We start from the raw sequence: 57,671 nt of genomic DNA, 5'->3' as shown, positions 1-57,671 counted from the left end.
TGGTGGCATAAAAAGTCGATCGCGATCTCTTGGATATTCATGATGATTTCCGTGCATAATATAAGCCACTTTTTGAATGCCAACATGTTCACTTACCCAATGAAATATATAACGGTGGGCGATGTATTCGAAAAACGTCCAGTATAGAATTCCGCTAAAAAAAAGGATTGCTGTAATTGTTGTCGGAATCTGATAAACCACCAATGCCCGGTAAATAAGATAGGCTAAAATTGGGATATACATGCTCCAAATGAGTATCGGATTGCCTTTGGTGAGCATTTCCAAATACCTGTTTTCAAATAACCTTGCCTGACCTTCGTTGTACACTACTTTTCTTGCCATAATTTGCTAATTATTAAAGATTAATAATGGTAACTATGTTCTAAAATTAAAAAAATAGTCGCAAACAAAAAAGCAATTACATAGGATTTAACATACAGATAATCGGTAAAAAGTAATAAAAAAGCAGATTTGAGATCCAATCCACAAATCTGCTCTTCATTATTTTGAAAAACTTTACCAGCGAATAATAGCGCTTCCCCAAGTAAATCCGGAACCAAAAGCCGCTAAAACCACCAAATCACCTTCTTTGATTTTACCTTGTTCCCAAGCTTCGGTTAAAGCGATTGGAATAGACGCTGCAGTCGTATTTCCGTATTTCTGAATATTGTTGTGTACCTGAGAATCTTCCAATTTGAATTTCTGCTGAATGAACTGTGAAATCCTCAAATTCGCCTGATGTGGAATCAGCATGTTGATGTCAGAAACCTGTAAATTATTCGCTTGTAAACCTTCCATAATCACTTCGCTGAAACGAACTACGGCATTTTTAAACACAAACTGTCCGTTCATGTACGGATAATAACTCTCGTCATTCGGGTCGTTGTCTTTGATTACATCGGTAATCCAGCGTTTTCCCATTCCTGGCGCAATTAGAGCCAATTCTTCTGCATGCTGTCCTTCGGAATGCAAATGAGTGGATAAAATTCCTTTGGAACTATCTTCGGAACGACTTAAAACCGCTGCTCCGGCGCCATCTCCGAAAATTACGGAAACGCCTCGACCACGAGTTGTAAAATCCAAACCTCTTGAATGCACTTCGGAACCGATTACCAAGATATTTTTATACATTCCGGTTTTGATGAATTGGTCGGCCACTGAAATTCCGTACACGAACCCTGAACATTGATTTCGGATATCTATGGCACCAACGGTTTTTAAACCTAAATCACGTTGCACCAAAACACCTGGTCCTGGAAAATAGTAATCGGGACTTAAAGTCGCAAATACAATGAAATCGATATCTTCTTTGGCAATTCCGGAGCGCTGAATCGCCATTTCGGCAGCTTTCACACCCATGGAAGTCGTGGTGTCATCAAGACTGTTAACGTGTCTTCTCTCCTGAATACCGGTTCGTTCCTGAATCCATTCGTCGTTGGTATCCATGATTTTGGACAAATCGTCGTTAGTTACCACATTTTCCGGAACATAATAGCCTAATCCTGAAATCTTTGAAGTATACATTTTTATCTTATTATTAAAAATAGGGCTACAAATTTAAACATATTTACATCTTTATTAAAAAAATACACTGAATTTTCGATTACACTCAAAAAGAACTGCTCAACAACTAATTTTAACAGTTCATCGTGTAACACAAAATTGTATCTTAGACCAATTATTCTAAAAATAATCACAACGTACAGTATATGAAACTTCAAAATTATTTTTGGCTGTTGCTTTTATCAGGTTCTGCGCTATTTGCACAAGAAAACCTAACTTTTCAAAAGCCATCGAAAGAAATTTTAGCCTTAGCAGATTATGACAGAGCACCGTCAGTTATGATGGACACCAAAAAAGAGTGGATGCTCCTTTCCTACCGCAACACTTACAAAACTTTAGATGAACTGAATCAGGAAGAAATGCGTTTGGCCGGTTTGCGTATCAATCCGATTACCAACATTTCCAGCACGGTAACTTACATCAACAATCTGAAAGTGCGTCGTATTAAAGACAAAAACGAAATTCAGGTTCAGGGTTTACCGGAGAATGCCAAAATCACTAATTTATCATGGTCGCCAGATGAAAAGAAAATGGCATTTACCAACACCACAAACAATGGCGTTGAGCTTTGGATATTAGACATTGCTTCGGCAAAAGCCACCAAACTTTCATCTGACAATTTGAATGCAAATCTAGGCAATCCGATTAGCTGGTTTCGCGACGGACAAAGCTTGTTAGTTAAAAAACTGGTTACGAACCGTCCGGAGTTAATTGATGGAAAAAAAGACATTCCTAACGGACCAACCGTTTCCAACAGTGATGGAAAAGTTTCCCAAAACAGAACCTATCAGGATTTGCTAAAAAACAAAACCGATGAAACCAATTTTGAAACTTTAGTCGCTTCGGAATTGTATAAAATCGATTTGAACGGCAAAGAAACCCTATTCAAAAAAGCTGACATGTATGCTGGCGAATCTTTTTCACCTGACGGCAATTATTTAATGATTACCACTATTGAAAAACCTTATTCTTACATTGTTCCGTTGAGCCGTTTTCCGCAAAAAACTGTTGTTTACGACAAATCGGGCAACGAAATTAAAATAGTGAACGAAGTTCCGTTAAACGAAATCATGCCCAAAGGTTTTATGGCAGTTCGCAAAGGAAAAAGAAGTATGGGCTGGAGAAATGACGCTCCGGCTACTTTATCGTTTGTAGAAGCCTTAGACGGTGGAGATCCTGCTACCAAAGTAGATTTCAGAGATGAAGTTTTCTTGTGGACAGCACCGTTCAATCAACAGCCAACTTCATTGGTAAAAACTCCACAGCGTTACACCGGAATCACTTGGGGAAATGCCAATACTGCGATTCTTTTTGACAGTTGGTACGACACCCGAAATACTAAAACTTATTTATTCAATCCTGCTAATCCTGCTCAGGCACCAAAAGTGATTTCCGACCGAAATTCTCAGGACATTTATTCTGATCCGGGCGATTTTGAAACCAAGAAAAACGAATACGGCAGATATGTGCTTGCCTTTGAAGGTGACAATACGTATTTGATTGGTGAAGGTTTTACCAAAGACGGTCAATTCCCTTTTATTGATGAGTTCAACACTAAAACATTGCAGAAAAAACGTTTGTATCAATCGGCTTACAAAACTAAAAAGGAAGCTATTTTATCGATAGAAGATTTTAAAAAAGGTGATGTTTTGGTTCAGATTCAGTCGCCAACCGAATTTCCGAATTACTATTTCCGAAACATTAAATCGAAAGATAAAGTAACGCCGATTACCGCGTTCCAAAATCCGTTTGAAAGTATCAAAAATGTGTACAAGGAAGTAATCAAATACAAACGCAAAGACGGTGTGGAACTTTCGGGAACGTTATATTTACCGGCCAACTATGACCGAAAAGCTAAAAAAGAAAAACTTCCGCTACTGGTTTGGGCGTATCCGACAGAATACAAAGACAAAAATTCTGCTGGGCAATCGAACCAAAACCCTAACGAGTTTACGTTTCCAAATTATGGTTCCTTCGTGTATTGGGTAACGAAAGGATATGCGGTTTTAGACGATGCTTCGTTCCCTATTATTGGAGAAGGTAAAACTGAACCTAACGATACGTTTATCACACAATTGGTAGATAATGCGGAAGCTGCTATCAACGCGGTGGATAATTTAGGTTACATCAATCGTAAAAAAGTGGCTGTCGGCGGACATTCGTATGGCGCTTTCATGACCGCAAATTTATTGACACATTCCAATTTATTTGCTTGCGGAATTGCCAGAAGTGGTGCTTACAACAGAACCTTAACGCCTTTCGGATTCCAAAGTGAACAACGCAATTACTGGGAAGTCCCGAATATTTACAACGGGATGTCGCCTTTCATGTCGGCTGAAAAAATGAAAACGCCTTTGTTGTTGGTTCACGGTGATGCGGACAACAACCCGGGTACGTTTACTTTGCAATCAGAGCGCTATTTCCAAGCTTTGAAAGGTTTAGGAGCTCCGGTTCGCTTAGTTTTGTTACCAAAAGAATCTCACGGTTATGCTGCTAAGGAAAATATTTTACACTTGCTTTGGGAACAAGATCAGTTCTTAGAAAAGTATTTGAAAAACTAACAAACAAAAAGCCTGAAATTTACTTCAGGCTTTTTTTATGCTAACATCAGGAATATTTCTTTATTGTATTCTAAAGCGGTTTCGTGTTCGAAGAAAATTGCTTTTCCTTCATCCGAAGCTTTAATCAAAAAAGTACTTCCTTTAAAATAGGATTGCTTGACGATTACTTTGTAATGTCCGTTTTCCACCACTTTCAACTGATGTGGATATAACAATAACATTTCCTCATCTTCTTCAGCATCTCCCGTCAATTTTGACAAAGCAATTTCATTGACCTCTCCAAAAAGAGATGCGCTATACTTTTGCTTCGGATTAGTGTATATCTCATGCGAAGAGCGTTTATCGAGTAATTTACCGCTTTTCAGCACAATCACTTCATCTGCAAACGATAAAGCATCACTACTGTCGTGTGTTGCAATCAAAACTGTCACTTCTTTGGTTTTAAGATAAGCGAACAAATTCCTGCGCAACGCATTCTTTCTGAAATTGTCAATATGACTGAACGGTTCGTCCAACAACAAAACTTCCGGTTCTAAAGCCAAAACTCGAGCCAAAGCCACTCTTTGCTGCTGTCCGCCGCTTAAAAATTTTGCTTTTACATTGGCATATTCGGTCATTTCAACTACTTCAAGTAATTCTGCAATACGATCCTGTTTCTCTTCCGGATAAAAATTAGACAGGTACTTTCCAACATTTTCAGCAACGCTGATGTAGGGCATCAAATCGAAATCCTGTGCCAGATATTTCATAAAAGGCATACCGGGAACCAAATTGAATTTAGGTCCGGTCACTTGTTCATCTTTCCAAAAAATTTCGCCTTCATCCAAATCGTGTAAGCCGTAAATCAACTTCAAAAGCGTACTCTTTCCACAACCGCTTTCTCCAATTATAGCGATGCATTTTCCTCTTTCGACTGAAAATTGTATGGTGTCGATAACTTTTGTATCTGAATAACCAAATGAAATTGTATTTACGTGAAGCATGCTACTTAATTAAGATCACAAAATTACATGGTATTTAGAACTCAAAACAAAAAAATTAACTTTAAGAAACAATATTTTAAAAACTTATTCTAATTATTTGAAAGATAATAACTAACATTGCAAAAAATTTTTAACCTACTATTTGCATGAAATTTTCAGTTAAAAAATTGACTTTTTTCCTGCTATTATTTACATCATTATCGTTCTCTCAAAGCCCATATGGAGGTTTGGCGATTGATGCAAATTATGGTATTTCAGGAGTAAAAGACCCAGGCTTAAGCGATTTTTCGCACTTCGATTTCGGAGTACGTTATATGTTTAATGATCTTTGGGGGCTTAAATTGGATTACGGTCAGGATAAATTCAGAACACAGGAAACACCAACCGAAGAGGGAATTGATATATCTCGAATTTCTGCACAGGGATATTTTAACTTAACCAATATCATTGACAGTAGAAGTTATTTCTATAGTCGCACATTCAATTTGATGGGACATGCTGGAGTAGGTTACTCGATGCAAAAATCAGTTACGATTCCAGAAGGCGGTACGGATGAAATTGGTCATATTATTTTTGGTATTACACCTCAGTTTTCAATTACCGATAATTTAGCTGTAGGATTGGATGCTACCGGAATCATTCACTTGTCTCAACATTATTGGTTTGATGGTAACTACACTTATACGAGTCCGGAATTCAACGGTTCTCCAAATGCAACCACAACCTTCATTTACAATTTAACCTTAGGACTATCTTACACCTTCGGTCAACAATAACATAAAAAAAATCCCAAACAATGTTTGGGATTTTTTTATTTATCATCTTTCAATTATTTACCTGCTTCTTTTTGAGCATCCTGAACCATTTTATCGTTTGCTGTAATGGCAAACTCAACACGTCGGTTTTTACTTCTTCCGGCATCGGTATCGTTGGTTGCAATAGGATCAGCTTCTCCCATTCCAACAATATTGAAACGAGAACCCACTAAACCTTTACTAGCCATATAGCTCTTAACGGCAGAAGCTCTTTGTTCAGACAAACTTAAATTGTATTCATCAGAACCTTTACTATCAGTATACCCATAAATTTGAATATTGGTATCCGGATATTGTTTGAAAACCGGAATCAATTTATCTAAATTTTGTTTGGCAGTTGGAGTCAATGACGATTTGTTAAAATCAAAATTCACCGAATTTTCACCTAAAACCAATTTAATTCCTTCTCCTACTCGTTCTACTTCAACACCTGGTAAAGCTTCTTTGATTTCACGAGCCTGCTTATCCATACTGCGACCGATGATGGCTCCTGCGGTTCCACCAATCACACCGCCAAGAACTGCGCCTAAGGCTCCTTTTCCACCTTTTCCAAGATTGTTTCCTAAAACACCACCGATTACAGCGCCACCAACGGCTCCAATCACAGCTCCTTTTTGTGTATTGTTTGCATTCTTAACCGAATTACATCCCGTAAAAACAGAACTAGCCGTTAAAGCCAGTGCCACTGCACAAATACTTATCTTTTTCATATCTTTTCTTTTTAGTTTGTTCTTTCAAATTGGTATACAATATCTGCTTGGTTTCCACCAACATTAATTTTGTCAATCAACTGGAAAGAATTTGCAGACTGATTAGCCACACGCAATCGGTAGCCTTGTGTCACTTTTCTCGCTTTAGCATCTTCCCCGATGAATTTCAAAGTAAACTCCTGCTCCGGTGTAATAGACCATACGATGTCACTCTTAAAATCTGTACACTGACTTAAAGCCATAGTTCCTTTGTTATTATTGGAAACAAACGTCCAGTTACTTCCAATAAAACATTTAGAATCGGCTATCTGGAATGAAGTAGCCTTAAAATACTCCGAACCTGGATAGGTTACATTAGTAATTCGCCAACTCCCACGCAATCCAACTTGGGATTTAGTATCTATGGTCGGCTTACAAGAAACCATCAGCACCATAAACAGACTTAACACAAATAACTTTCTCATAGTAATACTTTTTTTTACAAAAATACGGTTATTTTAATAATTAAAAACGTACTAAATTTACAAATTATTACTCCCTTATCATTGCTTTCACGATTATTTAACACTTGTGCCATTTTGTCACAACTCATGCTTTTGGTATTCAATTTGCCATACTGAATACATCATTATAAATTAAACTATCGACATATGACCACAGGAAAAATCAATGTATCCGTAGAAAACATCTTTCCTTTAATTAAGAAATTTTTATACAGCGACCACGAAATCTTTTTAAGAGAATTGGTTTCCAACGCTACTGATGCAACTTTAAAATTAAAACACTTAACAAGCATTGGTGAAGCGAAAACCGAATACGGCAACCCAATCATCGAAATAAAAATCAACAAAGAAGGTAAAAAACTGCACATCATTGACCAAGGTTTAGGAATGACCGCCGATGAAGTAGAAAAATACATCAACCAAATTGCGTTTTCAGGTGCCGAAGAATTCTTGGAGAAATACAAAGATTCAGCGAAAGATTCTGGTGTAATCGGACATTTCGGATTAGGATTTTATTCAGCTTTCATGGTAGCCAGCAAAGTGGAAATCATCACCAAATCGTTCAAAGATGAACCCGCAGCGCATTGGATTTGCGACGGAAGCCCAGAGTTTTCATTGGAACCACACGCAAAATCTGATCGCGGAACCGAAATCATCCTTCACATTGCTGACGATTCTACCGAGTTTTTAGAAGAAGGCAAAATTCGTGAGTTACTGACAAAATACAACAAGTTCATGCCAATTCCGATTAAATTCGGAACCAAAAAAGAAGCGTTACCAAAACCTGAAAACACAGGTGATGACTATAAAACCGAATACATCGAGGTTGATAATTTCATCAACAACCCAAATCCGGCCTGGACGAAACAACCTTCTGACTTATCGGATGAAGATTATAAAAACTTCTACCGCGAATTGTATCCGATGCAGTTTGACGAGCCGTTGTTCAACATCCATTTGAATGTCGATTATCCGTTCAATCTAACCGGAATTTTGTATTTCCCGAAGCTTTCTGCCGATTTACAAATTCAAAAAGACAAAATCCAATTGTATCAGAATCAAGTTTTTGTAACTGACAATGTAGAAGGAATTGTGCCAGAATTTTTAACAATGTTGAAAGGTGTTATCGATTCACCGGATATTCCGCTAAACGTTTCGCGTTCCTATTTACAGGCCGACGGCAACGTGAAAAAGATTTCAAATTACATCACCCGAAAAGTTTCCGATAAACTGAAATCGCTTTTCAATGAGAACCGCGAAGATTTCGAACAAAAATGGAATGATATCAAAATTGTATTGGAATACGGAATGCTGTCGGAACCGAAATTCTATGAAAAAGCTGGCGATTTTGTAGTGTATCCAACCACCGACGGGAAATTTTTCACACTAACCGAACTCAAAGAAACTTTAGCCGCAAACCAAACCGATAAAGACGGAAAACTTGTCGTGCTGTACGCTTCCAACAAAGATGCGCAACACAGTTTCATCGAAACGGCCAAAGAGAAAAATTACGAAGTAGTACTTTTAGATTCGCCAATTGTTTCGCATTTAATTCAGAAATTGGAAGCCGATAACGAGAATCTGACTTTTGTTCGCGTGGATTCTGATCACATAGACCGATTAATACAAAAAGACGACAATCAGTTATCAAAATTATCCGAAGAAGAAAAAACGCAGTTGCAAAGCGCGATTGAAACTATAGTTTCGAAGGAAACTTACACGGTTCAACTGGAAGCTATGGACAGTAAAGCAGCACCTTTCATCATCACACAACCAGAATTTATGCGTCGTATGAAAGAAATGAGTCAATCTGGCGGCGGCGGAATGTTCGGCATGGGGAATTTCCCGGAAATGTACAATTTGGTCGTTAATACCAATTCCGATTTAGCCACAACGATTCTTAGTGAAAAGGAATCTGACACCAAAGAACGTTTGGTAAAACAAGCCTTGGATTTAGCTAAATTATCGCAAGGTCTTTTAAAAGGCGAAGAATTGACCGCTTTCGTAAAAAGAAGTTTCGAATTGATTAAATAAGTTTTACAGAATAAGCCCGCGACTATTGTTACGGGCTTATTTAATATTTTTTTAGGTTTTCTTTAAACCATTTTTAGTACTTTAGGTCTAATTCCCAAAGCTTTAAAACTAAAAATTATGAAAAATCTAAAATTAAAATTATGGAGCGGTGTACTGGTTGCATCACTTATATTGGTTTCCTGTACCAAAGAAGACGAAGTAAAAAACGTTGAATTAGATCAAAAACTTCTAGTGGCTTCTGCAGAAATTGATTTTTCAAACGAATTGGATTTCAATTCCGGAATTGAAGTTGCCAACGACAACTCGAGTTACTCAGGAAAAACAAACAACACTTCTTCTCCACTTACTACCTGTGCAACCATTACTGTAGACAATGCTACACCAGGAGTATTTCCTAAAGTTTTTACATTAAATTTCGGAACGGGATGTACTATAAACGGCATAACACGTTCGGGAGTTTTAATTGTTACTCTTTCAGGATATTTTACCAATAATGGAAGTGTGATGACCATTGAGCGATCTAATTACTATGTAAACGGAAGGCATGTTGAAGGCACTGTTACTTATGTGAGTGAAACCACGAATCCGGAAACACCACAATGGACACGAACAATTACAAATGGCCAGATAACTAATCTGCAGTGGGAAGTTTATACACATAACGGTACGCGCACCGTTAAACAAACTGAAGGTGTTAGTACGCTAACTTTAGGAGACAATGTCTACCATGTGCTTTCAGGAACCCATACCGTTAATCGCCCTAACGGAACTTCTCTAACCGTAACGGTTTTAGAAACTTTGATCAAAAAATATGCCTGTAATTACATTTCCCAAGGACAACTTGATTTAAACGGAACTTTTCTAGACGGAGTTTTAGACTACGGAAACAACACCTGTGATAATCAGGCCACTTATACACACTCAAACGGTGTAGTCTACCAAGTTAACTTGTAAAAAAAAAAAATCATTAAAAACTCCTGACTTTTGCTCAGGAGTTTTTTTTATGGTTTTTACTCCAATTGCGAAACTAAATCAAAAAACTTATCTTTGCCGGCTTTTAAATTTTGAAAATTATGTTTGGAAATAGAATGTTGAAAGGTGTTTTTCTGGTTGGTTTGGGTGCAACAAGTTATGGAATGCTGGCTACCTTTGTAAAATTGGCTTATAAAGAAAACTACACGACGGCTGAAGTTACCACATCACAATTCGTTTTAGGAATACTTGGCATTCTTTTAATCAATGCTTTTCAACGTTCGAAAAAGAAAAACGAAGTAGTTCAGGCAAGTAGCAGAAATATTTTTCACTTGATGTTGGCCGGAACTTCGTTAGGAATGACGAGTGTTTTTTACTATTTAGCCGTAAAATACATTCCGGTTTCCATAGGAATTGTGCTGTTGATGCAAACCGTTTGGATGGGCGTTTTATTAGAATGGATTTTGGACAAGAAAGCCCCATCAATTCAAAAGATTGTATCTGTTTTCATCGTTTTAATCGGAACAGCTTTGGCGACAAATCTTTTAAAAAGCGATATCAATTTAGATTGGAGAGGTATCATGTGGGGCATGCTAGCAGCCGCTTCTTTCACCACAACTATGTTTACCGCCAACCGAATTGCTACCGGAATTTCATCTGCACAACGCAGCTTATACATGCTTTTAGGCGGAGCAATAATCGTTTTTGGTTTTTCAATTGCGACTCAAGTGACTCCTTTTAATTTTGACATTTTCGCAAAATGGGGTATTGTGTTAGCCGTTTTCGGAACGATTATCCCTCCACTACTTATGAACGCCGGATTTCCACATACCGGAATTGGCCTTGGAAGTATTGTTTCTTCTTTAGAATTACCTGTTTCTGTGATGATGGCTTTTATCATTCTTGACGAAACCGTAGTGTTCTCTCAGTGGATCGGAATTCTGCTAATCATCTTAGCAATTGTCATAATGAATGTGAATTTCAGAAAAAATTAACATTTGTGAGCTTTTTTTCATAAATTTGAGTAAAACCAAAACTATTTTTTATGAAAAAACTATTTGCAGAATTTTTCGGAACGTACTGGCTGGTATTCGGTGGATGCGGAAGCGCCCTATTTGCAGCCGGAATCCCAGATTTAGGAATAGGATTTGCCGGAGTTGCCTTAGCTTTCGGTCTTACAGTACTTACGATGGCTTATGCTGTCGGACACATTTCGGGTGGACACTTTAACCCTGCCGTTTCATTCGGGCTTTGGGCTGGTGGACGTTTTGAAACCAAAGATTTAGTTCCTTATATCGTTTCACAATGTTTAGGAGCAATTGCTGCAGCCGGAACCTTATTTACAATTTTAAACGGAAAAGCAGGTTTTGCTATCGACAACACGAAAGCCGGAGCCTTCGCTACGAATGGTTTTGACGCATTTTCACCGGATGGATACTCGATGACCTCTGCATTTATTGCTGAATTTGTGTTAACCCTATTCTTCCTATTAATCATTTTAGGCGCAACAGATAAATTTGCCAACGGAAAATTTGCCGGTTTAGCCATCGGATTAGGATTGACTTTAATTCACTTAATCAGTATTCCCATTACAAATACTTCAGTAAATCCGGCGCGCTCAACTTCGCAAGCTTTATTTACACAAGGCGAACCTTTGATACAGTTGTGGCTGTTCTGGATTGCACCAATAGCGGGCGCAATTGTAGGTGGTTTGATTTACAAAACCTTGCTACAATCATCCGACAACGAATAAATTATAAAGAAAAGCGGTGTTTTTACATCGCTTTTTTTATGTTTGAACGATGAATCCTCTTTTCGAAAACAACACCATTATTTTAAATCTTCCAGATGCTGAGATTGAATATACACCTACTTTTTTCAGCGAAAAGGAAGCCAAAATTCTTTTTGAAGAATTACTTGCAACGGTTCCGTGGCAGCAAGATATCATTACGATTTTCGGAAAAAACTATAACCAACCGCGTTTAACTTGTTTCTATGGCGATTTCGGCTTGCAGTACACCTACTCTGGCATCACTATGAACGCAATTCCTTGGAACAAAACCATATCTGAAATTAAACAGAGAGTGGAAAATCATACCCAACAAACCTACAATTCTGTACTGATCAACCTATATCGCGACGGCAAAGACAGTAATGGTTGGCATGCCGACGATGAAAAAACTCTTGGTCAAAATCCTGTTATTGCTTCAATAAGTCTAGGAGAAAAACGGCCGTTTCAATTAAAACATAAAATCGATTCTACAGTAAAAAAAACTATTGAATTGGAAAGCGGAAGCCTCCTTTTGATGAAAGGCACCACGCAACATTACTGGAAACATCAAATTCCCAAAACAGTAAAACCAATAAATCCTAGAATAAATCTTACGTTTCGAACCATTTTCCAAAACAAAATGTAAACTCAAAAATAAAAATGGCCTGATTTTTGAAAATTCTCAAAAAATAAAACTGCCTGATTTATAAATTCATTTTTTTAGTAATATTGGGTAAGCAATTTTGTAAAACTTAAAAAAAACGTATTTGATTTAATTTTTCATCTGATGAAAAAAAGTAAAATTTCAGAAATGGACAACGAGACTTTAAACCGCGTTGTTACTATGGCTCAGGAGGAACGCAAACCTTTTGAAGTGTTAAAAGAAGAATTCGGAATTACAGAAAGTGATGTAACAGAACTCATGCGAAAAAAGCTTTCCAAAGACAATTTCGAATTGTGGCGCAAAAAGGTCACTGCAAGCAAACCGAAACCCAAACCTCAAAAATTTAATGATTTAGAGGATGACGATTTAGACAGCAAATACTATTTTAAAAATAAATTCGATTAAAATAAAATCTCCTAATAAAGGAGATTTTTCTTTATCAACTGCTTTCAATTAGCTGATTTTTAATTTATTTTCAAAATTTGTAACAAAAAAATAAAAACCTCTACATATTATTAAAACCATGTAAAATGAAAAAAATATTGTATACCGTAGCAATTGCAGCAACTTTATTGAGTTGTAAAACACAAAACGCTACAACAACGGCATCGGCAGCAACGAAAAATCAGGTTGATGTTTCCATCGATTTGAAAAATGTTAAAGACGATAAAGTTATGGTAACCATTATGGCACCGTCTATAGCAACAGACAACATCAGTTTTAACATCCCTAAAACGGTTCCGGGAACCTATTCTACAGACAATTATGGTCGTTTTGTAGACGATTTAAAAGCTTACGATTCAAAAGGAGCCGAATTGAAAGTCGTTCGCGATGGTGACAACACTTGGAACATTGCCAACGCAAAATCTCTTGCTAAAGTAACCTATTGGGTAAATGACAGTTTTGATACTGAAACTTCTGGTGGTATGGGAGGAAAAGATGTTTTCTCGCCAGCTGGAACCAATATCATTGAAGGCAAAAATTTCATGATTAACACACATGGTTTTGTGGGCTATTTCGAAGGAAAACAAGAACTTCCATACAAAGTAAACGTATCGCATCCGGCAACATTATGGGGTGCTACCTCAATGAATGACACGGATGCAAGCAACGAAAATGACACTTTTTTATCTTCAAGATATGCTGAATTAGTGGATCATCCAATCATGTACTCCGCTCCGGATTATGTTACTTTTAAAGTAGATGATATGGACATTTTAATCAGTATCTTTTCACCAAACGGAACTTACAAAGCAGCCGATATCGCTCCTGCAATGGAAACGATGATGCGTGCTCAGAAAAAATTCTTAGGACCAGTAAACGCTACTAAAAAATACAGCGTATTGCTTTATCTGTCTGATATGAAAACCAAAGACGCTAAAGGTTTCGGAGCTTTGGAACATACGACTTCTACAACGGTTGTTATGCCAGAAATGATGCCAAAAGCAGCTTTATTGGAGCAATTGAAAGATGTGGTTTCCCATGAATTCTTCCATATTGTAACACCTTTAACGGTTCATTCGAAAGAAATCCATTATTTCGACTTTAACAACCCGAAAATGTCTCAGCATTTATGGATGTATGAAGGCGTTACTGAATATTTTGCCAATTTATTCCAGGTAAACCAAGGCTTGATTACTGAAGAAGAATTCTACAACAGAATGGCTGATAAAATCGACCAATCCAAGCGTTTTGACGAAAAAATGCCATTCACCAAAATGAGTAAAGACATTTTAGATGCCAAATACAAAGATTCTTATTACAATGTGTATTTAAAAGGTGCTTTAATAGCGATGTGTATCGATATTCAGATGCGCGAAAGCAGCAATGGTGAAAAAGGAATTTTAGATTTGATGCAGGCTTTATCAAACGAATACGGCATCAACAAACCATTTAACGATGATGAATTGTTCGGAAAAATCACTTCGTTGACTTATCCTGCTGTTGGTGAATTTTTAAATACTTATGTAGCTGGCGAAACTCCAATTCCATACGAGCAGTTTTTTGCGAAAATGGGCGTTAAGGAAACAACCATCAAAAAGCCGGGCAATCCGTTCTTAAAAGATGAAACTACGCCATACATTACGGTGGAGCCAACGACTAAGGAAATCAAAATCCTTCCAAATACAGAATTGAACAGTTTTATGACCACTTTAGGAATTAAAAACGATGATACTATTCTTGCCATCAACGATACCAATTACAACTTAGATAACATCTACGATATGATTATGTTAAGCATGGATTGGAAAGAAGGCGATGCGATTACTGTTAAAATTAAGCGCAATGGCAAAGAACAACTTTTAAAAGGCAAAGTAACTTTACCGATGCAGGATGCTGACGGATATCATGCTGTTGACGCAACCAAAACCAAAGTAAAAGAAGCTTGGTTAAAAGGATAATCTCAAAATTATATTATAAAATTTCCCCAATTTACACTTGTAGATTGGGGATTTTTATTTCGATATTTTTCTGTATTTTGCAGCACCAAAAAAGACATGAATGAAAGTAATACTTAGCACTGTTGCAGCTCTTTTCCTTTTAGCTGCTTGTAACAAAAATGAAACTGAAAACAAAGGACTAGACCTTACCGTAAAAGTAGACGGTTTAAAACAAGGGAAATTATACATTCAGAAAATTAACGACACCTCTTTAATTACATTAGACAGTATTGACATCAAAGGAAATTCCGAGTTCACCTCTCAAATCGAACTGAGTGAACCAGAAATGCTTTATCTTTCTTTAGATCGCGGTACTACTACATCAATTGACAATTTACTACCATTCTTTGCAGAACCGGGTAAAATGACAATCGAAACTTCCTTAAAAGAATTTTTCTTTAAAGCCAAAGTGACTGGTTCAGAAAATCACGATTTGTATGAAAAATACAACAAAACCAAAGCGGTTTACACCAACAATATTAATAAAAATTTGAGTCTGTCAATTTTAGCTCAAAAGAAAGGTCAAACTCAGAAAATAGACAGTTTGGATAAGGATAGTGAACGAGTAACTGTTAGACGTTATCTTAACGCTGTAAATTTCGCTGTAAACAACGGAAAACATGAAGTTGCTCCTTACATTGCTTTAACGGAAATTTATGACGTTAATGTTAAATATCTTGATACAATACAAAAATCAATGTCTCCAGAAGTTGCCAAATCCAAATACGGAAAGCAATTAACGACCTTTATTGAAGAAAGAAGAAAAACTGAATAAGTCAAAACTGCTATAAAAAACAAAAACCATCACCTAAAAAGTGATGGTTTTTTCATTAATTACCGAGCCGATGGAGGGACTCGAACCCACGACCTGCTGATTACAAATCAGCTGCTCTAGCCAGCTGAGCTACACCGGCGACTCATTTTCGGGTGCAAATATAAGCGAGTTTTTCAAACTTGCAAATACTTCAAGGCACTTTTTTAATGAAATCGTACTACTACAAAGCGTTGATTTTATCAACCAATTGATTAGCAGCCGCTTCTAAATCGTTATTAATTACTTTAAAGTGTGCTTTTTTATTTTCAACACCTCTTTGATTAATTCTAGTGATTAATCCGTCGAAAGATGTTATAGCCTCTTCAATAATGGCATCCGTTTCTGCTGATGGTTTTCCTGTAGTGGTCATTTCGTGGATGTAAACCGCTTCAATGATATCACCCAATACAAAATTGATGTCTTTCTTTAAATTTCTTACACTTGCCATTTTATTTTTGTTTAAAATTCGTTTGCAAAATTACAATAATCTTCTGAATTATGGTTAAGAAATAAATATTTCTAATACCGTTGCTTTTCCTATCAACTTAAAATTCCTCAAAACCGAAGGCAACAACACAGTATCCCCTTTGCTAAAAGAATATTCTGAATCACAGTCTTTTAGACTAATTTCAAAAGTTCCTTCCGTACAAACCAAAACCGTAAATGATTCACCATTTTTATCAAAAAACATTTGTCCGTCAAGTGAAACAACATTCGTGGAAAAATAATCACAAATCACTGCCGGATTGCTCCTATTAATTTCTTTCGAATACCGTTTTTTAGCGTTGATTACTTCGTAATTAATTGCTTCTAAAGCCAAATCGATGTGCAATTCTCTTGAATTCCCATTAGCATCCACCCTATCCCAATCATAGATTCGATAAGTAATATCAGAAGTTTGCTGAATTTCGGCAATTACTATTCCGGCACCGATAGCGTGAATGGTTCCGGTTTCCAAAAAGAAAACATCTCCTTTTTTCACCGGAATTTCTTTTAAAATTTTAGGAAGTGTTTTGTTTTCAAGATGCAACAAATACGAATCCGGAGTTTCCTTTTCATTGAAACCGACAATGATTCTTGCATCCAAATCGGCTTGCATTACGTACCACATTTCCGTTTTTCCAAAGGAATTATGACGTTTCATCGCTAATTCATCATTCGGATGTAACTGAATCGACAAATCTTCTTTTGCGTCCAAAAACTTAAATAATAAAGGAAATTCGGAGCCAAATTTCTCATACACCTTGCGTCCTAAAATTTCGGATGGAAACTTGGAAAGCAACTCATTCAGCGATAATCCTTTAAAAGTTCCGTTTGCAACCAAACTAACATCACCAGGAACTGAAGAAATTTCCCAGCTTTCCCCTATTGAAGTACCAACCGTATCTTTCTGGAGCAAAGACTTTAACTTCGTGCCACCCCAAATGCGGTCTTTCAAAATTGGTTTAAAAATCAGCGGATATAATTCAGTGTGCATTATAAAAATCGTTTTACCTGTTCGATTACTTTAGGAAAATGATTTTCAGCTTTCATACTATCAAAAACCATTTGAACCATTCCTTGTTTATCAATAATATAAGTCACGCGTCCCGGCAGCAAACCTAGTAAATTAGTCGGAACGCCGAAAAGTTTTCTCAACTTTTTACCTTCATCTGCTAATAACGTAAAAGGCAGTTTATAAGTATCCGCAAACTTTTTATGTGAAGCAACACTATCACTGCTAATTCCGATCACCTCAACTCCCAAATCTGTAAATTCTTCGTATTGGTCTCTGAAAAAGCAAGCCTGTTTAGTACAACCGGGCGTATCATCTTTCGGATAAAAATAAATCACCAAGACTTTTCCTAGAACTGAAGATAGCTTAAAAAGTTCTCCATTCTGATCTTTTGCTTCAAATTGCGGCAGCAAATTGCCTTCTTGAATCCCTTTCATTAATTCCCGCGATAGGTTACGAAATTACGAGGAGTTTCATAAAGCATCACCTCCAAATCTTTATCTGAAGCTATTTTAGCGCGTAATTTATCCCAGATAACAACAACAATATTTTCAGCGGTTGGATTCAGATTTTCAAATTCCGGTACATCAAGATTCAGATTTTTATGATCAAATGGCTGTTCCACTTCTTCATAAATCAGTTGCGCCAAATCTTTGATATCCATTACGTAACCCGTCTCTGGATTAATTGCACCGGTTACGCTTACGATCAGTTCATAATTGTGTCCGTGAAAATTCGGATTGTTACATTTACCGAAGACCGCATCGTTTTTTTCATCAGACCAATCTTTCCGATACAAACGGTGTGCAGCGTTAAAATGTGCTTTTCTGGAAATGGTTACTCTCATAGTTTATGCGCTTCAAGATAATGGTAAAATTCGTCAAAAATAATCTTGAACCATACCGTATAAATCTCCGGATTTTGTTCCATATCGGCTTTGATATCGTCAATTGCCATCCACTTCCAACTTTCTACTTCATCATCATTAATTGCAGGCTCATCATTATAATAACCGATTAAAACATGATCTAGCTCGTGTTCGGTTAAACCATTGTCAAATGGTGCTTTGTAAATGAATGAAAACAAATCTTTCAACTCCGTAGTAAAACCCATTTCTTCCTGTAAACGACGAGTTCCCGCTCCAATATTGGTTTCTCCTTCACGTTGATGACTGCAACAAGTATTCGTCCATAATAACGGCGAATGGTACTTATGATGCGCCCGTTGCTGCAACATCACTTCATTTTTATCGTTCAGAACAAAAACCGAAAAAGCACGGTGTAGCAATGCCTTTTCATGTGCTTCCAACTTTGGCATTAAACCGATTGGCTGGTCTTGTTCGTTAACTAATATTACATTTTCTTCTTTCATTGTATTGTATAGCTCCGTAAAATTACAAAAAGCTTTTAAAACTTAGACACTTAATGTTTCCGCACATTTGATAGCGCATTTCTCTCCATCAATAGCTGCTGAAATAATTCCTCCGGCATATCCGGCTCCTTCTCCGCAAGGATACAAACCCTTTATCTGAAGATGCTCTAAAGTTTCATTATCACGTGGAATTCGCACCGGTGACGAAGTTCTGCTTTCAGGCGCATGTAGAATAGCGTCATTGGTATAGTAGCCACGCATTGATTTTCCGAACTGTGTAAAACCTTCTCGCATGATTTGGGTTAAGAATCCCGGAAAAACCTGTCCTAATTCTACCGAAGTCGTACCTGGAACATAAGATGTTTTTGGAATATCTCCAGAAACTTTACTTTGCGTAAAATCAACCAAACGCTGTGCTGGTACTTTTTGAGTTTCTCCTGCTAAATGCCAAGCTTTTTGCTCAATAGCCTTCTGAAATTCCATCCCGGCTAAAGCTCCGAATTTGGCAAATGGCTTAAAATCTTCTAGTTTTAATTCGACCACAATTCCGGAATTGGCTGTTGCCTGATCGCGTTTAGAAGGTGACCAGCCGTTAGTAACCACTTCACCTGGGCTGGTTGCACAAGGCGCGATAACACCTCCGGGACACATACAAAAAGAGTACATGCCACGACCATTAACCTGTTTTACAATGGAATACGGTGCCGGCGGCAAAAATTCCCCTCTAAAATCGCAGGAATATTGAATACTATCAATCAAACTTTGCGGATGCTCTGCCCGAACGCCTAGCGCAAAAGGTTTGGCTTCAATTAAAATTTTCTTCTTATCAAGCAATTCAAAAATATCGCGTGCGGAATGACCTGTTGCCAAAATAATTTTCTTCGCTTCAATTATATCTCCGTTCTGAGTTACAATTCCCTGAACTTCATTACTTTTTACCAGAATATCAGACACTCGGGTTTCAAACAGCACTTTTCCTCCGTATTCAATAATCTTGTCTCGGATATCCTGAATAATTTGTGGTAATTTATTGGTTCCGATGTGCGGATGCGCTTCCACCAAAATATCCGGTGTTGCACCAAAAGCCACTAAAAGTCGTAGAATTCTATCAACATCACCGCGTTTTTTGGAACGTGTATATAGCTTCCCATCAGAATAGGTTCCTGCTCCGCCTTCACCAAAACAATAATTGGAATCTTCATCTACAATATGATCGCGGTTGATGGCTTTTAAATCGCGACGTCTTCCACGAACATCTTTGCCTCGTTCCAAGACAATCGGTTTCAACCCTAGTTCAACCAATTGAAGTGCTGCAAAAAGACCGGCTGGTCCGGCTCCAACTACAATAACTTCAGGTGCATTGCTGACATCTTTATATTCCGGTAGCTCAATTTTATCATGAAGCACTTCTTCTCCCTGATAAAAAACCACAATTTTGAGATTGATTTTAATCGCACGCTGCCGCGCATCTATAGAGCGTTTTAAAATGGTCAGATGTTGAATTTCAGAAACAGAAACATGAAGCAATTTCGAAACATGAACCTTCAACATTTCTTCGTTGGAAGCTATTTCGGGAGCTACTTGAATTAATAATTCTTTCGGCATGAGCTGGTAAATTTTTATTTTACAAACAAATTATACGGCAAAAGTACAAATTTGACCGATTATATTCAGAAACCCTTTTGTTCAAATGCTCTTAAAGCAAAAGAAGCCAACCAATGTTCTCCCTCATAATTTCCATCCACCAAAGAAGGTAAGGATTGATTAAAATGAATATTTCCAACTGATTGCAGATGACGAAATTTATCAAATTGTTTCGCCAAAGCATAAAAATGCCAAGCTCTGCTGAAATTCAACCCATCAAGATGCACCAAATGACCATCGGTTCGGTCAGAAACCACAGCTGTTTTCCATGCAAAATTTTTATCGAATAGGCTTTTAGCAAACTTACGTGACCATTTCAAAAATTCCTGCTCGTTCAAAACACGTTGCATGATTCCCATTTCTTCCATACAAGGTGATAGAAAATCAGTTCCGCTCGGTTCCCAAGCAAATGGACAATCAACATCATTCTGAAACATTCGCAAGGCATTTTCTTTCAGTATTTTTTTAAACGACTCGTTCTTGGAACAAACCGCATAATCCCAAGCCAAGGTCATTCCAAAAGCAGTATTGGTGTGCGTTCCGACTCTAACCGGATAATACAATTTGGGTAAAAATTCTGAATATCTTTCAACCAATAAATCCGACAAAGGCTGCAGATTTCTAGCTAAATCCTGAGCAAATGGCTCGTTAAAATCTGACAGTTCCTGCTGCAACTTCAATACCCAAGCCCAACCATAAAGCCGTTCAAATGATTTTTCATGCTTTTTTGATAAATAGGCTACTTCCTGAGCAATATTCTCTTTAGAAAGATTTGTTTGTAATTTCTGAATGATTTCGGAACGATTTTTCAAATTCGGAAACCGTTTTACCAAATACACCAACGACCAATGTCCGTGCACGGAAGAATGCCAGTCGAAACAACCATAAAAAGAAGGATGAAGAGCTTTTGGCGAGGCTATTTCTGTTGAATCCTGCAAAAGTTGTCCTAACTTATTCGGATATTCCTGCTGCAAACACTTTAAAGGCAATGAAGCAAGTCGATTTGCCTGTTCCAAGTTAAGTTGTTGTGCTAAACTGTTTAAAGAAAAACCTATGAAAATTGCAATCGCGAAGATATTTTTCATCAACAAATTTTTGAATTCTTACAAATCTAAACATTTTAAGCTTTAAAAAATCAGCAATATTTTACCTTTGCTTCTATAAACACCAAACTGATGCAACGACAAATCAAACTTATTTGGGATTTTCGAGGGCCGGCCGCAGCAAAAACAGCCGAACATCATGAGATTCACTTAAAAGAATACATCGAAATCGAAAAACTTCCGTTAAAAATTACCGGATTTCAAATCTTGAATGATATGCACGCCATTGCTTTTATGGTGGTAACCGATGAGCACATGATTTCAGTTCGGGATTCGTTAAAGCCACATCGTGGAGAAATTTACCCATAAAAAAACCGAGCTTGAAACTCGGTTTTATATTGTTTTCACAACTAATTTTTAAGCAGCATCTTTTTGCTCTTCTTCAGTAGTAGTCTGAGTTTCTTCAGATTTCTCTTTATTCAATCCTGCCTTTACTTGTTCTAATTTTTCGTTTAAGCTTTCTTCTGACATTCCGTCTTCTTTCATTTTTTTGTTCTTACAGATTCCGCAAAGATCAAAATCAGAATGATTCGCTACACCAGCGTGAGCATCAGCTACAGTTCCGTTCAAACGCTCACTATTTTTAATAGTATAGCAATCTTCATAAATATGATATTTTCCGCCGCCTTTGGTGTAATAAACGTTATTTGTTCCTGTCAAAGCTTCTACCATATTGGTTTCTTCAGTATATTTTTCAACCGAAGCGGGATTGAATTCCGCACCACCAATACCTGCAATTACTAAAGCAACACCGGCGATACTTCCTAAAATTGCTTTGCTTTTGCCATCAATTTTCTTGTTAGTTAAAATGAATATGATAAGCGGCAAAAAGGCAACAAACGCCATGACAACTCCCAATTGGCTTTGCATGTAAAAAAGAAATTTATTCTTTTCTGAAGGCGGATCAAGTCTGTTTGATTTTTTCCACAGGTAAGAACCGGCAAAAACCAGAATCAAATCCAAGACCATCAATCCTATAACCCAAGCATTTACTGGTGATTCACCTGAATTCACAGCTTTTAAAAACATGCGAATCGCAAACACCTGCGCTACAATAGCGCCAAGCCATAACAAAACTGCAAACAATCGAAACTGCGTAGCTTGTCCTTTAGCTTCTTCAGTAGGTTTCCATACGTTTTGATTTTCAGACATAAATATATTTGTTTAAGGTTTACAAAAATTAATTAGCCACTTCACTAATGAATTTGATGCGCATCAAACGTAGTTCTTCTGTGTCGTAATCGCCGTCAAATTCGTCAAGGGCATCTTGAATTTTATCAGAATGTGAGTCCATAAAATAGTCGTGGATTTCTTCCTGTTGATCATCGTCTAAAATATCGTCAATCCAGTATTTGATGTTCAATTTCGTTCCGGAATAAACAATCTGCTCCATTTCTTTCAACAAAGCATCCATATCCAAGCCTTTGGATTTAGCAATATCGTCTAGCGGAAGTTTACGGTCAATATTTTGAATGATATACAATTTCAAAGCCGAATTGGCTCCAGTCGATTTCACCACCAAATCATCTGGGCGCATGATATCGTTATCTTCTACGTAACGAGCAATCAGTTCGACAAATTCTTTTCCGTATTTTTTAGCTTTTCCTTCACCAACGCCGTGAACATTACTTAGTTCTTCAATGGTAATCGGATATTTTAAAGCCATGTCTTCTAAAGAAGGTTCCTGAAATACCACAAACGGCGGAACTCCCAGTTTTTTAGCTACTTTTTTACGCAAATCAATCAACATCGCCATCAAAGCTTCGTCTGAAGTTCCGGATGATTTTGAAGAAGTTACCACAGTTTCATCATCCGATTCGCTATACTCATGATCTTCTGACATCATAAACGAAACCGGCGATTTAATAAAACTATGTCCTTTCTCAGACAATTTCATCACACCATAAGCTTCAATATCTTTGACTAACAATCCGTCTACCAAAACCTGACGGATTAATGCCATCCAATACTTCTCATCAAACTGACTTCCTTTGCCGAAAAAGGGTTGCGTATCGGTTTTATGGGCTTTTATCGTTGCATTGACTTTTCCAATCAAAGTAAGAATCACTTCTTTAGATTTGTACAACTGTTTGGTATCGCGAACAGTTTCCAAAAGAGTAACAACCTGCTCTTTGGCTTCAACTTTTTTCTTCGGATTGCGAACGTTGTCGTCCATATCGGCTCCTTCGCCGTTTACTTCGTCGAACTCTTCTCCGAAATAATGCAGTAGAAATTTACGGCGTGACATTGATGTTTCCGCATACGAAACCACTTCCTGCAATAACGCATAACCGATTTCCTGCTCAGCAACCGGTTTTCCGGCCATGAATTTTTCAAGTTTCTCGATATCTTTATACGAATAGTACGCCAAACAATGACCTTCGCCACCATCGCGACCTGCTCTACCCGTTTCCTGATAATAACTTTCCAATGATTTTGGAATATCGTGATGGATCACAAAACGAACATCCGGTTTGTCAATTCCCATACCGAAAGCAATGGTAGCCACCACCACATCTACATCTTCCATCAAAAACATATCCTGATGCTTGGCGCGGGTTTTGGCATCCAATCCGGCATGATAAGGAACAGCACTAATTCCGTTTACTTGTAGAACTTGCGCAATTTCTTCCACCTTTTTACGGGAAAGACAATAAATAACCCCAGATTTTCCTTTATGTTGTTTGATAAAACGGATGATATCCGCTTCTACATTTTTAGTTTTCGGACGTATTTCGTAATACAAGTTCGGACGGTTAAACGATGCTTTAAAGGTTGTCGCATCCGTCATATCCAAATTCTTCAGAATATCTTCCTGAACTTTAGGTGTTGCCGTAGCTGTTAATCCGATGATAGATACATCGCCCAATTGCTTGACTATACTTCTCAAATTACGGTATTCCGGCCTGAAATCGTGTCCCCATTCTGAAATACAATGCGCTTCATCAATAGCTACAAACGAAATTGGAACGCTTCGCAAGAATTCTACATATTCTTCTTTCGTCAAAGATTCCGGTGCCACATACAACAATTTGGTCAATCCGGATGTAATATCTTTTTTAACCTGCGTAATTTCAGTTTTGGTAAGCGAGGAGTTTAAAACGTGTGCCACGCCCATTTCAGAAGACAGGCTTCGTATCGCGTCTACCTGATTTTTCATCAGGGCGATTAATGGCGAAACTACAATAGCAGTTCCGTCCAAAACCAAAGCCGGTAATTGATAACATAATGACTTCCCTCCACCCGTAGGCATAATCACAAAAGTGTTGTTATGAGTAATGATACTTTTAACAACACCTTCCTGTAAACCTTTGAATTGGTTAAAACCAAAATATTTTTTTAACTCTTTATGTAAGTCAATTTCGCTTGGTTTCATTATTTTGTAATAGGTATTTTACATAAATTTGCAGAGATTAAAGATACAAATTTCTTTAATAAACACAAATTTCTTAAAACTTAAGATTTGACACCAAAAGAAACCATTTTAGCCGCAGCCAAAAGAACCATACTTTCTGAAAGTGAAAGCATTGCGAATCTTGTTAATTTCCTAGATGATGACTTCGTCAAAACTGCCGAAATCATTTATAACGCATCAGGTCGTTTAGTTGTCACCGGAATCGGGAAAAGTGCCATCATCGCCACTAAAATTGTAGCCACTTTAAACTCAACCGGAACACCTTCGATGTTTTTACATGCTGCAGAAGCCATTCACGGTGATTTAGGCATGGTACAACCCGGTGATGTGGTTATCTGTATTTCAAAAAGTGGCAACAGCCCGGAAATTAAAGTTTTGGTTCCTTTGTTAAAACGTTTTGGAAACACTTTAATCGGAATGACTGCGAGCAAAACTTCCTTTTTAGGTAAAGAATCCGATTATGTTTTAAATGCTTATGTAGAAGAAGAAGCTTGTCCAAACAATCTGGCTCCAACAAACAGTACAACGGCACAATTGGTTTTAGGGGACGCTTTAGCGGTTTGTTTAATGGAAATGCGTAATTTCAAAAGTGAGGATTTTGCGAAATACCATCCGGGTGGCGCATTGGGAAAAAAACTATTGCTTCGCGTTGTCGATATGTTGGATCAGACACACCGTCCGCAAGTGGCACCGGATGCCAGTATCAAAAATGTTATCGTGGAAATTTCCGCAAAACGACTTGGAGTTACTGCTGTAGTAGAAAACAACAAAGTAGTCGGAATCATCACCGATGGAGACATCCGTAGAATGCTTGAAAAACGAGACACTTTCAACGATTTAACCGCCAAAGACATCATGTCGCAAAACCCTAAAACGGTTAAACTTTCCGACATGGTTGTAGACGCTTTCAACACAATGGAAGACTTTTCCATAACACAAATGGTTGTAGTAGATAATGGTGAATACAAAGGCGTACTGCATATTCATGACATTTTAAAAGAAGGGATTGTATAATGGCAGACACCAATCAGAAAAAAGAAATGTCCTTTTTGAACCATTTGGAAGAATTGCGTTGGGTTTTGGTGCGCAGTTCAATCGCCATTTTAATAGGTGGTTGTGTGGCGTATTATTTCAGTGATTTTATTTTTGACTCCGTAATTTTTGGTCCGAAAGACGGGAATTTCGTAACCTATCGTTTTTTCTGCGATTTGGCAAACCAATACGATTTAGACAAAAGTTTCTGCATTAAGGAATTACCATTTGAATTACAGAATAGAACTATGGAAGGTCAGTTTTCCATGCTCATCTGGACATCAATTACGTGCGGATTTATTTTTGCCTTCCCTTATATTTTATGGCAATTATGGCTTTTCATCAGCCCGGCATTATACTCCAAAGAGAAGAAAAACATCAAGCTTTTCATTTTCATCGCTTCTATATTATTCTTTTTAGGAGTTGCGTTTGGATATTTTGTACTGACGCCGCTTTCCATCAACTTTTTAGCCAATTTAACCATTAGTGATCAGGTTAAAAATGCGATTGATGTGGATTCCTATATCGGATTGGTCAAAACCACTTCCCTAGCAACAGGCTTAGTTTTTGAATTACCGATTGTGATTTACTTCCTGTCCAAATTAGGCATTGTCACACCGCAATTTTTAAGCGATTACCGAAAATATTCCTACGTTGTCATTTTGATTATTGCCGCAATTGTAACGCCACCAGACGTAATCAGTCAGACAATCGTGACCATTCCGTTAATCATTTTATACGAAGCAAGTATCTTCATTTCGAAATTTGTAAACAAAAAAGACGAACTAAAAACCACCTAACATGGCAGATTTAGTAACCGAATTCAACGACTATCGCGCTAAAATGAATGAAAAATTATTAGCCGATGACAATAAAGTAATCAAACGCATTTTCAATCTGGATACTAACGCCTACATGGAAGGTGCTTTAGATGTAAAAACCAAAGAATTATTAGGCTTGGTAGCTTCAGCAGTTTTACGTTGTGACGATTGCATCAAATATCATTTGGAAACCGCTTACAAACAAGGCATCACGCGCGCTGAAATGATGGAAGCCATGAGTATTGCGACATTAGTTGGCGGAACCATTGTCATTCCACATTTACGAAGAGCTTACGAATTTTGGGAAGCCTTAGAAAACCAAACTAAATAATTGTTAATATATAGATTCGATTAACTTGTTTATTCGTTTATTTGTACCGATATAAACTTAGTCACATAGCAACTTAGTTACTTTTGCAATTCTAAAAAAACATGAAATTAAGAGCCGATAATATTATCAAAACCTACAAAGGCAGAAGCGTCGTAAAAGGCGTTTCCGTAGAAGTGAACCGTGGCGAAATCGTTGGATTGTTAGGTCCGAATGGTGCCGGAAAAACCACATCGTTCTACATGATTGTAGGCTTGGTTAAGCCCAATGCCGGAAACATTTATCTGGACGACATGAACATCACGGATTTCCCGATGTACAAACGCGCCCAGCACGGAATTGGATATTTGGCACAGGAAGCTTCTGTTTTTAGAAAACTGAGTATCGAAGACAACATCATGAGTGTTTTACAGCTTACAACTTTGTCAAAAGCAGAACAGGAAGCCAAAATGGAATCCCTAATTGACGAGTTCAGTTTGCAGCACATTCGTACCAACCGTGGCGATTTATTATCGGGTGGTGAAAGACGAAGAACAGAAATTGCGCGTTGTTTGGCTACCGATCCGAAATTTATTTTATTGGATGAACCGTTTGCAGGAGTTGACCCGGTGGCGGTAGAAGATATTCAAAGAATTGTGGCGCAGTTAAAAAACAAAAACATCGGAATTTTAATTACCGACCACAACGTTCAGGAAACTTTAGCCATTACCGATAAAACCTATTTGATGTTTGAAGGCGGCATTCTAAAAGCCGGGATTCCTGAAGAACTAGCCGAAGACGAAATGGTTCGAAAAGTATACTTAGGACAAAATTTCGAATTGCGTAAAAAGAAATTAGAATTTTAAATAGCAAATCCCGGTTTAGCCGGGATTTATTTTTTTAGCGTTAAAGCTTTCAAATCTTCTTTGTTTCCGTTGAAAACATTCACATCTACTAAGCCTTTGATGCCGTAAATCTGGGCTTTTTCAGTGAATTGCCAGAACAGCCAGTCTTTCTTCATCGAATCGACAAAAAAGTTATAATTGGCAATCCAAAACGGATAATCCTCAAACTCGTCTTTTAGAAAATCGGTATAATAACTTTCACCAGAATAGATAATCGGTTTCACTTTGTAATGCTTTTCAACACGTTTCAACCAACGTCGTAATCCTACTTTCAAACTATCTATCGACTGATTTTTAGGCAATTTTTCAATATCCAGAACCGGTGGCAAATCGCCTTTTCGCAAATCGACCGTTTTGATAAAATGTTCCGCCTGTTCGATTGAATTTTCATTGGGACGATAATAATGGTAAGCGCCTCGAATAAAAAAATGCTCTTTCGCCTTTTTCCAGTTTTCCTCAAAACGGGAATCGGGACGGTCATTTCCGGCGGTAGCCCGTATAAAAACAAACGACAACGGAAATTCGTCTTCAATCTTATTGATTTTGTCCCATTCAATTTTCCCTTGATATTCCGAAACATCAAAACCAACTAATTTCGTATCGTGACGGCTCAGCACTTCAAATATTCGGATGTCTTGAATTTTACGTTCTTCAGGAGACAACTCAGTAGTGGAAGTTCCGTTGGAAAAACCAAAATAGTAGAGTAAACCGTTGCGATAATGGTACAATGTTCCTAGCAGGAATAATACCAATAACAATCCTAGTCCAAAAAATACCATTTTGGAATACGGAATAGTTTTCCCTTTTTTTCGATTTGGCCTAGCCGATTTTTTTGACGGAGTTTTCTTCGGCGGAATTCGCTTCATGACAACTTTATTTGCTCAACACTTTGTTATTTACAACCGATAACAAAACGTAAAACAAAATAATTATTGGAATCGCCAAATACTGCAACAACACCAATAAAATGGCTGAAATTACCAAAAAGAAAACCTGAAGTTTATTATTTTCCCAACTGAAATATTTCACTTTCAACGAAAATAACGGAATTTCAGCATTCAATAAATAGGCACTTAAAAAGCTAATTCCCACCAAAAAGTAAGGATTGCTCAGAATATTCGAAAGCCAATCGAACTGATTTGCAAACAAAATCATCGGAATACTCATGATTAACAAGGCATTCGCCGGTGTTGGCAACCCTATGAATGAATCTGTCTGACGCTCATCAATATTAAACTTTGCCAAACGGTAGCAAGAAGCAATCGTTATGATAAAACCGATATACGGAACAGCCGCCATGTAGTAAGTATCCGAAGTCAAAGTATAAATCTCCTGATTTTCCTGAATATCCGACAACATCTTATACATCACCACACCTGGAACAACACCACTGGTAACCATATCCGCCAAAGAATCCAACTGCACTCCTAAAGCGCTCTGTGCGTTAAAAATTCGGGCAAAAAAACCATCCCAAAAATCAAAGAAAATCCCTAAACAAACCAATGAAAAAGCTTCGTTGTAATTCCCGTTAAACGCATGAATTAAAGCCAAGACACCGCAAATTAGGTTTAAAAAAGTAATCAGATTTGGGATTTGTTTTTTAAATGACATAGTTTTTGTTTTATGATAGACAAAGTTATACAATAAGTTATATAAAATTGAGTTTAGTATTTGAGATTTTTATACCATATTTGTAAAAATAATTGACATTGAAGAAATTCTACGCATTCATATTGCTCTTTATTACAGGCATTGCTGTTTCCCAATCCGTTAGAAAATACTCGAATGAGTTTATGAATATCGGGGTGGATGCTGCGGCCTTAGGGATGGCCAATGCGGTTACAGCACATACTTCGGATGTCAATTCCGGCTATTGGAATCCTGCCGGTTTATTAAAACTGGAAGACAAGCAGCTTTCCTTAATGCACGCCAGTTATTTCGCTAACATTGCCCAATACGACTACGCGGGTTTTGCCATGCCTTTAGACGACCGAAGTGCTGTAGGCGTTTCCTTAATCCGTTTTGGAGTTGATGACATTTTGAATACCACCCAATTAATTGACAGTGAAGGCAATATCGATTACAACCGCATCAGCCTATTTTCAACCGCTGATTATGGTTTAACGGTATCTTACGCCAGAGCACTACCGGTTCAGGGGTTTAATTATGGTGTGAATGCCAAAATCATTCGTCGTATTATTGGAGATTTTGCCAGTTCGTGGGGATTTGGATTTGATTTAGGCATACAATACGAAACCCAAAACGAGTGGAAATTCGGTTTGATGTTGCGTGATATTACCACAACATATAACGTTTGGGCTATCAACGAAGACGAATACAATAAAATTAAAGATGCTGTTCCGGGCGAAAATCAGGAATTACCTGAAACTTCGGAAATCACTTTACCGAAGGCGCAATTAGGCCTTTCAAAAAAATACACCATCCATTACGATTATACCATTTTAGCCGCTGCCAATCTAAACATGCAGTTTGCCAAAACCAACGATATCATTTCAACAGATGTGGCGAGTATTGATCCTGCCATCGGTTTTGAAGCCGGATATCTTGATTTGGTATTTTTACGAGGCGGTGTTGGTAATTTTCAGAATATTACCGAAATCGACAATTCCAAAAGCTTAAGCTTTCAGCCGAACATCGGTGTCGGATTCAAATACAAAGGTATTCAGGTTGATTATGCATTGACCGACATTGGCGACCAAAGTGCCGCTTTGTATTCTAACATTTTCTCTTTAAAACTTGATTTCAGCATCTTCAGATAACATGAAATTATTTCTCAAGGTTCTCGCCATTGTTCTTTTAAGTTTTCAGACACAATTCAGTTTCGGGCAACTCCAATTGTCTGACAAAGCAGAAATCAGTTTGCTGACTTGCGGAAGCGGCAACGAATTGTATTCCATTTACGGACACACCGCACTCCGAATTAATGATGCCGAAAGAGGCCTTGACATTGTTTACAATTACGGAACTTTCGATTTTTCCACGCCAAATTTCTACGGAAAATTCATTAAAGGAGATTTGCAGTATTTTGTTTCAACCAGCTCGTTTGAAGAATTCAATTACGCTTACATTTATGACAATCGCGAAATCATTGAACAGGTTTTAAACTTATCTCAGGAACAAAAACAAAAAATTTTCAACGAATTGAGTGCTGTTTTAAGTTCCGATAAACGTTTTTACACTTACAAATTCATCGACCGCAACTGTACCACTATGGTTGCTGATTTGATTAACAGTGTATTGAAAGAAAAAATTTCAACCGACATACCGAACACACAGCATACCTACCGTCGTATTTTGTATGGCTATCTGGATAATAATTTTTATGAAAATTTAGGAATTAACCTGATGTTCGGTTTAAAAACAGATCAACAATCAGATAAATTATTTTTACCAGTTGAATTGCAACAAGGTGTGAATCTGAGTCAAAACCAGAATCAGAAGTTAGTTAAAGCGGAACGCATTGTTTATTCCAAAAGAGAATCGGAAGAATCAAAAACCTGGTGGAACAGTTATCTAACGTTTGCCGCTATTTGTATCGGATTATTTTTTCTGACCAGTAACCGTAAGTTCCAAATCATTTGGCTGACAATTGCAGGTTTGTTTGGATTATTCATCAGCTCAGTAGGCTTATATTCGTTACACAAAGAAGTATTGCTGAACTACAATGCGTTATTGATGAATCCGTTGTTTATAATTTTAGCCATTTCAATCGGCTTGAAAAAACAAAACTTAACGAAATACTTTGTTGTTGGATGCGCCGTGTGTTTAATAATTTATACGCTTTTCATCAGCTTGAAAGTACAATTCTTAATGATGTTGCCACTAATCGTTTTACACGGACTTTTACTTTGGAAACTCTGGAAAAACAAAGTAACAACTAACTAATTAAAAGTCTTCTCCTTTTTACTATCTACTGAAAACTGCGACTGCGACTGAAAACTAACTCTATTGTCCTCTAAAAAACAAAACCGTACTCAAGGTTTTAATAACAATATTCAAATCTAAGAAAGGGCTTCGGTGTTTGATATAATACAAATCGTATTGCAATTTAATCAAGCTATCGTCAATGGTTTCGCCATAAGCATGCTTCACTTGAGCCCAACCGGTTAAACCTGGTTTAATAACGTGACGCGTATGATAAAACGGCATAATTTCCGCTATCTGTTCCACGAAAATGGGGCGTTCCGGACGTGGTCCAATTACTGCCATATCGCCTTTAAGAATATTTATAAACTGCGGGAATTCATCAAGTCTAGATTTGCGCAAGAACTTCCCAAATGGTGTAATTCGTACATCGTTTGCCGTAGCAAATACGGCTCCGCCAGCTTCCGCATTCTTAACCATGCTTCGGAATTTGTAAATTTTGAACGGAATTCCGTTTCTACCGACTCTCTCCTGTGTGTACAATAACGAACCTCGGTTTCCAATTAAATTACCTATCAATACTAATGGTAAAAATACCATTCCGGCACTTAATCCAATGATAGCACTTAAAATATCAAACAAACGAATAGCAAGTATATACAAACGATTATTATTGCTTCGGCTAAATGGAAAATACTTGTAAAAATCTTTCTCGGCGTATTGCACAGGCAAACGTTGGGTACTGTTTTCATAAACCTGAGAATACTCGCGGATGATGATACCGCTTTCTAAAAGATGTAAAAGTTTATCGTAAATCTCAACCGGAACTTCCTCGGTACTTTTCTGAGCTACTACAATTTCTGACACTGCGTGTTTACTAACAAAACTCTCAATATCGTCAATCAAAATTTTTGGAATTTTTACCTTTTTTTTCAAAGATTCTTTGGTACTTAAGTAACCCATTACTTTGTAATTCGGATCGGCTTTTTCCAATTCGTGAATCAGGCTATCTACCGACTTATCTTCTCCTAAAAAAATCACCTTTTTATGAAAACGTTGTGAAGCCAACAATTTCTGATAGGCAATTCTCCACAAAAATAAGGCGCCTACAATAGCGACATAAAAAAAGATAATTTGCAAACGGTTTTTTGGCAAAGAAGGCGTTAAAATCGGCGTCAAAAGATACACCACAACCGTTGATGTTGCAGTTAGTACTATACTCCGAACCACCAAAAACTGGTTGGAAGCTATCTGAAGATTGTACATTTCAAACAAAGTTCCGAAAAAAAGCAGGTAAAATGCTAAAACGAAGGTCCAATAATAATTATGAATGGAGATTCTGAAATAATCAAACTCAAAAAGATTCGAAACCATATAGAGCGCCAAGAGCACAAAAAAGACATCGAAAAGTCGTAATAGAATTTTTCGTTCCGAGATTTCAAAATGGATTTTCTTTTTACTGGTCATTTGGGTGCTGCATTTGCTGCAAAATAACAAAATATTGATTAGATGAAAATCAATTCTGTTAAAAAATACAAACTAATCGTTCAAATAACGCTAAAACTTAGCGCAACAAAGCAATCCAATCCTTTTTAACCGTTTGCCAATCCCACGATTCTGCTTTGGCTCTTCCAGCTTTGGATAGTTTATCAGTCAAAACCGTATCTTCCAACAATAACGAAACCGCTTTTACCATTTCACAAACATTGTCATCTGCAACCAATAGTGCATTTTCATTGTGATTCAACAAATACGGTATCCCACCAACATTCGTACTCACTACAGGCAAGCCGAGAGCCATGGCTTCCATTACGCTAACTGGCGTATTGTCAAAATGGGTCGTATTGATAAAAATATCGTAATCGTTTGCCAAAGTTGTCCATTCCTTTTTTGATAATTGTCCGGTAAATCGAACATCAAGCCCTAATGATTTAGCATAACCTTGAGTTGCAGCGCCACTTCCGTCTTTATCAGGACCGACCATACAAAGTTCGGCATTGGGATAATATGTTTTTATTTGATGCAGAACATCTACAGCCATTTTAGGATTGTAAATTTCTGCGAAAGCTCTTACCCAAATAATTTTCGGCTGAATTACACTTCGCTGACGTAAGTTATAGTTTTGAATTTCTATCGTGTTCGGAATATACGCTAAGTTGGTATAACCTGCTTTTTCAAATTCCGTAAGCAGATAATGAGATGGTGCGATGTTTTTGTAGGCGTTTTTGAATAATAAGTTACAAAACATCGGACTTACCTTCAATCTGTTTGGCAAATCACCTCCTCTTAAAATCGGAATGTATTTCACATGCAAGACTCTGCACAACTGACTAACCATAAAAGCATACCAGAAAGCAGAAGTGCTATAAGTATCTATTAAAACATAATCCGTTTTTCTGCTGTACTTACATACATTGAACAGCATATCCAATATTCTAAAAAAAAGGTTCTTTTTAGAGGATGAATAGTGAACAACAAATCCTTCGGTTTTTAAAAAAGCCCCAAGAGTTTCGATTGAAGTCTTATTCAGCCCATGTGTTGAAAGTTTATTCCCGATGTACAGTAGCTTCATCAACAATTTTAAGTTTTAATAATGAAAGTCCGTAAATAAAGGCCGGAGCAGATAATCGCATAGCGGCATGATTAATAGTCAGCAACCAAAACAAGAAAAAACAGAGCATAAAAACGTGCTGCCTGTTATTAATGTATACCAAAAATGGTGTAATGAAAAGTATAAGTAAACAAATTACTCCCAACACTCCGTGTTCGGCTAACATTCTGGAAATCTCGTTATGGGATGCTGCTTTAATTCCTGTCATCTCTTCTCTGTACTCTTTGTTTCTTCCAACGCCAACTCCCGTTATCGGATTATCAAAAAACATCTTAAACTCAGATTCTATCAACTGTTCTCTACCAGTTAAAGCACTCGATTTTTCTCTTCCTCTGGCATCCTGATTAGCATAACGTTTATCAATTAACCCTCCTGTTTGTATCGTACTATAAACCCAAATCCCCATACCTGCCAAGACAAGACACATTGCCATCACAACTATACCCGCCTTTACTTTTTTGTTTACAAAGAAAAAAGTAACAAAAACCAAACTAACTATCATCAGCAAACCGGTATACATTCCCCCTCTAGAAAATGTCATAAGACCTCTAAATGCAGCAATTGTTGTCATAGCCAACACGGCTATCTTTTCAGTTCTGGATTCTAAAAAAAGGTAAAATATGGCAAAATAAACAAACATGCCTAATCCTAATACGGTAGACATCTGATTAGGTCCAAATCCACCTGATGTCTCAAAATTAGACTGTGTACTTGTTACTACATCTTTTATACTTGGATTGTATAAAAGAAGATACACTATAATAGAGGCAATTGGCAAACTAAACGCATAAATTATGTTCCGCATCTGAGAATAAGTCACCACCCTGTTAATGCAATAAATCGCTGATATTCCTAAACAAACAGGACCAGAAATATTAAAAGCAATGGCTTTACGAATATTTGCTTCAAAACTTAAAGAATAAACTCCATAAAGAACTCCAGGAAATAAGAATAGTATAAAAATAAAATATACAAAAGCCTCACGCCTAACTCCCTGATAAAAAATCCCATACAGCATAAAAATAATAATACTATACTTAGCATATTCATTAAAGTGCATTCCATCTGTCATCCGTAGTAACACTTCCACACCTACTACATAGGCCGAGAAAATTAAAGCTTCGTTGTTTTGATTCTTTTTTTTAGAAATGACATACAACCCAAAACCAAAAATTAAAATCGAATAAATCTTAGTAATAAATGGCAGTAAGAATATCAATCCCCCAAGAAAGAGATGTATTAAAAGTGGCTTTATGTAACTATATCTGTTTTCAGTCATTATTAAAAATACCCTCCAATCGATTCAATATACTATTCTCAGAATACTCTTCCAAAACATGCTGGTAAAACAATTCAGAGGCTGTATTTCTAAGATCAAGGTCAGAAACCAATGTTTGAATAGCATCAGAAATCGAGTCAATACACAATGGATCAATCAAAAGACCTCTTTTGTTATTCATTAAATCAGTACAATATCCGACATTTGGAGCTATAACCGCCAGTTTTGACAAACCATATTCTAACAAAGTAACTGGAAATCCTTCATGTGTTGAAACCAATATACCAATATCCGCTTGTGAGAGAATTTCAAATATATCTGATTTACTTCCATAGATAAAAACTGAGGACTGCAAATTATTCTCGGATATTAATTCATTTAACTTAGCAGAATATTCATCATGCAAATCACGGCCTACCAAATGTAGTGTCCAATCTTCTAAATAAACTTTTGAAACATTAAATGCTGACACCAACCTATGATGATTTTTAGGTTCTCTTAAATTAGCCAAACAAATAATTCTTTTCCCAGCATTCCCTTTCAATTCTGTATATGTCGGATTAAATTCAGAAGCTGTCGTAAAGTTAGGCAAATAATGTACATTCTTTGTTTTCAGATTACTAATAGCCCATTCTTTCAATTCTTCATTCACACAAATAACTCCGTCAAATAAACTTGACAATCTAACTATTACTCTATTCGATTTTTGAGAAGATTTCAGCCTATTCCCATTATGATCATGCCAGAACAGTTTCACTTTAGGATAAATCATTTTTAACAGTGCTGCTAAAAAAAAAGATGTACCATGAGCATGAACAATATCTATATTATTGATTTTAACAAAATGTCTTAATTTAAACAGCGCGTTAAAATCAAAAGTGTTTTTCTTGGAAAGAAATAAATAATTCACATCCGAAGAAAGACTTTCTTTTAAATCACCTTCTCTTCTTGTTGCAATCAGCGCCGAAAAAACACCTCGTTTGGCAAAAGCATTGGCAAAATTAACAGCCATACGCTCAGCCCCACCCGATTCTAAACTGTCTATTAATTGAAGTATCCTCACACTGCTGCAATTAATTTTTCAACACCATTTTTTTAACTTCCTCTTCGAAGTAATCTAAAGTAAATTGTCTCGACCAATCTAAACCATTTTGAGACATCTGACTGTATAGCTCGTCATTATTAATGACACTTTCCAGATTTGCTGAATCCAATTTTAAATCCATAGTTAAAAGTAAACCTCTTGTTCCTTCGCCAACCATATAAGGTACACAAGAAACTACTGTAGATACCGGAACAGCCCCCCAAAACATTGCCTCTGCAACTACCTTTGGCCATCCTTCGCTTTTTGAAGGCAGTAATAAAAAATGACTTTTTTGATAAGCTTGGAGAACAACTTCAGCTTCTTGGTTTCCACACAAAACAATCTCTTTTTCTAAATTATTTTCTCTTATGTAATCTTCAATAATTTTTCGCTGTGGTCCTTCGCCATAAATATGAAGTTGTACCGAATATTTTTTTGCTTTTAAAGATTCTACAATCCTAACTGCATAAAGCGGCCTCTTCCCTTCGGATAAAGTCCCTACAAATATAAAGTTTATTGTACTTGATGTATTTGACTGCAAACTCTTTACAGGAATATTCTTTTTATCTGATTCTTTATAAGTTGCCGTAAAAAAGGGCTTAATATTCTTACTGCTTCCTTCCCATTCGCCATAAACTAAAACTTTCATATTTCTAGTAAGGAAAGTATTGTTTAAAATCCATTTTTGAATTCGATAGCTTAAAGGCTGTTTAGCTTTCAAATCCCAATTTCCGGCATACTTTGCAGTTTTAAGAGTCTTTGGAAATAAAATTTGAACCAAACAAGCAATCAAACCTACATTACCAGGACACCGTAAATGGATATGATCTGCACTTTTCATACTTTTAAAAATCACCCAAAACAAAAGCGGCAATCTAAAAAAGGTCTTAAAAACATCTTTTAAATTGGTTACATTAAAAAGCGGAATTTCAGTAAATGTTAAGCAAGAATGCTTGTATGGTATATCCAGCGGAGTAATTTCCCTGTTGGTTACAGGCCCAACAATTTCCAGAGTATCAACGTTAGAAATCCAAATATTCATCTCACGAATATATGGGCCATAACCATAAATTTGGTCATTAAACTTAGTGTGATTTACATGTGTATAAACTGCAAATTTCATTATCCTAATTTAGGCGAATCAACAAACAATGAAAACCACCCGAACAACCTTCCCATAGTTTCGGTAAAAGCCTCTTTTCGCTTTTTAGTGGTTATGACATTAGTTCCTCTAATAATAGTTAACAACAAAGTTATGGAATGCCATTTCAATATCGATTTTACTGAAGGCTGAGGATGTTTTACCCGCCAAACATACCAACCGTTACGAACAACCATCTTCCCATAAGCGAATTTATTAGGTCTTCCGGAAGCATCATGATAATGTGCTAATCGAGCCGAAGTGGCAACATACAAAGCCTTTGATTTTGACAATCGCAATGTAAAATCAGCATCCTCATACAAACCATATCCTTCAAAATAGGTTGAAAATTTCATTTCTTCAAAAACAGATTTTTTAAAAGACGAAACTCCTCCCATTAATTGCTCAACCTGATAAATCTTACCGGATGGCGGCAAAAAACCAACACTTCGTCCATGAGAAAATTCAGGAAGATAACCCGGATTTTTATCACTGTCTAAGCCCAACCTTTTACGCCATACAAAACGACTTCCGTCTTTACGCTTCCATCCGTCAAAAAAATACTCATTTATTTTAGGCGTATAATGAATACCTGCAGTTTCCCACACCACTTCATTAGTTATATAACCTCCTATTCCTGCTGCATCTGGAAATTTCTGATAGGCTTTAAAAATTTCAGAAAAATATTCTTTTTCCAAAACCGTATCATCATCTAAAAAACAAATAACATCTGATGCTGAATTAACTCTTTCAATTCCAAAGTTTCGCTGTTTGGTCAAACCTCTTTCCTGATCAGGAACCAAGTAATACTTTAAATTAGTAAATGAATACTTTTCAAGAATTTCTTTTGTTTCCTCATTCGTAGAACCGTCAACAATCAAAATCTCATCAGGATACAGCAATTGCTCACTTACAGACTTTAAAAGTGTCAGTAGTGGCTGTGGGCGCATATAAGTACAAACGATGAGTGTAAATTTCATATTATGCAGTTCTTTTCCCTAAGGCCAATAGTTTTTTAGCATAAAATTCCGATTTATTGAACTGTAACAACTTATACGGTAATCTGAAAAGCTTCACCGGAATTTGCCATTTATTACCTTTAGTCAGAAATCTGAAAAAATATTTGTATTTATATTCTGTTCTTTGTTGTGGCGTAAATTGTTTGTACAACTGATACATTACAGTAGGGCTTGGTACTGGTCGAACCCACTTTACTGGCGAATCTAATTCCCAAGGTTGTTTTTTTCTTTTCTTACCCATTATTTTTGCCTGACTACCCCAAAAACGGTAGCCGCCAACAGGTGGTTTCAAATGCAGGTTGGCCGAAAAAGGATTGAACAAAACGGTAGCTCCTATTTTAGTCAGCGAAATACCAAAATCACCATCTTCACCATAACCACCGTCGTAGTTAACATCATTACCTCCTAGTTCAATCACACGCGCTCTCTTAACACATGAGTTAGCGTTACTGAAATTATTAGAAGCTCCTGCTCGCCATCTGGAATCACTTAGTTTATCTAACTTGCTTTTTAAATCGTTCAAATCCTGCTTTAAATGATCTGCCATTAAGTCAAGTCCATTACATGCGTCGGCACTGTAAGTCTGTAGAAAACGGATATGATTTTCAACAAAATCAGCATGAAAACGTACGTCGTCATCGCCAAAAATAATATAATCTCCGGTACACAAATCAATAGCTTCATTACGGGCTCTACAGCTTCCTTTGGTAGTCTGCCATTTAAAAACTACCTCGAAAGGATAATCCTCGGGATTGTAAAGACTTTCGTTTCGTTTATCTTCAGGAGTGGCATCAACCACTACAACCTGAGAGGGCAAATAGCTTTGATTTTTTAAATCATTAAGTAAGGTTAATGTAAATTCCTGACGCAACATGGTAGGAATAACATAGCTAACTGTAGGTTTCCCTTCAATAGGACGCAATTCTCGCGGCGCTACTATTGGGCATGATTTTCGTGTTGCAAATCTTTTTTTCGCCTTAAAAAACGCATCCCACTCGTTTATTTTCCAAAAACCTTTTCGGAGGCACATATAAATACCGTGTTCAGCTTTAAAATTTTTACGGTAAAACACATGACGGTCTAAAACGGAAATTTTAATGGGTAAAGATGTCGAATTCGAAAACAATCCTTTCACATAAAAAGGAATTCCTCCAGAATTTTTAAGAAGATTGTATCCAAAATCAAATGCTTTCAAAATTGGATTTTTATAGTCATCATCAAAACCTCCTACGGATTGCCAAACAGACTTCCGAACAACAAAAGCTTCCGGGTTAATCCGCCAACTCACACATTCATCCAAACCATCAAAATCATTACCATACCAAAAGAAAACCGCAGAAAAATAGACGATATCAGAAAAAGCATTCTTAAAACCCTGCTCAAAAGAACTGTGCCATAAATCACCAGCACCTCTTGCCAAATCGTTCAGCATTTCAAGGTTTGGATTTCCGACATACAAAAGGGTTTCTCCGTTAGATGCAATATATTCTTTAAATTCTTTCATTATGATTTTATCTTCAAAACATGCTTATAATAAGCAATATTTCTTTGTGCAATATCCTTTATATGAAACCTTTCTTTCACAGTTTCTTTTGCAGATTCTCCTATCTGAGTCCGCAAGATTTCGTTTGATAACAATTCAACTATTTTAGCAGCGTATTCATCATGATTTTTAGGATGTGATAAATAACCTTCAACACCATCTGAAATTACTTCTGTTCCCCATCCGATGTTAGAGGCTACCACTGCCTTTCCCATGGCCATTGCTTCCAACCATGTTACTGGCAAAGCTTCTGCAAAGGTAGGAAAAACACAAACGGTTGCAACGCTAATCTTTTCACGCACTTCTTTATAAGGCACACTTCCAAGATACAGAACATTCTCTCTTGCGGCTGATGAAAACAAATCTTGCATCATGTTCCAGGTTGAACGGTTTCCGGTAATAATATCTGAGGCATCCCTTCCTACTAATTGTAAAGTTGCTTCTGGAAATTCTGCGTGAACCTTATTAAATATATAAGGCAACTCTAAAAGACCTTTCTTTCGGATTAAAGTACCGAAATACAGTATAATAGGTTTTGTATTATCTACAATTTGGTCACTTTTAAAATTCAAAGGGTCAATTCCATTTGGGATAACCTGAAAAGGCAGAGACAATCCAAAAAGCTTATTCGTCATCGCAGCAGTATAAGCACTTACGGCTATATGTCCGTCTGCATTCTTTAAAGCTCTTCGTTCATGAAAACGATTCCACCATTTTACCGGACGATTGTCTAAATGACAGAAATAAGTATCACTACCATGTAGTTTAATCAGAACAGGACACTTTTCTGGCGTAATAAAAGACGTTATACCGGTCCAATCCGCTGCTTCCAAAACTTCTATTTCTCCTGAAGAATAAAGTTTATCGATTAGCTTTTCAATTTTCTTCCGCGTTAAATACCAGGACAACCCTTTTACTTTCACATTCTTGACTTGATGAACTTTTATGACCCCATCATTAAATACCGCATCTTCTTTTTGACCATAAACCAAAACGGTTACTGCGTTTTCTTGTTCACTCATGGCAAGAGCAAGATTTCGTATACTTGTTCCTAATCCTCCTGAGGTACCTGTTAACTCATGAGGATATTCCGGGGTTAAAAACGCTATCTTCATAATAATTTATAATGTTCGGATACCATCTTCTCAATCGAAAAATTTTCCTCGATATATGAATTTGTTTTTTCATCAATGTGCGATTCTCCCAAATATACTCTTTCAAGTATTCCGCTTAATGCTTTTACATCTTTTGGCTTAAAAATATAACCGTTTTTACCATCAAACACGGCTTCTTCATTACCGCCCACAGATGTTGTAATCACAGGAACATTCGCACTAAGACTCTCCAGAATAGACAAACTGAAACATTCCATATGAGTAGGTTGCAATAAATAGTCGTATTGGCCGTAGACTTCATATAAATTCGGAACGCTTCCTTTAAAAGTAAAGACAGGCGCTAGTTTATATGTTTCAATCATATTAACCAATATTGATTTATACTCCCCTTCACCATACACATCAATACGAATTTCCTTTTTAATTGAATCAGGCAGCATGGCGACGGCCTTAATCAAATCCTGAATTCCTTTCGAAAAACGCAAATGACAGGCTACTAGAAATGTTGGTTTGCTTAAATTTCTTTGACTTCTTTTCTGATATAACTCATGGACAATTCCGTTATACACAACTATGGTTTTACTTTTAAGATGAAAACCGAAATCCCTTAAAATATGATTTTGTGTATATTCTGAAACTCCAACAAAAAGGTCAGTATATCGGGAATACAAAAGTCCTTTTACTCTTTTACCGATTCTCTTCTTCAAAGAATAACCTCTAATAGGTCTCGGATTATGGTCTACAGCAATAGTTTTACAAGAAGAGTTTGCCTTTACTTTTTTAAAAAATGAGGTGCATAACTCTAAAAAATGGGTTACAACAACATCGAATTCACAATTATGAAAACTGCAATAAGCTAAAAATGCAGCCTCGATGGATTTTGTTTCAGCACTATGAATTACCAGATTCTCGTATTCTCCATGTGAGGCTTTATTAGGAAAGAACCAAACTATCTCACAACCATTTTGTTTGCAATATTTATCAAATTTCCAAAAAAAACGATCCATACCGCCAACGCGCTCCGGCATTAAACGATAGTCACAAAGTACTGCTATTTTTTTGGTTGTATTTAACTCCATTTTTGTAAAGTTTCAGCGATGCGTTTTGAAGTTCCTTTTAAAGGTTTTCCGATTTGCATGGCTAAGAGTTTTTTTTGATTTTCCAATCTGATTTGTGGATTCGAAAGACTTTCATTAATTGCAGCTGTTAATTCAGCAGCATTCAAAGTTAATTGAACTGCTCCACTATCCAATACTTTTTTGATATGGATATAATTCAAATACTTCTGATCATCCCCTAATTCGTTGTCTTTATTACCAAAAACTGTATTCACAACAGGTTTATCAAAAAGCATCGCGTCTAAACTCATTGTAGACAACATATTGACACTAACATCACAATATTGTAAAAGTGATTTCAAATCTGATAAATCTTCAGGTGTGGGTACCCGCTGTGACCACATTTCCTGATGCTCAAAACGAGTTTGCTCCCATTTTGGAAAATTCCACTTGATAAAAGGGTATTCGGCAATGAGTCCTTCGAAACGTTTTCCTTCTTCGGCTGGCGAAACCCTGACGATAAAATTCACATCTGGGATACTTTTGGCAAGCATTGCGTTTGCTATCGCTTTGATATAAACCCCATCATTTGGACTGGTAGAAACATCTCCGCAACTAAACAACAAGACTGGCTTTGTAGCATCTATTGTAAATCGCTGATTAAATTGCTCCCTGTCAAAACCGTACCTTTCCAAAACATAGGGCTCAAATTGTGGTGTCCCAACAACTTCAATATTTTCTTCCTTAACTTGGCTATAATACTGAAGCAACTCTTTCTTCATTAAATCACTCCATACCATATAGCAATCAAAATTACCGGCCATTCTGCCTTTTGAGGCTAAATTATCCCAACTAAAAATGAAGGCTGTAGTTTTAATTTTCAATTTTTCAGCGGCATAGATTAATGGTGCAATATAAGGTGGACGCTGATGTGTAAAAAATAGCAAATCTATATTATACTCCCCTAATAATTGCACATACTTTTCCGTAACTACATGGGATTTAAAGGTTTTTTGTTGCCAATTATTATAGCGTTGTATCCATTTTTCAGTGTGAAATTTTTTTGTCCAACGGTGAGCAAAACGCGTGGCAATTCCTCTAATATTTTTGGAATGAGAATAATTTTTTACCAAATTACTCTGTATTCCAAAATTATCTTTTGCATGTAATTGTAAATGTGCTACTTCTTTATTTTTCCTTAAAAACCATGTAATAAAGGATTCTTCATAAACTTCTAGCTCAACAACCTCAACATTCAAATTTAAAACCGAGTAAATTTCTTTTGGTAAACACGAAAACACAACAACTCTTCCAAACTTGATTTTGGCCTCATCGATAAAGTCGCTCAAAATAAAATTTCGAAACCCCACACCATCTGTTATGACTACACCTATCGTCTTCATTTACCCTTACATTATTTTTTAACCAAACAAGAATCTACCAACATTTTTGTAAACAATTCTGCTCCTTTTCCGTTTAAATGCGCGCAATCCTTAAAATAATCATCGTCAGATATTGCTTTGGAAAAATCTCTCAATTCAGGAATCTTAACTTTCAATTTTTCTACGTACTCTAAATTCCCTGCATACTTACAAAATGGGGCGCAAAAATAAACTACCTCAATTTTATTTTCCTTACAAAATGTTTGAATCGCAATCAAGTCGTCATTTTTATCAGCAATATTTTGTGGTAATTTATAATTACTTTTTCTAAATTTTTGGTTTTTAGCTTCAAAACCGTCGCTTAAATCCAATCTGGCTTTTTTATTTATTAAGGATGAAAAAAATTCACGAAACCCTAATTTAAAATCGTTCACATTATAACGATAAAAAGGCACGTTGTGATTCTGTTCATAATCAGGATTATTTTCTTTAACATGCTTTTTTACAATGTCGTTAGACCTAATATAAGGCAATGATTCACAACCAACTATTGTTGAAGGTGATTCATAATTATACAAATAATCAACCTGTATTAATACTTTCTCAAAAGTATTATTGTTTTGTTTCAGTAACTTCAAAAGTAAACTTACATCATCAAGCTTTCCTCCTTGAACCCCTAAATTTAATGCCTTTTTCCCCGTTTCTTTTTCAACTAACTTAGTGACTATATGATTCTGAACTCTTGAAGATCCTAAAAAAACATAATCGATTTTAGTGTTTTTCAATTGTAAAACATACTGTGTTTTGTTTCTCGGGATGCTCGATTCGTACACTTTTGTATATACCGAATCTAAAACCAACATCAACAACAACGTGATAACAACTAAACCAAAAAAATATTTTAAAAAAACTTTCATTCTTAAATCTTATTCAATTGTTTTGTATTTATTATGCATGAGTCAATAAAAATAGTGGTGAATTTTTCTGCTCCTTCCTCATTCAGATGTAAACAATCATAAAACAATTCCTGTTCAGACACAATACTGGAAAAGTCAACCAAGTTGGGTACTTTACTTTTAAGTTTTTCAATATAGTTATCCGTATTTAATTCCTTACACAAAGGAGCAATGAAATAAACTATTTCTATATTATTCGCTTTACATAGCTCTTGAATTCCGTTAAAAGAATCATTTTTTGAAATAATAGTATCCGGAAAGCTATAATCTTTAGACAACTGCACTTTCCGTTTTACAGTAGGCTCAAAACCATCCTCAAAATCCTCTTTACTTTGTTTTCCTCGTAGGTTTGAAAAAAATTCTCGAAATCCAATCTTAAAATCGTTTTTAGTATACCTATAAAAAGGAATATAAATATAATTTTTAAAGTCAGGATTTTCTTTTAAATGTGACTTGATTACGGCATTAGACTTCACAAAAGGCAAGGCTTCAGAACCAACAATTTTCAATGGTTCATTGGTGTTAAAGGCATAATCAACCTGAACAAAAACCTTATCTGCTTTAACATTATTGTTCACCATCAGCTTTAAAAGCAAATAAACATCATCCAGAGTGGCACCCGAAACCCCTAAATTAATCGCATTTTTACCCGTTTTTTTTTCAACTATATCTGTTACTATATGTCGCTGAACTCTCGAAGACCCTAAAAAGATGTAATCAATTTTTTCGTCTTTTAACTTTAAAACATATTGAATCTTATTTTGTGGCAAACCTTTCTCATACACCCCCGTATAAATCTCATCCAACAAAGTCATGAGTAACAATGTCAGTAAAATTAAACTTGTAATGTAAATGAGAAAACGCTTCATTAAAATTGAAAATAAATAAAATCACTCGCTTGCGAATACACTCCAAAAGCTATTAACCCAAATAGTATTGCTACAATCTTCAGCCATTTAAATCTTCCAAAAAACGGATGCTCATGTTCTCTTGAAATCCATTCCATAATCAGGAAAAAGAAAACCAACAATAAAAGTTCTACTGAATAACGTTCTATAGACAAATATTCAATTCCTCCGTTAAAATTAAACGAGAACATACGCTTCAAATAAACAAATGCCTGACTCAGCGTTTCAGACCTGAAAAACACCCAGGCTACCAGTGCAAGGAAAAAAGTCACACAAATCCCGAAAAACTCTTTAACGGTTGGAAACATTTTACCCTTTGCTACAATATCAATATTAAACCTATTCTTTCCGGACAACAACAAAGGAATAAAATAAAGGGCGTTTAAAAATCCCCAAACAATAAAGGTCCAATTTGCGCCATGCCAAAAACCGCTTACTAGAAATATGATAAAGGTATTGCGAACTTTCATCGCCATTCCGCCCTGACTTCCTCCTAAAGGTATGTAGAGATAATCTTTAAACCAGGAAGACAAGGAAATATGCCATCTTCTCCAAAATTCTGCAATATCTCTTGAGAAATATGGATAATTAAAATTACGAAGCAACTCAATTCCAAAAAGCTTAGAAGTTCCTAACGCAATATCAGAATAGCCACTAAAATCACCGTAGATCTGAAATGTAAAATACAATGCTCCTATAAATAAGGTTAACGAATTGGCACTTTCATAATCTCCAAATATTTCATTGGCATAGATTGCACAACTGTCTGCAATAACAACTTTTTTAAACAATCCCCAAATAATTTGATGAATACCATCTATAGCTTGGTCACTGTTAAAAACACGCTTTTTTTTAATCTGGGGTAATAGATGAGTTGCACGTTCAATAGGCCCGGCAACCAATAAAGGAAAGTAGCTTACAAACAAAGAATAATCTACAACATTTCGTTCTGGCTCAATTCGGTTTTTATAAATATCTATCACATAGGATAATCCGTGGAAGGTGTAAAAAGATATTCCTACGGGCAAAATTATCTGAAGCGTCCATAAATTAACCTGCAAACCAAAAGTTGAAAGCAGCTCAGCAAAAGATTCTACGAAGAAATTATAGTATTTAAACACCCCTAAAAAACCAACATTTACAAGTATGCTCAACCAAAACCAGAACTTTTTCATCTTAATGTTTGGAGAATCATGCATCTTAAGTCCGGTATAATAATCCAAACCTGTTGAGAACATTAGCAAAAACAAAAAACGCCAGTCCCAGCAGGCATAAAAATAATAACTTGCTGCCAACAATAAAATGTTTTGCAGCTTTAACGATTTGTTATTTACCAACCAGTACAGAATAAAAACCAAGGGTAAAAAAAACAAGTATTGTATGGAGTTGAATAACATGATTGTATTTTAATTTCTTTTCAAATAATTTTCGGCTTTAGTCCAGTCGTCCAAAGTATCTATATTCACATAATTTGAAAGAGCACTTTCTATAGAAACCATCTTTTTTCCGTAAAAGGTACCCTGTTTAATATACGCCACTTTAGTGATATAAATTGCTCCATCGCGATGATAAGCAGTTGGAAGCTCTTGTCTTCTTTTAATGATTTCTTCTTCTCCCGTTGTAATTTTCAAATAGCCTTCAGTATTAGCTTCAAAAGTCCAGTGCGGATTGTATTCATGCGGCACTGGCAAAACGCTAATTAAGGTATCAGCTTCGGTTTCTGTAAATTTCTTAATGGCTTTATCAATAAAACCTCGTTCACGAAAAGGGTAAGTAGGCTGCAACAAACAAACGGCATCATAAAAAAAGCCCTGACTTTCCATAAAAGCAACAGCATGTTGTACGACTTCTATGCTTGAAGCAGAATCGGTTGCCAATTCGTCTGGTCGCACAAAAGGCACTTCCAAACCTATACTTTTGGCTGTTTCTATAATTGCAGCATCTTCCGATGATAAAATTATTTTCGACAAAAGTTCGCTTTCAAAAGCGCTTTCAAAAGTATATTGTAGCAATGGCTTACCGCCCAAATCTTTCACATTCTTTCCCGGAACACCTTTAGAACCACCTCGTGCCGGTATTATCGCTAAAACCTTCATTAATATTCAATGGTTTTGTGGAATTGTAACGGTAGATTTTCTAGTAAATCGGCTATTGTAGTTCCTGCATTACCTCCACCGTATACTTCAGACGGGATGGCTTTTCCGGTTTGAATTTGTTTTTGAATAGCAGCAAGTATATCCTGCTCGTCATAACCAACGTCAATAACATTAGTTCCTCGGTCTCTTCTATTCTGACGAGATCCGATATTAACCACCGGAACTCCTAAATAAGCACATTCCCGAATACCTACACTCGAATTACCTATTAAACATTTGCTGTGTTGCAGTAATTCAAGAAAATCTTTCCCCTCCATGTTCTTAAAAAAGTGAACATACGGTAATTGATGTTGTTCTCGAAACGCTCTGATTCCGGTCGAAGTACCATCGGCTCCGGCATCAACATTCGGCCAAAACCACAAAGTAGGTAACTGCAACTGATGTACAGCTTTTAAGGTAGCCTCAATATGTTTTCGTGAATCTTTATATTCTGTGGTTACCGGGTGTTGCATTACCACCAGATATCCGTTTTTCAAGTCCGGTAAAGAACCTACTCCACCGTATTTGGAATACGGGTCAAAAGAAAGTTGCTTACTATCCATTACCTCATCAGCCAAATCGATAGACGGACAACCGGTATTAAAAACCATCTCAGGATTTTCACCTAACTTCAGAACACGCTGTTGTGCTCCTACTGAAGCTACAAAGTGGTAATCTGCTAATTTCGTAATCGAATGCCTTACTTTCTCATCGATATTCCCGGTAACCTCACCGCCTTGAATATGGGCCAAAGGAATGTTCATATACGAAGCAGCAATGGCAGTTGCCATCGTCTCAAATCGGTCGGCAACCGTAACAACAATATCAGGTTTCAGATTGTCAAATACTGTTGAAAGTTCTAGAATACCAATTCCGGTAGTTTTGGCAGCAGCCGTTAAATTTTCGCCTTCCAAAACATTAAAGACCCTTGCAGCTATCGGAAAACCGTCTTTTTCGATATAATTTACGGCAGAGCCATAACGGTCTAACAATGCGGAAGCGGCAACTATCAATTGCAGTTCCAGCTGTTCATGTTCTTGTATCGCTTTAAGAACGGTTTTAACCCTGCTGTATGAAGGGCGGGCAGTAATGACAACGGCTATTTTTCTTCTGCTCATGTATTCAAATTCTTCAGTGGGCTAAAATACAGAAAAAAGTATTAAGAGATTGTATTTTAAACAAGAAGAGTAGATTAATATCCGTTTAATAAAATCAGATAAAAAATGATTTTTTAAAGAGTTTATTCAAAATCAGACTCTGTTATAAAATCCCATTGCTGCAGTGGTTTATTAATTTTTTTACCCAGAAGTTTTTCATATTCACTGGCCAAAACACCGTAACCTTTTGGCTTCTTCGCTTCTAAATCAGCAAAACTTATAATATGTCCTTCCGGAAGATCTTTATTGACAGCCAATGATTTTTCAAATATTGCCTTTAATTCTGCAAATTGACTATTGGATGTTTTATCAATAGGATGCTGTACTGCTTTGTACGTTGCCTTTACATCATCTGTTAATTGCGCAACTTCGCTCATAGTCAACGAAGATTTCGCATCCGGACCAAACATATTGCGATCAAAAACCACATGAAACTCCAGAATTTCAGCTCCCAAAGCAACAGCCGCTACATTAGTTGCTATTTGGGCAGAATGATCAGAAAAACCCACCGGTACGTTATATCGGGCTTTCAATTCACCAATAACATTAAGTCCGTACTGCTCCGGCATGGTCGGATAAGCGGTTGTACACTGTAAAATGGAAAAAGAAACATTTCGATTTCTCAAGAAAGAAACCGTTTTGTCCAATTCTGCATAACTGCTCATTCCAGATGACAATATTAAAGGCTTTCCGGTTTGAGCAATCTTTTCCAAAAGCAGAAAATTATTTACTTCACCAGAACCAATCTTATAGCATTTTACGCCAATTTCTTCCAGCCAGTCTACAGCCAGGTTGCTGAATGGCGAACAGATAAAATCAAGATCAACCTCATCACAATGCCTTTTAATATCTTTCCATTGCTCCAAAGTAAACTCCATACGTTTCCAATACTCAAAACGCGTAGCGTCCTCATACGAGAACTTAACCCGAAAAGGCTCATGTATACTACTCTCAGCTTCGGCTATATGCATTTGAAACTTGACAGCATTTACCCCGGTTTTGGCTACCGAATCGATATAGGAATGTAAAATTCCAAGACTGCCTTCGTGAGCCTGACCGATTTCAGCGATTAAATAAGGTTGCGATTGTTTCATGTTTAGTGTATTGGCATTTTTTTAAAAATCTTATCCCAAGGTAAAAAAGTAGTCTTAACCAACTTTTGACTCGCCACTACTCTTTCCAATAGAAAGATAACCATTTTATTGTTAGGATAAAGATATTGTCTGAATCCGCTTAAAATATAGGCTACATTTTCCGGATGCTTGTTCTTTAAAGCTTTAAACAATAAATTCACCAACAAACGGTAACGACTGGCAATCATGGGTTTGTTTTGCAGTTGCTGAACACGTTTAAGGTTTTCAAATAAAGTATAAGCTTCTGATTCCTTAAATTCCTTCTTATAAATCTGATTTTGTGCCGTTGATGAATTTTCATGAGATCGGTACAAATAGGTACTTTTATCAACAATCACATAATCGTCGGGAGATACATCAAAAAATATTCTGGAGAAAAACTCCATCTCCTGACCTTTCTTAATTTTATGAGAAAACAATTCTTTATCTACTAAAAATTCCCTTTTGAAAAGGATAGAAGGTGTCAGCACTTTGAGTTTCCATCCAATATAATCCAAATACAAGGTACTTTTCAAGACTAAAGGAATTGCTTTTTGTTGCTTAAGTGATTCATCCGCAAAACTTCCTGAAGCGATAACCATTTTTAGCGCATTGTTCATCACATCCATTTTAACGGATAAAAAATTCTCCAACATCACATCGTCACTATCAAACCAGTTGATGCATTCTCCTTTGCTTTGCTCAAAACCAAAATTCCGACAGCTGTTAGCGCCTTTTGGCAAATTATCGGGTCGCTTGTAGCTTTTAAAACGAGTATCGTTAACAACAAAACGCTGCATGATTTCCCAAGAATTGTCTGTTGAGCCGTCATCCACCAGAATACACTCCCAATCTGAATAATTTTGATTCGAAATACTTTGAAGTGTTTCTTCAATAAATTTTTCGCTGTTAAAAACGGGTATGATGATAGAAACCATAAGATAAAATTTTAGGTCAAATCATTTAAAATCTCTTGCATCTTATCCCTTAAATATTCCTTACCTAAATAAGATTCAATATCGTTTCGGTTCAAATTCACAACACCATTATTAGCAATCCATTCTTCATACAACTGCTCGATTTGCTTACTAATAAGCTCAACATTGTCGGATTCAGACCAATAAGGGTAGTCATCCCCCAAAATGCGTTTTGTCTCACTATAATACGGGCTTAAAAATAAAATCGGTTTGTTGGCTGCGATACAATGTGGAAATTTACCCGGTAAAAAAGGACTGATTTCCGATTTAGACTCTAAGATTACATTAACACTGCATTGAAACTGCATTTTCAAAACTTCATAAAAAGGGACATTTTCATTTTTAACTACCAGAGAAGGAAGTTCTGGTTTAAGTGCATTCAACTTTTCAGAGAAAAAACTAGACGGCCCTAACAAAAGTAATTGCGATTGATTTACCGCTTGCGGCATTCTTTCTAAAAACAACTTATACGCTTCTATCAGCGGCATAGGATTTCGCTGTTTCATTAAATTCCCGGCATGCAGCAATGTGAATTTTTGGGCTTCAAAATAGTCCGGAAAGTTTTGCTCTCCTTTTATTGTAATGGTTTCACTAATCTGGTGTGGAATTGTTTGCCCTGTCTTTTCGAAACCTTCAAAAAAACTTCCCATCCATTCTTTTAAAAGCAAACTCGGAAAAACACTCACTCCTGCTTTTTGAGAAACCTCTCTAAAAAAACGCTCTTTTTGTTTGTATCCGGGCTGAACCCACGTATAAGGACGCGGATAAAAATGATATGGAAACGGATCATGAACATAAGCCGCCCATTTTTGATGCACTTCCGGAACCTTTAAAAGCCCATGATGTGTCCTGAAGCTGGCCCCTTTACTGAGAGTAAGTACCAAATCCGGATTAAAATCCAACTGTTCTCTTACTCCTTTGGCAATACTGTTGCTGTCGTTCAAAAAAGTAAATGAAAAACCAATGTTGCTTTCAAGGAATTTGTTCAAACTAATCTTCGTCAGTCGGGTAAAAATTCTTTCACTTCGGCTTAAAATATAATTCAGACTCCACTTCAGTTCTTTAATCTGAATACATTCTATCCCTTCAAGTTGAATTTCTTTTTTAGTATAATGACAAACCCTTAACTGATAGCCTAATTCATGTAAATTCTTAATTAAAGCAACTCTGCCTTTAGTACCACTGCTGTCACTGACATCAATGGATTCTGCAACCACTAAAATTCGTTTACTTATCGTCATGATTGAAAATACTTAACAGTGCTTGAATAATTCTTTTCGATGTTTGGCCATCCCACAACTCAGGCACACTTCCTTTTTTCCATTCTCCAGAAAACAGTTTAACTAAAAAAGGCTTGATTGACTGAGGTTTTGTTCCTGCAAGTTCATTTGTCCCTTCAGTCACCGTTTCCGGTCGTTCGGTATTATCTCTCAGGGTAATACAAGGCACACCCATTACTGTAGTTTCTTCAGTAACTCCTCCCGAATCGGTAATAACAATTTTCGCATTCTCAGCCAAATAATTAAACTCTAAATACCCTAAAGGTGTGGTATAAAACAAGCGTTCGTCATTAATCCCAAGTTGTGCAATAACTTTAGCCGATCTAGGATGCACCGGAAACACAATTTGCAAATCGGAAGAATTTTCTAAAATCACTTCCAAATACTCTTTCATTCGCTGCTGGTCATCAACATTTGAAGGTCTGTGAATGGTAAGCAATAGATAATTCCCTTTTTCGAGTTTTCTTTCATCCCAAAAAAGAGGCTTCTGAAATTTTGACCTGAATTTATTCAAGGAATCAATCATAGTATTTCCAACAAAAAAAATACTGCTTGATGGAACACCCTGACTCACTAAATTTTGATTGGCAGTATGGGATGTGGTAAAAAAATAATCTGTAATACTATCCGTGATTACCCTATTTACTTCTTCAGGCATGGTCCAATCTCCCGAACGGATACCGGCTTCAACATGAGCAACTTTAATATTCATTTTCTTGGCTACAATTGAACAGGCCATAGTCGAGGTTACATCTCCCACTACAAGACACAAATCCGAGAATCCGTCCTCCAACAACAGTCTTTCATAACCAATCATGATTGCACTCGTTTGTTCAGCCTGACTGCCTCCACCGGCGCCTAAATTAAAATGAGGCTCCGGAATCCCTAATTGAGTAAAAAAGGTTTCACTCATTTCCTTATCATAGTGCTGACCCGTATGAATTAATCGGTAACTTATATTAGCTCCTAAACCGCTATAATACGCAATAGCATCAACAATTGGTGCTATTTTAATAAAGTTAGGTCTTGCTCCTGAAATTATATCTATTCTCATCTCTACCTTATAATTTTACCTCTGCATAAATGCTAAACCATCCCCTGCATTTGTACCATTTTTCTAAAATTTTCTGAAGAAGTCAGCAATTCAGAAAAATTACCCTGATCTACTACTTTCCCTTCAGACATCACTATAATTGAATCCGCATTTTTAATCGTCGACAAACGATGGGCGATAATCAGAAAGATACAATGTCCGTGTAATAGGTCAATATTCTCCTGAATTATCTTCTCGTTTTCAGAATCCAAAGCTGAAGTTGCCTCATCCAATATCAGCAAATCTACTTTTTTAAACAATTCTCGCGCAATAGAAATTCGCTGTTTTTGACCACCGCTCAAATTAACACCATTATTCCCCAAAGCAGCATGCTCCTTTGCTGGCAAATTTTTAATAAAATCCGCAATGGAAGCCTGCTGTATCACCTCGTTAAAACGCTGAATATTTTCTTCAGTATAATCGGCCCACAAAGTAATATTGTTAAATATCGTATCTGAAAAAATAACTGGGTCTTGAGAAATATATCCTATTTTTCGTTGGTAAGACATCATATCAAGCAAAGTACTGTTCACTCCGTTTATCAATAATGACCCGACAGTTGGTTTTAACAATCCGGTAACGATATTAGCCAATGTGGTTTTACCGCTACCACTTTCTCCAACTACAGCATAGGTTTGTTTCTCATTGAAAACAAGATTCACGTTTTGCAACACCGTTGTTTCGCTATTGTAGGCAAAAGAAAGTTCTTGTACTTCGATAGTTGAAATAGCCTTTTGTTGTAGCTCCTTTCCATTTTTTTCCTGATTGTTTTTCAATTCCTTTTCAAAGGAGGAAACGGCATCCAACGAACCATACACCGCCAAAAAGGAATTGTAATTGGTTTGCAATACAATGAGCGATGTTAGTGCACGGTAAAAAAAGAGTAAACTAACCAATATAGCACTGAAGCTACCTTTCAGATAATACGTCTGAAACCATATCACTAAACATATAATAACTACCAATATCGGCTCCCGAGAGGCGCTTATCAAAACATCCAACTTCCCGATAGTCTTAACTTTTTGTTCAATCTCTTTGGTGGAATCAGACAAACGCTCGCTGTAATTTTTCGAAAAACCAGTAGCTCTTAAATATTTATAATTGGCTATATACTGAATAATCAATCCTTGAAAAGAGCTGTTACTCTGAGACAGTGAAACGGATTCTGTTTTGGTCTTTTTATAGATTATCCTGTAAAAAAAATTGGTCAACAAACCACCTAAAGAAATTAAAAGTGTAAACTTCCAATCCACCAAAAAGGCAAAAAACAGATATACCAAAATTAAAATTCCATTCTGAAAACAGGAAAAATAACTGGTAAAAGCTCCTGTTGCCCTCGAAACTTCACCAGTCATTGCGTTTTGGATATGACCCACATCACTGAGTACAAATCGTGTATACGAATACCTGTCAAAAAGTCGAATAAGCTTTAATCGCAGTTCTCTGGTGAAATATTGCTTTGTTGTAATCTTATAAATCCCGCTCAAGTAACTCACCAATCCTTTCAGAGCAAAGAAAACCATAAGAAACAACAATACCACACCAAAGGAAAGTGGCAAATTTATCTTGTCAGCAGCATCGACTATAAATGACAAATCTCCTAACGAATCATCTTGGTTAACATCACCTCCTTCAGCAAGTTTTAACAAGGGAAGAAACATCGTCAAGCCCATCCCGTCTAAAAACCCGACAGCAATACTAAGTCCTACAATTACAAACAGCCTATACCCTAAATACCTGTAGAAGTAAACAAAGGTGGAAAAATTATCTTTAATCGTTTTCTTTAAAAAGGTTGTAACCACAGGATTTTTAACATTTATTTGGCCAAATATACTAAAGTTTTGCATGCTAATTTACTACCACCCGTTATTAAAACAAGTAATCTTTCATTGTAAAAAACTTTAAAGCCTGTTTTCAAGTATCGGAACATCTTAAAGCATTATCCTTGGCATAGCACAATGACAACCAAACCCAAAAACATGCCACTATCGCTTGTCAAAAATCGTTCTACTTTAAATTGACCTAAATTTACTTCAATAATACTCCATATCAAAGCCATATCAAAGCCGAGTAAAGCCGAACAACGATTTATAGTTAGAAACAGCTACTAAAAACACTCCTAAAAGTACCGTCAACCCAAACAACAAAATACGTAACTTTGCTCCCATGTTATCCTTTTTAAAATCCAAACCCGTTTTAAAGGAAATGATTCCTAACGGGTACATTGATATACACTCCCACATCCTTTTTGGTATTGATGACGGAGCCAAAACTATTGAAGATTCCAACTTCCTGATGGAATCCCTTATTGATTTCGGTTTTGCCAAATGCATTACCACACCGCATACCATCGAAAATGTTTGGGATAATACGCCTGAAATTATCACATCTCGCAAAGAAGACCTAGAGCGTTTGTCTTCGGAATTAACGACTAAACTTCAGTTAAAAGCCGCGTCGGAATACATGATCAACGAAGCCTTTGTTTCGCTTTTCAAAAACAAACAACTGCTCACATTAAAAGATAAATATGTATTGGTTGAAGTATCCTACATGAGTCCGCCAATCAATCTGATGGATATTTTGTTTGAACTGCAATTAGCCGGTTATGTACCAGTTTTAGCGCATCCGGAGCGTTACGCCTACTTCCACAACAACTTCCAGGAGTATAAAAAACTTAAAAAAGCAGGATGTCTGTTCCAACTAAATCTGTTATCAACCGTTGGTTATTACGGGCCTGATGTTGCCGCTACTGCAGAAAAATTACTTAAAAAAGGACTTATCGATTTTACCGGTTCCGATGTGCATCACAAAAACCATATCGAAGCATTTTCCAAGAAACTAAAAATCAAAGAAACCGAAGCACTAAAAGAAGCACTGCAAAACAATAATTTTTTCCAATAAAAAAGAGGCTTAAGCCTCTTTTTTAAATTTATCTTTAAGCTGTTGCAACCAGCTTTTTCTCGGTTGTTCTACACCGTAGCCGTAACCATAGCCGTAACCATAGCCGTAACCGTAACCATAGCCTTTATTAACTAAAGTATCATTCACTAAGATTGCCATATTAGGCAGCTTTTTCTCCAGATGTAATTGATACGGCACTCGCAACAATGCTCTGTCCAAATAATTGGCTCGTACAACATACACAAAAGCATCAGCATAATTCGCAATCAACAAGGTATCCGTCACCAAATGAACCGGCGAAGTATCTACTACGATATAATCGAATTCTTTTTTCAGTTGCGCAAACAAGTCACTCGTTTTACTACTCATCAACAATTCAGCAGGATTTGGAGGAATAACTCCGGAAGGCAATACGTAAAACGATTCGTATTCCGGTATTTTATGAATCAAATCATGAATCTCCATGCCCTTTGTAGACAAATAATTGGTAACACCTTCTTTAGGCAAGTGCAGATAATCTTCCAACTTCGGATTACGAATATCCATGCCGACTAACAATACTTTTTTACCTGAAAGTGCAATGGTTCCGGCCATATTTACCGCAATAAACGTTTTTCCTTCTTTTGGTAAAGTGGAAGTAACAAAAATGGTTTTGGCAGTATTCTCAGCAACCTGATTCAACATGAATTCCAGATTGGTTCTGGCAATACGAATGGCTTCCGCAGCACTGCTCCTGCTTTTAGAATCGATGATTTCTTCATTAGACATCGATTTCGGTATATCACCTAAAATAGGAATGCTTAATTTGCTCTCAATATCGGAACGTCCTTTTATCTTGGTGTCCAGCATCTGCAATAAATACAAAATACCCAACGGCAACAACAACCCAATAGCCAAAGCTCCCATGTAGATTGACTGGCGGTTTGGTGTAACTGGTGACTTAGAAGACAATGCCGAATCAATCACTTTTGCATTTGGCGCTGTTACAGCTAAAGAAATAGCTGTTTCTTCTCGTTTTTGAAGCAAATACAAATACAACGATTCTTTAATCTGTTGTTGGCGTCCTAATACTCTTGCTTCTCTTTCCAATGTAGGAATCTTAGATATTTTC

General features: G+C 36.7%; 55 protein-coding genes and 1 tRNA gene (2 of these 56 only partly in view). 18 read left to right on the top strand and 38 right to left on the bottom strand.

Annotated elements, in window-relative coordinates:
- Nucleotides 1-342 carry the 5' portion of a sterol desaturase family protein gene (locus RUH60_RS00865; RefSeq protein ID WP_313803982.1) on the bottom strand. Its footprint begins 327 nt before the window's first position, so the window shows 342 of its 669 coding nt (coding positions 1-342); its start codon is at nucleotides 340-342; its stop codon lies off the left edge, out of view.
- Between the two features lie 174 nt (nucleotides 343-516).
- Entirely contained in the window at nucleotides 517-1,524 is a 1,008-nt protein-coding gene (locus RUH60_RS00860; RefSeq protein WP_313803979.1) for a beta-ketoacyl-ACP synthase III, read from the bottom strand.
- A 185-nt stretch (nucleotides 1,525-1,709) separates the two neighbouring features.
- On the opposite strand from RUH60_RS00860, the gene RUH60_RS00855 reads away from it, so the two are divergent.
- A complete protein-coding gene (locus RUH60_RS00855) occupies nucleotides 1,710-4,124 on the top strand; it encodes a prolyl oligopeptidase family serine peptidase (RefSeq protein ID WP_313803976.1) in 2,415 nt (804 codons plus the stop codon).
- 35 nt (nucleotides 4,125-4,159) lie between these two features.
- Here the strand turns inward: RUH60_RS00855 and RUH60_RS00850 are convergent, their stop codons facing one another.
- A complete protein-coding gene (locus RUH60_RS00850) occupies nucleotides 4,160-5,107 on the bottom strand; it encodes an ABC transporter ATP-binding protein (protein ID WP_313803973.1) in 948 nt (315 codons plus the stop codon).
- Between the two features lie 146 nt (nucleotides 5,108-5,253).
- On the opposite strand from RUH60_RS00850, the gene RUH60_RS00845 reads away from it, so the two are divergent.
- Nucleotides 5,254-5,883, top strand: a complete 630-nt coding sequence (locus RUH60_RS00845) for an outer membrane beta-barrel protein (protein ID WP_313803970.1) — start codon at nucleotides 5,254-5,256, stop codon at nucleotides 5,881-5,883.
- A gap of 53 nt (nucleotides 5,884-5,936) precedes the next feature.
- On the opposite strand, the gene RUH60_RS00840 is transcribed toward RUH60_RS00845, so the two are convergent.
- Nucleotides 5,937-6,632, bottom strand: a complete 696-nt coding sequence (locus RUH60_RS00840; RefSeq protein WP_313803967.1) for an OmpA family protein — start codon at nucleotides 6,630-6,632, stop codon at nucleotides 5,937-5,939.
- Nucleotides 6,633-6,643: 11 nt separating this feature from the next.
- On the bottom strand, nucleotides 6,644-7,096 hold the full coding sequence (locus tag RUH60_RS00835) for a lipocalin family protein (protein WP_313803964.1): 453 nt from the start codon (nucleotides 7,094-7,096) through the stop codon (nucleotides 6,644-6,646).
- A 186-nt stretch (nucleotides 7,097-7,282) separates the two neighbouring features.
- On the opposite strand from RUH60_RS00835, the gene htpG reads away from it, so the two are divergent.
- The 8 genes from htpG to RUH60_RS00795 all read left to right on the top strand — a co-directional run bounded on the left by htpG (nucleotide 7,283) and on the right by RUH60_RS00795 (nucleotide 15,792).
- Nucleotides 7,283-9,169 (top strand): molecular chaperone HtpG, encoded by a 1,887-nt coding sequence (htpG, locus tag RUH60_RS00830; RefSeq protein ID WP_313803961.1) that lies wholly within the window; start codon nucleotides 7,283-7,285, stop codon nucleotides 9,167-9,169.
- 117 nt (nucleotides 9,170-9,286) lie between these two features.
- On the top strand, nucleotides 9,287-10,123 hold the full coding sequence (locus RUH60_RS00825) for a hypothetical protein (protein WP_313803958.1): 837 nt from the start codon (nucleotides 9,287-9,289) through the stop codon (nucleotides 10,121-10,123).
- A gap of 119 nt (nucleotides 10,124-10,242) precedes the next feature.
- A complete protein-coding gene (locus RUH60_RS00820) occupies nucleotides 10,243-11,136 on the top strand; it encodes a DMT family transporter (RefSeq protein WP_313803955.1) in 894 nt (297 codons plus the stop codon).
- Nucleotides 11,137-11,186: 50 nt separating this feature from the next.
- Nucleotides 11,187-11,894: an aquaporin Z gene (aqpZ, locus tag RUH60_RS00815; protein ID WP_313803952.1), complete on the top strand. Its 708-nt coding sequence runs from the start codon at nucleotides 11,187-11,189 to the stop codon at nucleotides 11,892-11,894.
- A gap of 49 nt (nucleotides 11,895-11,943) precedes the next feature.
- The gene (locus RUH60_RS00810) at nucleotides 11,944-12,558 is read left to right on the top strand and encodes an alpha-ketoglutarate-dependent dioxygenase AlkB family protein (RefSeq protein WP_313803949.1); all 615 of its coding nucleotides are present in this window, start codon (nucleotides 11,944-11,946) and stop codon (nucleotides 12,556-12,558) included.
- 141 nt (nucleotides 12,559-12,699) lie between these two features.
- Nucleotides 12,700-12,981: a TIGR03643 family protein gene (locus RUH60_RS00805; RefSeq protein WP_313803946.1), complete on the top strand. Its 282-nt coding sequence runs from the start codon at nucleotides 12,700-12,702 to the stop codon at nucleotides 12,979-12,981.
- A 125-nt stretch (nucleotides 12,982-13,106) separates the two neighbouring features.
- The gene (locus RUH60_RS00800) at nucleotides 13,107-14,978 is read left to right on the top strand and encodes a peptidase M61 (RefSeq protein WP_313803943.1); all 1,872 of its coding nucleotides are present in this window, start codon (nucleotides 13,107-13,109) and stop codon (nucleotides 14,976-14,978) included.
- Nucleotides 14,979-15,078: 100 nt separating this feature from the next.
- The gene (locus RUH60_RS00795; protein WP_313803940.1) at nucleotides 15,079-15,792 is read left to right on the top strand and encodes a DUF4369 domain-containing protein; all 714 of its coding nucleotides are present in this window, start codon (nucleotides 15,079-15,081) and stop codon (nucleotides 15,790-15,792) included.
- A gap of 65 nt (nucleotides 15,793-15,857) precedes the next feature.
- On the opposite strand, the gene RUH60_RS00790 is transcribed toward RUH60_RS00795, so the two are convergent.
- From RUH60_RS00790 to RUH60_RS00755, 8 genes are all read right to left on the bottom strand, one after another.
- Nucleotides 15,858-15,931, bottom strand: a tRNA-Thr gene (locus RUH60_RS00790).
- An 81-nt stretch (nucleotides 15,932-16,012) separates the two neighbouring features.
- Complete coding sequence (locus RUH60_RS00785; protein ID WP_313803937.1) at nucleotides 16,013-16,279, bottom strand: hypothetical protein; 267 nt, start codon at nucleotides 16,277-16,279, stop codon at nucleotides 16,013-16,015.
- 54 nt (nucleotides 16,280-16,333) lie between these two features.
- On the bottom strand, nucleotides 16,334-17,308 hold the full coding sequence (locus tag RUH60_RS00780; protein WP_313803935.1) for a type I phosphomannose isomerase catalytic subunit: 975 nt from the start codon (nucleotides 17,306-17,308) through the stop codon (nucleotides 16,334-16,336).
- Nucleotides 17,308-17,763 carry a peroxiredoxin gene (locus tag RUH60_RS00775; RefSeq protein WP_313803932.1) on the bottom strand — a complete coding sequence of 152 codons (456 nt, stop codon included), beginning with the start codon at nucleotides 17,761-17,763 and terminating at the stop codon, nucleotides 17,308-17,310. The genes RUH60_RS00780 and RUH60_RS00775 overlap by 1 nt, the downstream gene beginning before the upstream one ends.
- The gene (locus RUH60_RS00770; RefSeq protein WP_313803929.1) at nucleotides 17,763-18,173 is read right to left on the bottom strand and encodes a 6-carboxytetrahydropterin synthase; all 411 of its coding nucleotides are present in this window, start codon (nucleotides 18,171-18,173) and stop codon (nucleotides 17,763-17,765) included. Before RUH60_RS00770 ends, RUH60_RS00775 begins: the two co-directional genes overlap by 1 nt.
- Nucleotides 18,170-18,697, bottom strand: coding sequence for an isopentenyl-diphosphate Delta-isomerase (idi, locus tag RUH60_RS00765; protein ID WP_313803926.1), 528 nt, complete (start codon nucleotides 18,695-18,697; stop codon nucleotides 18,170-18,172). The genes RUH60_RS00770 and idi overlap by 4 nt, the downstream gene beginning before the upstream one ends.
- Before the next feature lie 42 nt (nucleotides 18,698-18,739).
- A complete protein-coding gene (locus tag RUH60_RS00760; protein ID WP_313803923.1) occupies nucleotides 18,740-20,302 on the bottom strand; it encodes an FAD-dependent protein in 1,563 nt (520 codons plus the stop codon).
- A 65-nt stretch (nucleotides 20,303-20,367) separates the two neighbouring features.
- Entirely contained in the window at nucleotides 20,368-21,426 is a 1,059-nt protein-coding gene (locus tag RUH60_RS00755) for a DUF2891 domain-containing protein (RefSeq protein WP_313803920.1), read from the bottom strand.
- A gap of 90 nt (nucleotides 21,427-21,516) precedes the next feature.
- Between RUH60_RS00755 and RUH60_RS00750 the strand changes: the two genes are divergently transcribed.
- A complete protein-coding gene (locus tag RUH60_RS00750) occupies nucleotides 21,517-21,753 on the top strand; it encodes a hypothetical protein (protein ID WP_313803917.1) in 237 nt (78 codons plus the stop codon).
- A 48-nt stretch (nucleotides 21,754-21,801) separates the two neighbouring features.
- Here the strand turns inward: RUH60_RS00750 and RUH60_RS00745 are convergent, their stop codons facing one another.
- Together RUH60_RS00745 and recQ are read right to left on the bottom strand one after the other, a co-directional pair.
- Nucleotides 21,802-22,596: a hypothetical protein gene (locus RUH60_RS00745; RefSeq protein WP_313803915.1), complete on the bottom strand. Its 795-nt coding sequence runs from the start codon at nucleotides 22,594-22,596 to the stop codon at nucleotides 21,802-21,804.
- A 28-nt stretch (nucleotides 22,597-22,624) separates the two neighbouring features.
- Entirely contained in the window at nucleotides 22,625-24,820 is a 2,196-nt protein-coding gene (recQ, locus tag RUH60_RS00740; protein ID WP_313803913.1) for a DNA helicase RecQ, read from the bottom strand.
- 87 nt (nucleotides 24,821-24,907) lie between these two features.
- On the opposite strand from recQ, the gene RUH60_RS00735 reads away from it, so the two are divergent.
- From RUH60_RS00735 to lptB, 4 genes are all read left to right on the top strand, one after another.
- Nucleotides 24,908-25,873, top strand: a complete 966-nt coding sequence (locus RUH60_RS00735; protein ID WP_313803911.1) for a KpsF/GutQ family sugar-phosphate isomerase — start codon at nucleotides 24,908-24,910, stop codon at nucleotides 25,871-25,873.
- Entirely contained in the window at nucleotides 25,873-26,691 is an 819-nt protein-coding gene (tatC, locus tag RUH60_RS00730; protein WP_313803909.1) for a twin-arginine translocase subunit TatC, read from the top strand. Before RUH60_RS00735 ends, tatC begins: the two co-directional genes overlap by 1 nt.
- Nucleotide 26,692: 1 nt before the next feature.
- Complete coding sequence (locus tag RUH60_RS00725; RefSeq protein ID WP_313803906.1) at nucleotides 26,693-27,043, top strand: carboxymuconolactone decarboxylase family protein; 351 nt, start codon at nucleotides 26,693-26,695, stop codon at nucleotides 27,041-27,043.
- A gap of 101 nt (nucleotides 27,044-27,144) precedes the next feature.
- Complete coding sequence (gene lptB / locus RUH60_RS00720) at nucleotides 27,145-27,885, top strand: LPS export ABC transporter ATP-binding protein (protein ID WP_313803903.1); 741 nt, start codon at nucleotides 27,145-27,147, stop codon at nucleotides 27,883-27,885.
- Between the two features lie 26 nt (nucleotides 27,886-27,911).
- Here the strand turns inward: lptB and RUH60_RS00715 are convergent, their stop codons facing one another.
- Together RUH60_RS00715 and RUH60_RS00710 are read right to left on the bottom strand one after the other, a co-directional pair.
- Nucleotides 27,912-28,790 (bottom strand): glycoside hydrolase family 25 protein, encoded by an 879-nt coding sequence (locus RUH60_RS00715; RefSeq protein WP_313803900.1) that lies wholly within the window; start codon nucleotides 28,788-28,790, stop codon nucleotides 27,912-27,914.
- A 7-nt stretch (nucleotides 28,791-28,797) separates the two neighbouring features.
- Nucleotides 28,798-29,535 carry a CDP-alcohol phosphatidyltransferase family protein gene (locus RUH60_RS00710; protein WP_313803897.1) on the bottom strand — a complete coding sequence of 246 codons (738 nt, stop codon included), beginning with the start codon at nucleotides 29,533-29,535 and terminating at the stop codon, nucleotides 28,798-28,800.
- A 182-nt stretch (nucleotides 29,536-29,717) separates the two neighbouring features.
- On the opposite strand from RUH60_RS00710, the gene RUH60_RS00705 reads away from it, so the two are divergent.
- Nucleotides 29,718-30,704 (top strand): PorV/PorQ family protein, encoded by a 987-nt coding sequence (locus tag RUH60_RS00705; protein WP_313804204.1) that lies wholly within the window; start codon nucleotides 29,718-29,720, stop codon nucleotides 30,702-30,704.
- A gap of 1 nt (nucleotide 30,705) precedes the next feature.
- A complete protein-coding gene (locus tag RUH60_RS00700) occupies nucleotides 30,706-31,830 on the top strand; it encodes a DUF4105 domain-containing protein (protein WP_313803894.1) in 1,125 nt (374 codons plus the stop codon).
- 60 nt (nucleotides 31,831-31,890) lie between these two features.
- Here the strand turns inward: RUH60_RS00700 and RUH60_RS00695 are convergent, their stop codons facing one another.
- The 20 genes from RUH60_RS00695 to RUH60_RS00600 form a co-directional block, all read right to left on the bottom strand.
- Nucleotides 31,891-33,276: a sugar transferase gene (locus RUH60_RS00695; RefSeq protein ID WP_313803891.1), complete on the bottom strand. Its 1,386-nt coding sequence runs from the start codon at nucleotides 33,274-33,276 to the stop codon at nucleotides 31,891-31,893.
- Between the two features lie 97 nt (nucleotides 33,277-33,373).
- On the bottom strand, nucleotides 33,374-34,381 hold the full coding sequence (locus RUH60_RS00690; protein WP_313803888.1) for a glycosyltransferase family 4 protein: 1,008 nt from the start codon (nucleotides 34,379-34,381) through the stop codon (nucleotides 33,374-33,376).
- Entirely contained in the window at nucleotides 34,356-35,699 is a 1,344-nt protein-coding gene (locus RUH60_RS00685; protein WP_313803885.1) for an O-antigen ligase family protein, read from the bottom strand. The genes RUH60_RS00690 and RUH60_RS00685 overlap by 26 nt, the downstream gene beginning before the upstream one ends.
- Entirely contained in the window at nucleotides 35,692-36,762 is a 1,071-nt protein-coding gene (locus RUH60_RS00680; protein WP_313803882.1) for a glycosyltransferase, read from the bottom strand. Before RUH60_RS00680 ends, RUH60_RS00685 begins: the two co-directional genes overlap by 8 nt.
- Before the next feature lie 10 nt (nucleotides 36,763-36,772).
- Nucleotides 36,773-37,906 carry a glycosyltransferase gene (locus RUH60_RS00675; RefSeq protein ID WP_313803879.1) on the bottom strand — a complete coding sequence of 378 codons (1,134 nt, stop codon included), beginning with the start codon at nucleotides 37,904-37,906 and terminating at the stop codon, nucleotides 36,773-36,775.
- Complete coding sequence (locus RUH60_RS00670; protein WP_313803876.1) at nucleotides 37,906-38,904, bottom strand: glycosyltransferase family 2 protein; 999 nt, start codon at nucleotides 38,902-38,904, stop codon at nucleotides 37,906-37,908. Before RUH60_RS00670 ends, RUH60_RS00675 begins: the two co-directional genes overlap by 1 nt.
- A gap of 1 nt (nucleotide 38,905) precedes the next feature.
- Nucleotides 38,906-40,447 (bottom strand): glycosyltransferase family 2 protein, encoded by a 1,542-nt coding sequence (locus RUH60_RS00665; protein WP_313803873.1) that lies wholly within the window; start codon nucleotides 40,445-40,447, stop codon nucleotides 38,906-38,908.
- A complete protein-coding gene (locus tag RUH60_RS00660) occupies nucleotides 40,447-41,601 on the bottom strand; it encodes a glycosyltransferase family 4 protein (RefSeq protein ID WP_313803870.1) in 1,155 nt (384 codons plus the stop codon). Before RUH60_RS00660 ends, RUH60_RS00665 begins: the two co-directional genes overlap by 1 nt.
- Complete coding sequence (locus RUH60_RS00655; RefSeq protein ID WP_313803866.1) at nucleotides 41,598-42,680, bottom strand: glycosyltransferase family 4 protein; 1,083 nt, start codon at nucleotides 42,678-42,680, stop codon at nucleotides 41,598-41,600. The genes RUH60_RS00660 and RUH60_RS00655 overlap by 4 nt, the downstream gene beginning before the upstream one ends.
- Nucleotides 42,671-43,918, bottom strand: a complete 1,248-nt coding sequence (locus RUH60_RS00650; RefSeq protein WP_313803863.1) for a hypothetical protein — start codon at nucleotides 43,916-43,918, stop codon at nucleotides 42,671-42,673. Before RUH60_RS00650 ends, RUH60_RS00655 begins: the two co-directional genes overlap by 10 nt.
- A gap of 155 nt (nucleotides 43,919-44,073) precedes the next feature.
- Nucleotides 44,074-44,826 carry a hypothetical protein gene (locus RUH60_RS00645; RefSeq protein WP_313803860.1) on the bottom strand — a complete coding sequence of 251 codons (753 nt, stop codon included), beginning with the start codon at nucleotides 44,824-44,826 and terminating at the stop codon, nucleotides 44,074-44,076.
- A gap of 134 nt (nucleotides 44,827-44,960) precedes the next feature.
- Nucleotides 44,961-45,812 carry a hypothetical protein gene (locus RUH60_RS00640; RefSeq protein ID WP_313803857.1) on the bottom strand — a complete coding sequence of 284 codons (852 nt, stop codon included), beginning with the start codon at nucleotides 45,810-45,812 and terminating at the stop codon, nucleotides 44,961-44,963.
- 53 nt (nucleotides 45,813-45,865) lie between these two features.
- Nucleotides 45,866-47,302 carry an MBOAT family O-acyltransferase gene (locus RUH60_RS00635; RefSeq protein ID WP_313803854.1) on the bottom strand — a complete coding sequence of 479 codons (1,437 nt, stop codon included), beginning with the start codon at nucleotides 47,300-47,302 and terminating at the stop codon, nucleotides 45,866-45,868.
- 9 nt (nucleotides 47,303-47,311) lie between these two features.
- Nucleotides 47,312-48,001 (bottom strand): acylneuraminate cytidylyltransferase family protein, encoded by a 690-nt coding sequence (locus RUH60_RS00630; RefSeq protein ID WP_313803851.1) that lies wholly within the window; start codon nucleotides 47,999-48,001, stop codon nucleotides 47,312-47,314.
- Entirely contained in the window at nucleotides 48,001-49,158 is a 1,158-nt protein-coding gene (gene neuC, locus RUH60_RS00625; protein ID WP_313803848.1) for a UDP-N-acetylglucosamine 2-epimerase, read from the bottom strand. Before neuC ends, RUH60_RS00630 begins: the two co-directional genes overlap by 1 nt.
- Before the next feature lie 122 nt (nucleotides 49,159-49,280).
- Nucleotides 49,281-50,291: an N-acetylneuraminate synthase family protein gene (locus RUH60_RS00620; protein WP_313803845.1), complete on the bottom strand. Its 1,011-nt coding sequence runs from the start codon at nucleotides 50,289-50,291 to the stop codon at nucleotides 49,281-49,283.
- 2 nt (nucleotides 50,292-50,293) lie between these two features.
- The gene (locus tag RUH60_RS00615; protein WP_313803840.1) at nucleotides 50,294-51,247 is read right to left on the bottom strand and encodes a glycosyltransferase family 2 protein; all 954 of its coding nucleotides are present in this window, start codon (nucleotides 51,245-51,247) and stop codon (nucleotides 50,294-50,296) included.
- Between the two features lie 11 nt (nucleotides 51,248-51,258).
- Nucleotides 51,259-52,527: a UDP-glycosyltransferase gene (locus RUH60_RS00610; protein WP_313803837.1), complete on the bottom strand. Its 1,269-nt coding sequence runs from the start codon at nucleotides 52,525-52,527 to the stop codon at nucleotides 51,259-51,261.
- Nucleotides 52,514-53,620 carry a non-hydrolyzing UDP-N-acetylglucosamine 2-epimerase gene (wecB, locus tag RUH60_RS00605; protein WP_313803834.1) on the bottom strand — a complete coding sequence of 369 codons (1,107 nt, stop codon included), beginning with the start codon at nucleotides 53,618-53,620 and terminating at the stop codon, nucleotides 52,514-52,516. The genes RUH60_RS00610 and wecB overlap by 14 nt, the downstream gene beginning before the upstream one ends.
- Before the next feature lie 32 nt (nucleotides 53,621-53,652).
- Entirely contained in the window at nucleotides 53,653-55,461 is a 1,809-nt protein-coding gene (locus RUH60_RS00600) for an ABC transporter ATP-binding protein (protein ID WP_313803832.1), read from the bottom strand.
- Nucleotides 55,462-55,825: 364 nt separating this feature from the next.
- On the opposite strand from RUH60_RS00600, the gene RUH60_RS00595 reads away from it, so the two are divergent.
- Nucleotides 55,826-56,560: a CpsB/CapC family capsule biosynthesis tyrosine phosphatase gene (locus RUH60_RS00595; protein WP_313803829.1), complete on the top strand. Its 735-nt coding sequence runs from the start codon at nucleotides 55,826-55,828 to the stop codon at nucleotides 56,558-56,560.
- Between the two features lie 9 nt (nucleotides 56,561-56,569).
- Here RUH60_RS00595 and RUH60_RS00590 read toward each other — a convergent pair whose 3' ends face one another.
- On the bottom strand, nucleotides 56,570-57,671 hold the final stretch of the coding sequence (locus tag RUH60_RS00590; RefSeq protein ID WP_313803826.1) for a polysaccharide biosynthesis tyrosine autokinase. It continues 1,292 nt past the right edge of the window; the window shows 1,102 of its 2,394 coding nt (coding positions 1,293-2,394); its start codon lies beyond the right edge, outside the window; it ends in the stop codon at nucleotides 56,570-56,572.

It is taken from the genome of Flavobacterium sp. (assembly GCF_032153895.1).
In the GTDB taxonomy this organism is placed as follows: Bacteria; Bacteroidota; Bacteroidia; order Flavobacteriales; family Flavobacteriaceae; genus Flavobacterium.
Note: the sequence above shows the minus strand (reverse complement) of the source record. Positions and strands in the feature narration are given on the sequence as shown.

What these genes read in the sequence shown, in the direction of transcription:
- RUH60_RS00860 (WP_313803979.1), bottom strand. Translation starts at nt 1,524, where the DNA reads ATGTATACTTCAAAGATTTCAGGATTAGGCTATTATGTTCCGGAAAAT.
- RUH60_RS00855 (WP_313803976.1), top strand. Translation starts at nt 1,710, where the DNA reads ATGAAACTTCAAAATTATTTTTGGCTGTTGCTTTTATCAGGTTCTGCG.
- RUH60_RS00850 (WP_313803973.1), bottom strand. Translation starts at nt 5,107, where the DNA reads ATGCTTCACGTAAATACAATTTCATTTGGTTATTCAGATACAAAAGTT.
- RUH60_RS00845 (WP_313803970.1), top strand. Translation starts at nt 5,254, where the DNA reads ATGAAATTTTCAGTTAAAAAATTGACTTTTTTCCTGCTATTATTTACA.
- RUH60_RS00840 (WP_313803967.1), bottom strand. Translation starts at nt 6,632, where the DNA reads ATGAAAAAGATAAGTATTTGTGCAGTGGCACTGGCTTTAACGGCTAGT.
- RUH60_RS00835 (WP_313803964.1), bottom strand. Translation starts at nt 7,096, where the DNA reads ATGAGAAAGTTATTTGTGTTAAGTCTGTTTATGGTGCTGATGGTTTCT.
- htpG (WP_313803961.1), top strand. Translation starts at nt 7,283, where the DNA reads ATGACCACAGGAAAAATCAATGTATCCGTAGAAAACATCTTTCCTTTA.
- RUH60_RS00825 (WP_313803958.1), top strand. Translation starts at nt 9,287, where the DNA reads ATGAAAAATCTAAAATTAAAATTATGGAGCGGTGTACTGGTTGCATCA.
- RUH60_RS00820 (WP_313803955.1), top strand. Translation starts at nt 10,243, where the DNA reads ATGTTTGGAAATAGAATGTTGAAAGGTGTTTTTCTGGTTGGTTTGGGT.
- aqpZ (WP_313803952.1), top strand. Translation starts at nt 11,187, where the DNA reads ATGAAAAAACTATTTGCAGAATTTTTCGGAACGTACTGGCTGGTATTC.
- RUH60_RS00810 (WP_313803949.1), top strand. Translation starts at nt 11,944, where the DNA reads ATGAATCCTCTTTTCGAAAACAACACCATTATTTTAAATCTTCCAGAT.
- RUH60_RS00805 (WP_313803946.1), top strand. Translation starts at nt 12,700, where the DNA reads ATGAAAAAAAGTAAAATTTCAGAAATGGACAACGAGACTTTAAACCGC.
- RUH60_RS00800 (WP_313803943.1), top strand. Translation starts at nt 13,107, where the DNA reads ATGAAAAAAATATTGTATACCGTAGCAATTGCAGCAACTTTATTGAGT.
- RUH60_RS00795 (WP_313803940.1), top strand. Translation starts at nt 15,079, where the DNA reads ATGAAAGTAATACTTAGCACTGTTGCAGCTCTTTTCCTTTTAGCTGCT.
- RUH60_RS00785 (WP_313803937.1), bottom strand. Translation starts at nt 16,279, where the DNA reads ATGGCAAGTGTAAGAAATTTAAAGAAAGACATCAATTTTGTATTGGGT.
- RUH60_RS00780 (WP_313803935.1), bottom strand. Translation starts at nt 17,308, where the DNA reads ATGCACACTGAATTATATCCGCTGATTTTTAAACCAATTTTGAAAGAC.
- RUH60_RS00775 (WP_313803932.1), bottom strand. Translation starts at nt 17,763, where the DNA reads ATGAAAGGGATTCAAGAAGGCAATTTGCTGCCGCAATTTGAAGCAAAA.
- RUH60_RS00770 (WP_313803929.1), bottom strand. Translation starts at nt 18,173, where the DNA reads ATGAGAGTAACCATTTCCAGAAAAGCACATTTTAACGCTGCACACCGT.
- idi (WP_313803926.1), bottom strand. Translation starts at nt 18,697, where the DNA reads ATGAAAGAAGAAAATGTAATATTAGTTAACGAACAAGACCAGCCAATC.
- RUH60_RS00760 (WP_313803923.1), bottom strand. Translation starts at nt 20,302, where the DNA reads ATGCCGAAAGAATTATTAATTCAAGTAGCTCCCGAAATAGCTTCCAAC.
- RUH60_RS00755 (WP_313803920.1), bottom strand. Translation starts at nt 21,426, where the DNA reads ATGAAAAATATCTTCGCGATTGCAATTTTCATAGGTTTTTCTTTAAAC.
- RUH60_RS00750 (WP_313803917.1), top strand. Translation starts at nt 21,517, where the DNA reads ATGCAACGACAAATCAAACTTATTTGGGATTTTCGAGGGCCGGCCGCA.
- RUH60_RS00745 (WP_313803915.1), bottom strand. Translation starts at nt 22,596, where the DNA reads ATGTCTGAAAATCAAAACGTATGGAAACCTACTGAAGAAGCTAAAGGA.
- recQ (WP_313803913.1), bottom strand. Translation starts at nt 24,820, where the DNA reads ATGAAACCAAGCGAAATTGACTTACATAAAGAGTTAAAAAAATATTTT.
- tatC (WP_313803909.1), top strand. Translation starts at nt 25,873, where the DNA reads ATGGCAGACACCAATCAGAAAAAAGAAATGTCCTTTTTGAACCATTTG.
- RUH60_RS00725 (WP_313803906.1), top strand. Translation starts at nt 26,693, where the DNA reads ATGGCAGATTTAGTAACCGAATTCAACGACTATCGCGCTAAAATGAAT.
- lptB (WP_313803903.1), top strand. Translation starts at nt 27,145, where the DNA reads ATGAAATTAAGAGCCGATAATATTATCAAAACCTACAAAGGCAGAAGC.
- RUH60_RS00715 (WP_313803900.1), bottom strand. Translation starts at nt 28,790, where the DNA reads ATGAAGCGAATTCCGCCGAAGAAAACTCCGTCAAAAAAATCGGCTAGG.
- RUH60_RS00710 (WP_313803897.1), bottom strand. Translation starts at nt 29,535, where the DNA reads ATGTCATTTAAAAAACAAATCCCAAATCTGATTACTTTTTTAAACCTA.
- RUH60_RS00705 (WP_313804204.1), top strand. Translation starts at nt 29,718, where the DNA reads ATGAATATCGGGGTGGATGCTGCGGCCTTAGGGATGGCCAATGCGGTT.
- RUH60_RS00700 (WP_313803894.1), top strand. Translation starts at nt 30,706, where the DNA reads ATGAAATTATTTCTCAAGGTTCTCGCCATTGTTCTTTTAAGTTTTCAG.
- RUH60_RS00695 (WP_313803891.1), bottom strand. Translation starts at nt 33,276, where the DNA reads ATGACCAGTAAAAAGAAAATCCATTTTGAAATCTCGGAACGAAAAATT.
- RUH60_RS00690 (WP_313803888.1), bottom strand. Translation starts at nt 34,381, where the DNA reads ATGAAGCTACTGTACATCGGGAATAAACTTTCAACACATGGGCTGAAT.
- RUH60_RS00685 (WP_313803885.1), bottom strand. Translation starts at nt 35,699, where the DNA reads ATGACTGAAAACAGATATAGTTACATAAAGCCACTTTTAATACATCTC.
- RUH60_RS00675 (WP_313803879.1), bottom strand. Translation starts at nt 37,906, where the DNA reads ATGAAATTTGCAGTTTATACACATGTAAATCACACTAAGTTTAATGAC.
- RUH60_RS00670 (WP_313803876.1), bottom strand. Translation starts at nt 38,904, where the DNA reads ATGAAATTTACACTCATCGTTTGTACTTATATGCGCCCACAGCCACTA.
- RUH60_RS00665 (WP_313803873.1), bottom strand. Translation starts at nt 40,447, where the DNA reads ATGAAAGAATTTAAAGAATATATTGCATCTAACGGAGAAACCCTTTTG.
- RUH60_RS00660 (WP_313803870.1), bottom strand. Translation starts at nt 41,601, where the DNA reads ATGAAGATAGCGTTTTTAACCCCGGAATATCCTCATGAGTTAACAGGT.
- RUH60_RS00655 (WP_313803866.1), bottom strand. Translation starts at nt 42,680, where the DNA reads ATGGAGTTAAATACAACCAAAAAAATAGCAGTACTTTGTGACTATCGT.
- RUH60_RS00640 (WP_313803857.1), bottom strand. Translation starts at nt 45,812, where the DNA reads ATGACTTTGTTGGATGAGATTTATACGGGGGTGTATGAGAAAGGTTTG.
- RUH60_RS00635 (WP_313803854.1), bottom strand. Translation starts at nt 47,302, where the DNA reads ATGTTATTCAACTCCATACAATACTTGTTTTTTTTACCCTTGGTTTTT.
- RUH60_RS00630 (WP_313803851.1), bottom strand. Translation starts at nt 48,001, where the DNA reads ATGAAGGTTTTAGCGATAATACCGGCACGAGGTGGTTCTAAAGGTGTT.
- neuC (WP_313803848.1), bottom strand. Translation starts at nt 49,158, where the DNA reads ATGAGCAGAAGAAAAATAGCCGTTGTCATTACTGCCCGCCCTTCATAC.
- RUH60_RS00620 (WP_313803845.1), bottom strand. Translation starts at nt 50,291, where the DNA reads ATGAAACAATCGCAACCTTATTTAATCGCTGAAATCGGTCAGGCTCAC.
- RUH60_RS00615 (WP_313803840.1), bottom strand. Translation starts at nt 51,247, where the DNA reads ATGGTTTCTATCATCATACCCGTTTTTAACAGCGAAAAATTTATTGAA.
- RUH60_RS00610 (WP_313803837.1), bottom strand. Translation starts at nt 52,527, where the DNA reads ATGACGATAAGTAAACGAATTTTAGTGGTTGCAGAATCCATTGATGTC.
- wecB (WP_313803834.1), bottom strand. Translation starts at nt 53,620, where the DNA reads ATGAGAATAGATATAATTTCAGGAGCAAGACCTAACTTTATTAAAATA.
- RUH60_RS00595 (WP_313803829.1), top strand. Translation starts at nt 55,826, where the DNA reads ATGTTATCCTTTTTAAAATCCAAACCCGTTTTAAAGGAAATGATTCCT.